Annotated in this window: 39 protein-coding genes and 1 pseudogene (1 of these 40 running past the window's edge); 11 read left to right on the top strand and 29 right to left on the bottom strand. The window is 70.6% G+C overall.

Features of this window, described 5'->3' with window-relative positions:
• Both ACTWQR_RS23775 and ACTWQR_RS23770 read right to left on the bottom strand, forming a co-directional pair.
• Nucleotides 1-798, bottom strand: partial view of an acyl-CoA dehydrogenase family protein gene (locus ACTWQR_RS23775; RefSeq protein ID WP_443229157.1) — the 5' end (the start) only. The gene continues 1,149 nt to the left of window position 1, outside the view; only the first 798 of its 1,947 coding nucleotides appear in the window; the start codon lies at nt 796-798; its stop codon lies off the left edge, out of view.
• Between the two features lie 136 nt (nt 799-934).
• Nucleotides 935-1,741: a GH12 family glycosyl hydrolase domain-containing protein gene (locus ACTWQR_RS23770; RefSeq protein WP_443229156.1), complete on the bottom strand. Its 807-nt coding sequence runs from the start codon at nt 1,739-1,741 to the stop codon at nt 935-937.
• Between the two features lie 323 nt (nt 1,742-2,064).
• Here ACTWQR_RS23770 and ACTWQR_RS23765 point away from each other — a divergent pair, with 323 nt between their 5' ends.
• Together ACTWQR_RS23765 and ACTWQR_RS23760 are read left to right on the top strand one after the other, a co-directional pair.
• A complete protein-coding gene (locus ACTWQR_RS23765) occupies nt 2,065-3,078 on the top strand; it encodes a LacI family DNA-binding transcriptional regulator (RefSeq protein ID WP_443229155.1) in 1,014 nt (337 codons plus the stop codon).
• Between the two features lie 122 nt (nt 3,079-3,200).
• A complete protein-coding gene (locus tag ACTWQR_RS23760; protein ID WP_443229154.1) occupies nt 3,201-5,279 on the top strand; it encodes a glycoside hydrolase family 31 protein in 2,079 nt (692 codons plus the stop codon).
• A gap of 165 nt (nt 5,280-5,444) precedes the next feature.
• Here ACTWQR_RS23760 and ACTWQR_RS23755 read toward each other — a convergent pair whose 3' ends face one another.
• The 9 genes from ACTWQR_RS23755 to ACTWQR_RS23715 all read right to left on the bottom strand — a co-directional run bounded on the left by ACTWQR_RS23755 (nt 5,445) and on the right by ACTWQR_RS23715 (nt 18,770).
• Nucleotides 5,445-5,822: a rhamnogalacturonan lyase family protein gene (locus ACTWQR_RS23755; protein ID WP_443229206.1), complete on the bottom strand. Its 378-nt coding sequence runs from the start codon at nt 5,820-5,822 to the stop codon at nt 5,445-5,447.
• The gene (locus tag ACTWQR_RS23750) at nt 5,738-7,435 is read right to left on the bottom strand and encodes a rhamnogalacturonan lyase (protein ID WP_443229153.1); all 1,698 of its coding nucleotides are present in this window, start codon (nt 7,433-7,435) and stop codon (nt 5,738-5,740) included. Before ACTWQR_RS23750 ends, ACTWQR_RS23755 begins: the two co-directional genes overlap by 85 nt.
• Nucleotides 7,436-7,587: 152 nt before the next feature.
• The gene (locus ACTWQR_RS23745) at nt 7,588-8,301 is read right to left on the bottom strand and encodes a glycoside hydrolase family 12 protein (protein WP_443229152.1); all 714 of its coding nucleotides are present in this window, start codon (nt 8,299-8,301) and stop codon (nt 7,588-7,590) included.
• Nucleotides 8,302-8,354: 53 nt separating this feature from the next.
• On the bottom strand, nt 8,355-10,592 hold the full coding sequence (locus ACTWQR_RS23740; RefSeq protein WP_443229151.1) for a glycosyl hydrolase family 95 catalytic domain-containing protein: 2,238 nt from the start codon (nt 10,590-10,592) through the stop codon (nt 8,355-8,357).
• Nucleotides 10,589-12,631 carry a beta-galactosidase gene (locus ACTWQR_RS23735; RefSeq protein WP_443229150.1) on the bottom strand — a complete coding sequence of 681 codons (2,043 nt, stop codon included), beginning with the start codon at nt 12,629-12,631 and terminating at the stop codon, nt 10,589-10,591. Before ACTWQR_RS23735 ends, ACTWQR_RS23740 begins: the two co-directional genes overlap by 4 nt.
• Complete coding sequence (locus ACTWQR_RS23730) at nt 12,631-14,865, bottom strand: 1,4-beta-glucanase (protein WP_443229149.1); 2,235 nt, start codon at nt 14,863-14,865, stop codon at nt 12,631-12,633. The genes ACTWQR_RS23735 and ACTWQR_RS23730 overlap by 1 nt, the downstream gene beginning before the upstream one ends.
• Before the next feature lie 161 nt (nt 14,866-15,026).
• Nucleotides 15,027-15,977, bottom strand: coding sequence for a carbohydrate ABC transporter permease (locus tag ACTWQR_RS23725; RefSeq protein ID WP_443229148.1), 951 nt, complete (start codon nt 15,975-15,977; stop codon nt 15,027-15,029).
• Nucleotides 15,974-17,074, bottom strand: coding sequence for an ABC transporter permease (locus ACTWQR_RS23720; protein WP_443229147.1), 1,101 nt, complete (start codon nt 17,072-17,074; stop codon nt 15,974-15,976). The genes ACTWQR_RS23725 and ACTWQR_RS23720 overlap by 4 nt, the downstream gene beginning before the upstream one ends.
• A 4-nt stretch (nt 17,075-17,078) precedes the next feature.
• Nucleotides 17,079-18,770, bottom strand: a complete 1,692-nt coding sequence (locus tag ACTWQR_RS23715) for a Tat pathway signal sequence domain protein (RefSeq protein WP_443229146.1) — start codon at nt 18,768-18,770, stop codon at nt 17,079-17,081.
• A gap of 384 nt (nt 18,771-19,154) precedes the next feature.
• Here ACTWQR_RS23715 and ACTWQR_RS23710 point away from each other — a divergent pair, with 384 nt between their 5' ends.
• Nucleotides 19,155-21,989 (top strand): glycoside hydrolase family 3 C-terminal domain-containing protein, encoded by a 2,835-nt coding sequence (locus ACTWQR_RS23710; protein WP_443229145.1) that lies wholly within the window; start codon nt 19,155-19,157, stop codon nt 21,987-21,989.
• An 87-nt stretch (nt 21,990-22,076) separates the two neighbouring features.
• Here the strand turns inward: ACTWQR_RS23710 and rpmF are convergent, their stop codons facing one another.
• The 4 genes from rpmF to ACTWQR_RS23690 all read right to left on the bottom strand — a co-directional run bounded on the left by rpmF (nt 22,077) and on the right by ACTWQR_RS23690 (nt 28,152).
• Nucleotides 22,077-22,247 carry a 50S ribosomal protein L32 gene (gene rpmF / locus ACTWQR_RS23705; RefSeq protein WP_143640723.1) on the bottom strand — a complete coding sequence of 57 codons (171 nt, stop codon included), beginning with the start codon at nt 22,245-22,247 and terminating at the stop codon, nt 22,077-22,079.
• A gap of 170 nt (nt 22,248-22,417) precedes the next feature.
• Nucleotides 22,418-23,863: an aldehyde dehydrogenase family protein gene (locus ACTWQR_RS23700; protein WP_443229144.1), complete on the bottom strand. Its 1,446-nt coding sequence runs from the start codon at nt 23,861-23,863 to the stop codon at nt 22,418-22,420.
• A gap of 268 nt (nt 23,864-24,131) precedes the next feature.
• The gene (locus ACTWQR_RS23695) at nt 24,132-25,865 is read right to left on the bottom strand and encodes a PucR family transcriptional regulator (protein ID WP_443229143.1); all 1,734 of its coding nucleotides are present in this window, start codon (nt 25,863-25,865) and stop codon (nt 24,132-24,134) included.
• A 172-nt stretch (nt 25,866-26,037) separates the two neighbouring features.
• On the bottom strand, nt 26,038-28,152 hold the full coding sequence (locus ACTWQR_RS23690; protein WP_443229142.1) for an ATP-binding protein: 2,115 nt from the start codon (nt 28,150-28,152) through the stop codon (nt 26,038-26,040).
• 350 nt (nt 28,153-28,502) lie between these two features.
• Here ACTWQR_RS23690 and gabT point away from each other — a divergent pair, with 350 nt between their 5' ends.
• Together gabT and ACTWQR_RS23680 are read left to right on the top strand one after the other, a co-directional pair.
• On the top strand, nt 28,503-29,837 hold the full coding sequence (gabT, locus tag ACTWQR_RS23685; protein ID WP_443229141.1) for a 4-aminobutyrate--2-oxoglutarate transaminase: 1,335 nt from the start codon (nt 28,503-28,505) through the stop codon (nt 29,835-29,837).
• A 287-nt stretch (nt 29,838-30,124) separates the two neighbouring features.
• The gene (locus ACTWQR_RS23680; RefSeq protein WP_443229140.1) at nt 30,125-30,808 is read left to right on the top strand and encodes a phosphatase PAP2 family protein; all 684 of its coding nucleotides are present in this window, start codon (nt 30,125-30,127) and stop codon (nt 30,806-30,808) included.
• A 165-nt stretch (nt 30,809-30,973) separates the two neighbouring features.
• Here ACTWQR_RS23680 and ACTWQR_RS23675 read toward each other — a convergent pair whose 3' ends face one another.
• The 7 genes from ACTWQR_RS23675 to ACTWQR_RS23645 all read right to left on the bottom strand — a co-directional run bounded on the left by ACTWQR_RS23675 (nt 30,974) and on the right by ACTWQR_RS23645 (nt 38,790).
• The gene (locus ACTWQR_RS23675; RefSeq protein WP_443229139.1) at nt 30,974-31,426 is read right to left on the bottom strand and encodes a hypothetical protein; all 453 of its coding nucleotides are present in this window, start codon (nt 31,424-31,426) and stop codon (nt 30,974-30,976) included.
• Between the two features lie 217 nt (nt 31,427-31,643).
• Complete coding sequence (locus tag ACTWQR_RS23670) at nt 31,644-33,047, bottom strand: NAD(P)/FAD-dependent oxidoreductase (RefSeq protein ID WP_443229138.1); 1,404 nt, start codon at nt 33,045-33,047, stop codon at nt 31,644-31,646.
• Nucleotides 33,044-33,844, bottom strand: coding sequence for an ABC transporter permease (locus tag ACTWQR_RS23665; RefSeq protein WP_443229137.1), 801 nt, complete (start codon nt 33,842-33,844; stop codon nt 33,044-33,046). Before ACTWQR_RS23665 ends, ACTWQR_RS23670 begins: the two co-directional genes overlap by 4 nt.
• Nucleotides 33,845-34,774, bottom strand: a complete 930-nt coding sequence (locus tag ACTWQR_RS23660) for an ABC transporter permease (RefSeq protein WP_443229136.1) — start codon at nt 34,772-34,774, stop codon at nt 33,845-33,847.
• Nucleotides 34,774-35,934 (bottom strand): ABC transporter ATP-binding protein, encoded by a 1,161-nt coding sequence (locus ACTWQR_RS23655; protein WP_443229135.1) that lies wholly within the window; start codon nt 35,932-35,934, stop codon nt 34,774-34,776. The genes ACTWQR_RS23660 and ACTWQR_RS23655 overlap by 1 nt, the downstream gene beginning before the upstream one ends.
• Nucleotides 35,931-37,175, bottom strand: a complete 1,245-nt coding sequence (locus ACTWQR_RS23650) for a polyamine ABC transporter substrate-binding protein (protein ID WP_443229134.1) — start codon at nt 37,173-37,175, stop codon at nt 35,931-35,933. The genes ACTWQR_RS23655 and ACTWQR_RS23650 overlap by 4 nt, the downstream gene beginning before the upstream one ends.
• A gap of 64 nt (nt 37,176-37,239) precedes the next feature.
• On the bottom strand, nt 37,240-38,790 hold the full coding sequence (locus tag ACTWQR_RS23645; RefSeq protein ID WP_443229133.1) for a gamma-aminobutyraldehyde dehydrogenase: 1,551 nt from the start codon (nt 38,788-38,790) through the stop codon (nt 37,240-37,242).
• A 221-nt stretch (nt 38,791-39,011) separates the two neighbouring features.
• Here ACTWQR_RS23645 and ACTWQR_RS23640 point away from each other — a divergent pair, with 221 nt between their 5' ends.
• Nucleotides 39,012-39,611: an NADAR family protein gene (locus ACTWQR_RS23640; protein ID WP_443229132.1), complete on the top strand. Its 600-nt coding sequence runs from the start codon at nt 39,012-39,014 to the stop codon at nt 39,609-39,611.
• A 150-nt stretch (nt 39,612-39,761) separates the two neighbouring features.
• Here ACTWQR_RS23640 and ACTWQR_RS23635 read toward each other — a convergent pair whose 3' ends face one another.
• Nucleotides 39,762-40,787: a hypothetical protein gene (locus tag ACTWQR_RS23635; RefSeq protein WP_443229212.1), complete on the bottom strand. Its 1,026-nt coding sequence runs from the start codon at nt 40,785-40,787 to the stop codon at nt 39,762-39,764.
• A 66-nt stretch (nt 40,788-40,853) separates the two neighbouring features.
• Between ACTWQR_RS23635 and ACTWQR_RS23630 the strand changes: the two are divergent.
• Both ACTWQR_RS23630 and ACTWQR_RS23625 read left to right on the top strand, forming a co-directional pair.
• Nucleotides 40,854-41,974, top strand: a pseudogene (locus ACTWQR_RS23630) (adenosine deaminase).
• Nucleotides 41,975-42,006: 32 nt separating this feature from the next.
• Nucleotides 42,007-42,696, top strand: a complete 690-nt coding sequence (locus tag ACTWQR_RS23625; RefSeq protein WP_443229131.1) for a glycerophosphodiester phosphodiesterase — start codon at nt 42,007-42,009, stop codon at nt 42,694-42,696.
• A gap of 158 nt (nt 42,697-42,854) precedes the next feature.
• Here ACTWQR_RS23625 and ACTWQR_RS23620 read toward each other — a convergent pair whose 3' ends face one another.
• Nucleotides 42,855-44,510 carry an RNA polymerase sigma factor gene (locus tag ACTWQR_RS23620; RefSeq protein WP_443229205.1) on the bottom strand — a complete coding sequence of 552 codons (1,656 nt, stop codon included), beginning with the start codon at nt 44,508-44,510 and terminating at the stop codon, nt 42,855-42,857.
• 23 nt (nt 44,511-44,533) lie between these two features.
• Entirely contained in the window at nt 44,534-45,814 is a 1,281-nt protein-coding gene (locus tag ACTWQR_RS23615; RefSeq protein ID WP_443229130.1) for an alginate lyase family protein, read from the bottom strand.
• Nucleotides 45,815-46,150: 336 nt separating this feature from the next.
• On the opposite strand from ACTWQR_RS23615, the gene ACTWQR_RS23610 reads away from it, so the two are divergent.
• Nucleotides 46,151-47,308 (top strand): serine hydrolase domain-containing protein, encoded by a 1,158-nt coding sequence (locus ACTWQR_RS23610; RefSeq protein WP_443229129.1) that lies wholly within the window; start codon nt 46,151-46,153, stop codon nt 47,306-47,308.
• A gap of 131 nt (nt 47,309-47,439) precedes the next feature.
• Here ACTWQR_RS23610 and ACTWQR_RS23605 read toward each other — a convergent pair whose 3' ends face one another.
• The gene (locus ACTWQR_RS23605) at nt 47,440-53,361 is read right to left on the bottom strand and encodes a TIR domain-containing protein (protein ID WP_443229128.1); all 5,922 of its coding nucleotides are present in this window, start codon (nt 53,359-53,361) and stop codon (nt 47,440-47,442) included.
• Nucleotides 53,362-53,498: 137 nt separating this feature from the next.
• On the opposite strand from ACTWQR_RS23605, the gene ACTWQR_RS23600 reads away from it, so the two are divergent.
• Nucleotides 53,499-54,455, top strand: coding sequence for an SLC13 family permease (locus ACTWQR_RS23600; RefSeq protein WP_443229127.1), 957 nt, complete (start codon nt 53,499-53,501; stop codon nt 54,453-54,455).
• Nucleotides 54,386-54,853, top strand: a complete 468-nt coding sequence (locus ACTWQR_RS23595; RefSeq protein ID WP_443229126.1) for an ArsB/NhaD family transporter — start codon at nt 54,386-54,388, stop codon at nt 54,851-54,853. The genes ACTWQR_RS23600 and ACTWQR_RS23595 overlap by 70 nt, the downstream gene beginning before the upstream one ends.
• 26 nt (nt 54,854-54,879) lie before the next feature.
• Here the strand turns inward: ACTWQR_RS23595 and ACTWQR_RS23590 are convergent, their stop codons facing one another.
• Genes ACTWQR_RS23590 through ACTWQR_RS23580 form a run of 3 tightly spaced genes read right to left on the bottom strand, consistent with a single transcriptional unit; the run spans nt 54,880 to nt 57,526 of the window.
• On the bottom strand, nt 54,880-55,797 hold the full coding sequence (locus ACTWQR_RS23590) for an inositol monophosphatase family protein (protein WP_443229125.1): 918 nt from the start codon (nt 55,795-55,797) through the stop codon (nt 54,880-54,882).
• Nucleotides 55,769-56,512, bottom strand: a complete 744-nt coding sequence (locus ACTWQR_RS23585) for a hypothetical protein (RefSeq protein WP_443229124.1) — start codon at nt 56,510-56,512, stop codon at nt 55,769-55,771. The genes ACTWQR_RS23590 and ACTWQR_RS23585 overlap by 29 nt, the downstream gene beginning before the upstream one ends.
• A 48-nt stretch (nt 56,513-56,560) precedes the next feature.
• On the bottom strand, nt 56,561-57,526 hold the full coding sequence (locus ACTWQR_RS23580; RefSeq protein ID WP_443229123.1) for a hypothetical protein: 966 nt from the start codon (nt 57,524-57,526) through the stop codon (nt 56,561-56,563).
• Nucleotides 57,527-57,671 lie beyond the last annotated feature (145 nt).

Here is a 57,671-nt window from a genome sequence, read left to right as displayed (position 1 = left end):
GCGCGTGACACCGTTCTCCAGGCCGCGCAGGCCCATGAAGGCGTTGCGGTTCTCGACCGTGACGCCCTCCGACCCGGCCTCCACGACGAAGGCGGTGATGCCGCCCCTGTGGCCCTCGGACTTCGGCACCCGCGCCATCACGACCAGGAGGTCCGCGACGACACCGTTGGTCGTCCAGAGCTTCACCCCGTCGAGGACGTAGTCGTCGCCGTCCGGTACCGCGCTGGTGGCGAGCCGGGCCGGGTCGGAGCCCACGTCCGGCTCGGTGAGCAGGAACGCGGAGATGTCGGTGCGGGCGCAGCGCGGCAGGAAGACGTCCTTCTGTTCCTGCGTGCCGAAGAGTTTCAGCGGCTGCGGTACGCCGATCGACTGGTGCGCGGACAGCAGTGCGCCGACCGCGGGGTTCGCCGAGCCGACCAGGGCGAGCGCTTTGTTGTAGTACACCTGCGTCAGACCGAGGCCGCCGTACTTGGTGTCGATCTTCATGCCGAGGGCGCCGAGCTCCTTGAGCCCGTTGAGCGTCTCGTCGGGGATCCGCGCGTCCCTCTCGATGCGAGCCGAGTCGATCTTCGTCTCGCAGAAGTCCCGCAGCTTGGCGAGGAACTCCTCGCCGCGCTGCGCGTCCTCGTCGGGGGGCATGGGGTGCGGATGGATCAGATCGAGCCGGAAGCGGCCGAGGAACAGCTCCTTGGCGAAGCTGGGCTTGCGCCAGTCCTGCTCTCGCGCGGCCTCGGCGACCTGCCGGGCCTCACGTTCGGTGACAGCGGGCTGGTTGGGTGTTGCGGACAAGAGGCTCACCTCGCCGCGAATAGGGATCTTGGGACGGTACGTTACTCACCGGTGCTACTCGATCGTATGTACCCGATTCCGGGCGCCCCCACCAGTCCTCGCGCGCCGTTCGGCTGACGCCTTCCCTCCCCCGCCTCTACTCCTCTCAGCCGATGTCCACCGAGTACGACTTCGTGTCGAGCCGCCCGGAGCCGCGGAACACCTCGGTGCCCGACTCGATGCCCGAGATGTACTTGTCGTTGCTGAGCAGTTTCCGCCGTACGAGTGCCTGGGTGAAGTCGTCGAGATTCAGGGTGGCCTTCGTGGTGTTGGCCCGCCGGACGAAGGAGTGCACCTTCCAGCCGATGTCGCCCTCGTAGATGTCCCACATGGCGCCACCGAGACTGACGCTGCCGACCTTCGATCCGAGGGGGCCGGCGCCGCCCTGACGGTTGAGCCACACCATGATCTCGTCGGTGGGCTGGTCCTGCCAGTCGGCGGTGTTCTTGCTGTGCAGCCACAGGTCGTACGCGACGTTCATGGTGCCCGGGTCCGAGCTGACGGAGAACTCCCAGCTGGTCCTGACCGGCTTGCGGTCACCGACCCGGACGGGGAGCTCGGTGGACGCCTTGTCGACCTTCCAGCCCCAGTGCCAGCCGAGCACCGTGCTCGAGTAGGACTTGACGGCGTTCTCCTTGCCGGGCTTGCTCGTCCAGTCGTAGTCCGTGCCCCACGCGATGGTGTCGCCGCTGCGCGAGGTGTCCCAGACACACTGGGTGCCTGTGCCGTCGTCCTGACCCCAGAGGTTGTTGTTGACGTAATACTTGCCCATCGTGACCGTCGCGAAGGCCCCGCACTTCTTGGCCTCCTCACCGGCCATCGCGACCGTGACGGACGCGCCGGCCGCGAGGGCGACGACGCCGGCGGTCGCGATCTTCGCCTTGCGGGTGAGGTGGGGGCGTCTGTGCTGCATCGGTGTTTCCTTCCGGGGGCGGTACGTACGCGTCCTGGTCGCCACCGAGAGCCAGAAGGTTGCCGCTGTTCCCTATGGTGTGTCGGGGCGAAGCCCCACCCACCAGGGGCGCGCGGCACTGCACGACAAGCCCCCATGAGCCCGCACCCGCCCAACAACACGCTCCCACCCCCATGGGCACCCGGCCAAACCGCCGGAGTCGAAGCGCTTCGACAACCTATGGACACCCACCCGCCGCCAAGCTACTGTCGAGCCACCCCACACTCCCCCCTTATCCGCAATGCGCACTGTCGAAGCGCTTCACACAATGCTTGGAGAGCTGGATGGTCACCCTCGCCGAGGTCGCCCAGCACGCCGGAGTCTCGGCCAGCACGGTGAGCTATGTCCTCAGCGGCAAGCGGTCCATTTCCACGGGCACCCGGCAGCGGGTCGAGCAGAGCATCCAGGAGCTCGGGTACCACCCCAACGCGGGCGCCCGGGCGCTGGCAAGCAACAAGTCCAACATCATCGCGCTGATGATCCCGCTCCGCACGGACATGTACGTACCCGTGATGATGGAGATCGCCATAGCGGTGGCGACCTCGGCGCGCACCCACGGGTACGACGTGCTGCTGCTCACCGGCGAGGAGGGCCCCGACGCCGTACGCCGGGTCACCGGCAGCGGGCTCGCCGACGCGATGATCCTGATGGACGTCGAACTCGACGACGAGCGGCTGCCACTGCTGCGCGGCACGGACCAGCCGTCCGTGCTGATAGGACTGCCCGCCGACACCTCCGGGCTGACCTGCGTCGACCTCGACTTCGGCGCGACGGGCGCGCTGTGCGCCGAGCATCTCGCGATGCTCGGTCACCGTGACATCGCTGTCATAGGGGAGGCGCCCGCGGTCTACGAGCGCCATACGGGCTTCGCCGAGCGCACCCTCGACGGACTCCGGTCCCGGTCGAGGGAGTTGGGCCTGCGGGTGCTGCACCGCCCGTGCGAGGGCGGCTACGACGCGATGTCGCTCACGCTGGCCCGGGTCTTCGACGAGCGCCCGGGCACCACGGGCTTCGTCGTGCAGAACGAGTCCGCAGTCGAGCCGCTGCTCGCGCTGCTGCGCCAGCAGGGCCGGGCCGTGCCCGAGGACGTGTCGGTGATCGCGATCTGCCCGGACCAGGTCGCCACGCAGGCCTCGGTGCGGCTGACCTCGGTCGCCATCCCCGCACAGGAGATGGGCCGGCACGCCGTGGAGCATCTGATCGCCAAGCTCGAAGGGCACGGCAAGGACGAAGTGGTGCTCATCGCACCCGAGTTGACGGTACGGGCGAGCACGGGGCCGGCCCCGGCCGCTCCCTGAACCGGCCGTTCCACACCAACTTCCGCACACCGCACGGGCGTTGGATCACCCCTACCTGTCCCGGCCCGCCAGAGCCGCGTCGCCGGGTCCTGTCGCCACTCCTTCCTTCAGGAGCTCCCCTCGTGAATCAGCCCGCCGAAAACCAGACCGGACAGCACGGCCGGCCAGGAAAGCACGGTCAGGGGGCCGTCACCCTCGCCCAGTCCTCCCCCACCATCGGCACGTTCCGCGAGCGCGACGGCGCCCTGGAGTGGAGCGGCCGCCAGGAGACCGTACGCATCGAGCCGTGGGGGCCGGACGCGGTCCGGGTCCGGGCGCGGCTCGGCGGGCCGGTCGTCGAGGGCCTGCCGGGCGCGCTGCTCGACGAGGCGCCCGCCACCGAGGCTGCCATCAAGATCGAGGACGGGCACGGGCAGTTGACCGTCGGCGCCCTGACCGTCGAGGTCAACGCCGAGGGTCTCGTCCGCTTCGTCCGCACCGACGACGGCTCCGAACTCCTCGCCGAGGAGCGCGCCCACTTCTGGTGGCCCGGCCCGCGCCTCTACACCCCGGTCGGCAACGGCTACCACCGCCTGGAGCAGCGCTTCGCCGCGTACGAGGGCGAGAAACTGTTCGGGCTCGGGCAGCACCAGCACGGGCTGCTCGACCAGAAGGGCGCCGTCCTCGATCTCGTACAGCGCAATGCCGAGGTGACCATCCCGGTGCTCACCTCCAGCCGCGGCTACACCCTCCTGTGGAACAGCCCGGCCATCGGCCGCGTCGAGCTCGCGGGCAACGGCACGCGCTGGGTCTCGGACTCGGCCCGGCAGATCGACTACTGGATCACCGCGGGCCACCCGGCCGACGCCCAGCGCCGCTACAGCGCGGCGACGGGACGTACGCCGATGCTGCCCGCGTGGGCCGCGGGCTTCTGGCAGTGCAAGCTGCGCTACCGAACCCAGGACGAACTCCTCGCCGTGGCACGGGAGTACAAGCGTCGCGGCCTGCCGATCGACGCCATCGTCTGCGACTTCTTCCACTGGACGCACCTGGGCGAGTGGAAGTTCGACCCGGCGGAGTGGCCCGACCCGGCGGCGATGCAGCAGGAGCTCACGGAACTGGGCATCAAGCTGGTGGTGAGCGTGTGGCCGTCGGTGTCCCCGCTCTCCGAGAACCACCAGCTCATGGAGCAGCGCGGCTACTTCATCGGCACGCAGTACGGCCCGATGGCGCACGCCGACTGGCCCGACAAGGAGGTCGCCTCCACGGTCCAGGTGGCCTTCTACGACGCCACGAACCCCGAGGCGCGCGACTTCATGTGGTCACGCGTCAAGGACAACTACCTCGAGCCGTACGGGATCAAGGCCTTCTGGCTGGACGCCTGCGAGCCGGAGCTGAAGCCGGGCTTTCAGGAGAACCTGCGCTACTGGGCGGGCCCGGGCCTCGAAGTCGGCAACATGTACCCGCGCGAGAACTCCCGCGCTTTCTACGAGGGCATGCTGGCGACCGGTGAGACCGAGGTCGTCACGCTCAACCGCTCGGCCTGGGCGGGCAGTCAGCGCTACGGCGCCGCCCTGTGGTCGGGCGACATCGGCACGGACTTCGCGACCCTGCGCCGCCAGATCGCGGCCGGGCTCAACACCTCGCTCTCCGGCATCCCCTGGTGGAACACCGACATCGGCGGCTTCCACGGCGGCGACCCGGACGACCCGGCGTACCGCGAGGTCATGATCCGCTGGTTCCAGTTCGGCGCACTGTCCCCGCTGATGCGCCTGCACGGCTTCCGCGACCCGGGCATGCCGCTCGGCCCGGAGATGACCGGCGGCCCGAACGAGGTCTGGTCGTACGGCGAGGAGGCCGGCGCGATCATGGAGCAGTACCTGCGGCTGCGCGAGCGCCTGAAGCCGTATGTGCTGGACGTCATGCGGGCGGCCCACGAAGAGGGACTGCCGGTCATGCGCCCGTTGTTCCTGGAGTTCCCCGAGGACCAGGCGACCTGGTCGGTGGACGACTCGTACCTGTTCGGCCCCGACCTCCTGGTCGCCCCGGTGCTCACCGCGGGGGCGACGGCCCGTACGGCCTACCTCCCGGCGGGCGCGCGCTGGACGGACGCGTGGACCGGCGAGACGTACGAGGGAGGCGCCGCCGTGACGGTCGACGCTCCCCTGGACCGCATCCCGCTGTTCCTGCGGGACGGGGCGCGACTTCCGGTAACGGAGTAGCGCGCCCCGCCCCGCAAGGGCGCTCCGTAAGGGGCGCGGGGCTGTGACATTTGCTGCTCCGCCGCGATGGGGGCCCCGCTCGAGCGAAGCCGAGAGTGGGGGAGCGACCAGCCGCAACCGGCGCGCAGTTGCCACACCGCGCCCCCTGCGGAGCCCAACGCCGAGCTAACGCGTGCCGAGGTAGTAACTCACCTGCGGCGGCTGGTTGTAGCCGGTGTTCTGCCAGGCCACACCGAGCCGGTACACCGGGTCACTCATCAGCGTGGGAAGCCGGAACTCGGTCGGGGACGGAGTCGAGTAGAGCCGCAGTGCCGTCGAGTCGGCGTTGCGCCACAGCATCTCCTCGCGCCAGTCGCCGAGCAGGTCGGCCGAGAGTGCCGGGCTGCCCTTGGTCCAGTTGTTGGACTTGGCGTCCTGGTCGAGCCAGACGCGGGTGAGGTCGGTGGAGCCGGTGTACTTCAGGACCTGGGCGTAGCCGACGCCCGCCGAGCCGGACCAGCGGTGGTCGAGGAGTTCGCGGTTCGCGTCGCCGTCCCACCAGATCGCCGAGTTGTACGAGGCTCCGCCGCCGAACGCGGGCACGTTGTCGCTGTCTTCGTGCCGTTGGCGGCGTAGAGGCCGCCGCCGCTGGACCAGCACTCGGCGCCGGCGTGGTCGCGCGTCAGGTCAGCGCACAGGCCGCGACCGACGTCCGTGCCGGTGCGCGAGCCCCAGAGGATCTGGCCGGTGCGCGCGTCGTGCATCTCGTAGCCGTAGGCGGCGTCGGTGTGCTCGTGGACGTTGAAGGACTCCAGACCGGGGCGGGCGGGGTCGAGGTCGCCGACGTGCAGGGCGTCGCCGTGGCCGAGCCTGGTGGTCCACAGGCCGCTGCCGTTGTCGTCGACGGCCATGGCCCCGTAGAGGATCTCGTCCCGGCCGTCGGCGTCGACGTCGGCGACCGCGAGGTTGTGGTTGCCCTGCTGGTCGTAGCCCTTGCCGTAGTTCGTCGAGGAGTTGGTGTCGAACTTCCAGCCGCGGACGAGGTCCGTGCCGTTCCAGGTGTACGAGGCGATCGCGATGCGCTCGTAGATGCCGCGGCTGAACACCATGCTGGGCGTCGAGCCGTTGAGGTACGCGGTGGCGGACAGCAGCCGGCCCTCGCGGTTGCCCCAGGTGTCGCCCCAGTCGGCGACCGAGCCGCGAGCGGGCTCGAAGGGGACGGAGTCCATGACGCGGCCGGTCTGGCCGCTGAACACGGACAGGTACTCCGCGCCACTGATCACCGCACAGTTGTCGGCGAGGTGGGAGGCGCTCGCGCTGCCGATGACGGTGCCCGCCGAGTCCCGGGAACCGTCGGAGGTGCGGACGGCCATCTCCGCCTTGCCGTCACCGTCGTAGTCGTAGACCTGGAACGAGTCGTAGTGCGAGCCGCTGCGCACGTTCGTGCCGAGGTCGACCCGCCACAGCCGGGTGCCGCTGAGCTCGTACGCGTCGAAGACGGTCGGGCCCGTGCACGTACCGGAGTTGGCGACGTCGGTGGCGTTGGACGGCGCCCACTTGAGGACCAGCTCGTACTGCCCGTCGCCGTCGAGGTCGCCCACGCTCGCGTCGTTGGCGGAGTAGGTGTAGGCCACGCCGTCACGCGTCGTGCCGCCCGGCGGCTTCTGCAGGGGGATGTCGCGGCGCCCGTCGGCCCACACCGACGCCGTGCCGCCCTTGGTCTCCGTCCCGTTGACGACGGCCCGGATCTCGTAGGCCGAGCTCGAACCGCCGCCGGTGTCCAGGTAGTTGGTCTTCGCCGTCTCCTGGATGAGCGTGCCGCCGCGGTAGAGCCGGAACGTCACGCTCTCCGGGTCGTCGCCGAGCATGCGCCAGGTGACGAGGTTGCCCCCACTGGCGGGGACCGCGACCAGGCCGCGGTCCAGTTTCTCGGCGACGCGGGCGGCGGCCAGCGCCGTGGTGGTCAGCGCCGCGGTGGCCTTGTTGGCCGGCTCCGGGATCTCCTGCGCCGCGGCCTGCCGTGCGGTCCGGGGTGCGGTCTGCGATGCGGCGCCTGCCGTGTGCTGCAGCGTCAGCATCCCGCCGGTGCCTGCGAGAAGCGCGGCGAGGCTTCCGGCGAGGAGCCTGCCGGGGCGTTGGCGACGGTGAGGGGGAGAAGTGCGTCTCAGTCTGATCATCGGGACCTCGTCCGTGGGGGGAACGGTTGCGTTTCCGGGTTGCCGCGGGGCAGGGGAAGGTTGCCGGTCGGCCCACAGGCACGGCCTCTCCCTCGCGCGACGACGCCCGGGCCGGTGCCGCGTGGGGGTGCGGTACCGGCCCGGGCTGTCGGTCAACTGCTGCTGACCGTCAGGTTGTTGGTGGCGAAGTCCAGACCGCCGGACGACGAGGTGATCTCGAAGCCGAACTGAACGTCGCCGATGGTCTCGTTGCCCATCCAGCCCTTGGTGTCCTTGATCCACTTGAGGATCGGGAGGACGTTGACGGTGCCGGAGTTCGAGTCGGAGGTGCGCAGGAACGAGAAGACCTCGTTGGCGCCGTTGCTGCCCTTGTAGACGGTCCAGGTGTGGCCGCCGAGGGTGACGTTGCCCTGCGAGCTGCCGAGCGGGCCGACGGCTCCGTTGTAGTTGACCCAGAGCATGATCTCGTAGTCGTAGTCCGTGTCCCAGATGTCGTACGAGGTGTTGTACGCGCCCGAGGACGGGACCGTGACGTTGTAGCTGCTGCTGAGCGAACCGAGCGAGGTGATCGTCTTGTTGATCACCTTCTTGGAGTTGGGGTAGGACTTGATGCCGCCGGTGTTGGGGTGGTTGGCCCAGGCGCCCCAGCTGGTGCCGGAGTTGGCCCAGATGCACTGGCTGCCGGCGCCCGAGCCCCAGATGTTGTTGTAGAGGGTGTAGCCGTTGAGGCTGGTGTTGCCCCACTGGTCGCAGGAGTTCCAGACGGCGGCCGAGGCCGGCGCGGAGGCGAGGCCGACGGTGGCGCCGAGCGCGAGCGCGGGCGCCAGCAGAGCCTTGGTGACCCTGCTGAGAGTGCGTGTTGCCATGGTGTCCCTTCCATGGGTGGGGGGGGATGGGTTGGGGGGAAAGTGCGGTGGACCTACTGCGGCCCCAGAGTGAGGACGCAGTCTTCTCCGGCGCGCAGGGAAAGCGGTCGTGCTCCGGAGAGAGTTCTGAGGTCGATGCGGTGGGTACGGGTGGGCCGTACCACCGCTCGGGCTTCGTTCGGGCTCCAGCTGAGATCGACCTCGGCGCCGAACCTCGCCCGCACGCCCCGGAGTTCGCCCTTCGGGTACGCGGCGGGCAGCGCGGGCAGGAGGATCAGCCGGTCGGGGGTCGACTGGATCAGCGCCTCGATGAGCACGGCGGGGAGGGCGTGGGCGGCGTCGGCGTTGTAGACGTCGCGGCGGGGGTAGTGCGCGCTCATCAGGGAGGCGTGGAAGAAGTCGCCGGTGAGGACGTTGCCGAGGGCCGCCCCGACCCGCTCGCCGTCCCGCAGGCGGGCCGCGACGAGTGCGTGGTGCAGATGGCCGTGCGCGGAGTCGTTCTCGGCCCCCCGGAGTTCGAGCGCGCGGTGGGCGGCGGCCGCCAGGTCCGGGGTGTCACCCGGGTCCAGGGTGTCACCGGGGTCCGGGGTGTCGTAGGGGGTGATCTCGTCGAGTGGCCACACGCCGTACAGATGGCTGAGATGCCGGTGGTCGTACGTGTCGTCGAGCCCCGGCCAGGCCCATTCGGCGAGCGCTCCGTCGTCGTTGACGCGGTGCGGGGGCAGCCGCTCGGCGAGTGCGCGCCAGCGAGCGGCGTCCTGCCCCGCCCCCGGCCCCGGCTGGTACGCCGCCGCCGTGAGCAGGGCGTGCCGCGCCGCCGAGAGGTCCATGGCCGCGTTGAGGGCACCCCAGCTCGCGTTCGCGGGACGGTTCTCGGGTGAGTAGGAGGGGACGACGACGAGGTGGCCGTGCTCGTCGGTCCGGGTGAGGAAGTCCTCGTAGAACCTGGCGACTTCGGCGAGGGCGTCGGCCAGCCGGGGGTCCTGCTCTCCCCGTGTCTGGTCGTGGTCGACGAGCGGTTTGAGCAGCCAGTCGGCTCCCGCGGTCCACAGGTGCAGGGGGTATTCGCGGCTGAAGTGATACGTGTGCCCGGACTCGCCGTCGGTGTGCGAGGGCGCGACGACGCCCCGCGCACCGAAGATCGCACGGGCATTGTCCCGCCAGTGCGGCAACTGCCCGTATACGAAGGCCGCGTGGGCCTCGACGACCTCGGGCAGCGCCCCCGCGACGGCCGACGCGGTCTGCAGGTTGAGGTTGGCGTTGGTGGTGAACGCCCCGGACCAGGCCGTGTTCCAGTCCCCCGTCCACAGGCCTGTGAGCCTCGGCGGCAGCATCCCGCTGGACGACAGCAGGTGGTAGCGACCGGCCGCGAAGAGCCGTTCCAGGAGGGCTGGGCTCTTGGGGCGCTTGAGCAACTCCGAGCCGGGGAGGGCGCGTTCGGCGTCGTCGGCGTCGAGGGTGAGGGAGGCGCGGAGGTATGCGGTGCGGTGGAGGGGGAGGTGGCGGTCGAGGAGCTGGTCGTACGAGCCGAGGTCGCGCAGAGCCCGTGACTCCTCCACCACGTCCAGCTCGCCCGTGTGTCGCCGGACCCGTGTCAGCAGCAGGATCGACTCGGCACGCTCGACACGTGCTCCGGGCGGATCCAGCGTCGTACGGCCGCCCGTGACCACGATGAGGGTCGTCCCGGTGTACGCGCGGTCGCTGTCGGGGTAGCGGGCGCGGAGGGAGAGCAGGGCGCCCTCGGCGGTGAGGGCCGTTCCATGACCGACCGCCAAATCCCTTGGTGCGCCCACGAGTTGGTGGTCCAGGGAAAGGTCGAGGGTGAGGCCGGGGCCGGTGACGTGCTGGACGATCACGTCGTCCGCCCGCGACACGAACACCCGGCTGTGCCAGCCCGCGCACTTCGCCTCGACGACTCCCGTGGTGAAGTCCACCGTGCGGCGATAATGGCGCCCGTCACCGGACGCCCGACGCAGCCGGACCTGGAAGGCGGGGTGGAAGGGCCGCACCCACTGGAGCTCGCGCCCGTCGGTGAAGCTCTCGGCGGCGGTGAGTTCTCCGGCGAGCAACCGGTGCTGCAGCTCGGGCAGTTCGGCCGCCAACTGCGGAGGCCTGGCATGCTCGCTGCCGTTGGGGCGGATCAAGGCATGGTGCGTGACGATGACACAGTCGTCGTTCGGATCGCCGAACACCATGGCACCATGGCGGCCGTTGCCGCTCAGGAACGCGTCCTCCCAGCGGCCGGCCGGGAGCGGCTCCCAGGTGCCGTGCGACTGGCTGCCGACGGTCATGGCGAGAGCACCGCCACTCCGTACCGCTCCAACTCCACCGAATCCGCGACCTGTTCACCGCTGATCAGGTCCCGATAGGCGCCCGGCACCTCCACCGTGACCTTCTCGCGGCCATGGTTGAGGACGAAGAGCACATCACCCCGGCGCACGGCCTCGACCTGAGCGGGCAGTCCGTCGAGCACCCGCCCGACGCCCGCGCCGGACGCCACGCCTGCCAGCAGGTCGCTGAGCGCGGCGGGTTCGGGCAGCGTGGAGACGTACCAGGCACGCCCCTTGCGCAGTACGGCCGGGAGTCCGTCGAGCTCGCCGCCCTTGTAGACGGCCTCCGCGACGACCCCGGCGACTGAGTCCTCGACCTCGATCTCCTCGGACCACAGCGTGCCCCGAAAGCCGTCGCATTCTGCGGTCTCGTCCGCGTCGAGCGGCCACCACTCGTGCAGCGTGCGGATGCCGAAGAGCTCCCGCAGCCGCTCGTCCATGCCGCCCGCCCGCACCCGGTCGTCCTCGTCGGCGACACCGGTCAGGAAGCCGCAGACGAGGGTGCCGCCCGCTCGTACGTAGGCGAGGATGTTGTCGATCGCCGCGTCCGTGAGCAGGTAGAGCTGCGGCACGACGACCAGTTTGTACGCGGCCAGGTCGTGCTCGGGGTGTGCGAAGTCCGCGGTGAGGTGGGCCTCCCACAGGGCGCGGTGCCAGGCGCGTACAACCTGCGGGTAGTCGACCTCGTGGGAGAGACGGCCGTCCTGCGCGCCCGCCCACCAGGCGTTCCACTCATGGAGAATCGCGATGTCCGACGTCGAGTGACTGTCCGTCACCTCTGCGCCGATACAGGCGAGTTCGGCGCCGAGCTGCTTGATCTCCCGGTAGGTGCGGCCGTGCTCCCCCGCGTGGCTGACCATGCCGGAGTGGAACTTCTCCGCGCCCTGCCGGGACTGCCGCCACTGGAAGTAGCAGACGGCGTCGGCGCCGCGGGCGACGGCCTGGAGGGACCAGAGGCGGTTGAGGCCATGCGGTTTGGGGTGGTTGACGCCACGCCAGTTGACCGGGCCCGCTGCTTGTTCCATCAGCATCCAGGGCCCGCGGGCCTGCGAACGCGTCATGTCCTGGATGAGCGCGCCGTTTTGAGCGCCGAACGGGTCGCGCGGATCGGGATAGACGTCGACGGAGACAACGTCTTCTTCCCGGACCCATTTCCAGGCGTCCTGGCCCACCCACATCGGCATGAAGTTGCTGGTCACCGGGAGATGCGGGGAGTGCCGGCGGACGATGTCGCGCTCGGCGACGTAGCACTCCAGGAGCATGTCCGAGGTGTAGCGCTTGAAGTCGAGTACCTGCGTGGGGTTCTTCATGTAGTGGGCGTGGCGCGGCGGGAGGATCTCTTCCCAGTCGCCGTAGCCCTGGCTCCAGAACGCCGTTCCCCACGCGGTGTTGAGGGCGTCGAGGGTGCCGTACTTGTCCTGGAGCCAGCGGCGGAAGGTGACGGCGGCCTCGTCGCCCCAGTCGTAGGTGCAGTACTCGTTGTTGATGTGCCACATCCTGAGGGCGGGGTGGCTCCCGTAGCGGGCGGCCAGGTCCTCGGTGATGGCGGCGGCGTAGCGGCGGTAGGTGGCGCTGGAGTGCGAGAAGTGCTGGCGGCCGCCCCACCACTCGGTGCGGCCGTCCTCGTCGCGGGGCAGGGTGTCCGGGTGGAGCCTGCCCATCCACGGCGGCGGCGAGGAGGTGGGCGTGGCGAGGACGACCCCGATGCCGTTCGCGTGCATGAGGTCCATCAGCCGGTCCAGCCAGCCGAACTCCCTTGCCCCTGGCTTGGGTTCGAGCTTCGCCCAGGAGAAGACGCCGAGCGTGACGGAATTGACGCCGGCCTCCTTCATGAGGCGTACGTCTTCCTGCCAGGTCTCCTCGGGCCACTGCTCGGGGTTGTAGTCGCCGCCGAAGAGGATGCGGCCGCGGGTGGCGTCGGCGAGGGTCGGACGGTCTGGGGTCTGGCTGATTTGGCTGGTCTGATCGGTCTGGCCGGTCTGATCGGTCTGGCCGGTCATCAGACGGGCTCCCCGTACTGGATGCCGCGCCCGTTCGTACCGAGGTACACCCGGCCGTACACCCGCGGGTCGCCGACGATGACCTCGCCGATCCATCCCCACTGGTGGGCGTCGTCGTTGATCCGCACCCAGGTCTTCGCCTCGTCGTCGGAGCGGTAGACGGCGGTGATCGTCTCCGTCGCGCCGACCTGGTAGATCGCCGGGTAGTCCGCGCCCTCGGCCGCCTTGCCGAAGCCGAGTGTGTGCGAGGCCCACCAGCCGGCCACCTTCGAGAAGGTCGCCCCGCCGTCGGTGGACCGGTGGAGGCCGTTCGTCTTCGTGCTCAGCCACAGGTCACCGGAGCGCCCGGGAGCGGCGACCAGCTTGAACTGGCTGTCCCCGGACGGCAGTCCGCCCGCACGCTCGGTGAAGGAGAGGCCACTGTCAGTGCTGGCGAGTAGCGTTCCTGTGTCGGTGTCGTACGCGTAGAAGAGCGTCGGGTCGGCCGGGTCGGCGACCGGCGTGGCGCCCTTCGGAAAGGAGGAGATCTCGGACCAGGTCGCGCCGTTGTCGGTGGAGCGGTGGGCTGCGTACTTCGTGCCGTCCCAGTGCACGAAGGACCACAGCAGCGCGCTTCCGTCGGCGTTGGTGGCGATCGGCCCCGGTGCGCTCTTGGCGATGTCGGGCTGGGCCTTGAAGGGCGCCCAGCTCTGCCCGCCGTCGTTCGAGTAGGCGCCGTTGCCGTTGTCGCCCCAGCCCGCCCGGACGACGTACGACGGCTTGGCCGCGGCCTGCGCGAGTCCCGTCGCCGACCCGAACACGGGGTTCGACGCCATGCCGCGCGACGGAGACGCCGTGAGCCGCTCGTGGTACATCACGCCGATGTCCCCGAGCCCGCTGAGCAGGTGCGCCTCCCCGACCGGGGGCGAGACCAGCTGGCGCACGGCCGTCTCCTCCAGACCGCGGATCTGCGGCGCCCAGCGCTTGAGGTCGCGGGTGCCGTAGAGGGTCGCGCCGGTCCCGTACACGATGTGCTTCGAGTCGTACGGGTCCACGGCGAGCGCCTGTATCCACCAGCCGAACTTCGGCTTGTCACCGCCCCACTTGAGGAAGGGAGTCTCCGATACGTCGAAGACAGCGGCGTCCTTGAGAGACGTCCAGGTACGGCCGCCGTCGGTGGAGCGGAACAGCGTGTCGATGTCCGCCCAGCGGTTGTTGGTGGACACGACCACGGTGCCCGGGCGACAGGCGTCGACGGCGACGCCGCCGTAGGAGAAGGCGTCGGCCGAACCGTCGGCCGTGGTGCCGCCGGGCTTCACCGGGGTCACGGCGGTCCACTTGCCGGTCGCGGTGCGCAGCTTGTGCACGCTTCCGTCGGACTGGCCGTTGGGCCCGGGCGCGTTGCCGTACGTCACGTACAGATCGCGGGTGACCTTGTCGTACGCGGCCCGGATCGGAACCTTCGCCGAGGTGCCGGACGGCTGCCCGGGAACGGCCTCCCAGGTCTTCCCGTCGGCCGTGCGGTACAGGTTCGCCGTGCCCGAGGTGCCGTCGCCGTCGCCCCACCCGGCGTAGACGGTGCGCCCGGCCGCGACAAGGAACACGACACCCTGACCGGAGGAGTTCGCCTTCGCCGGGAAGGCGGTTACGGCTGCCCAAGTCGCCCCCCGATCGGTCGACTTGAGCAGCCCGTCATGGCGGGTCCCCAACCACAGTGTGTCGCTGTCGCGCGGGTCGACCAGCAGGCGCTCGCCCGCGCCGCGGCCGTCCTCGTTGGCGCCGAGCTTCACGTCCAGGTCGGTGCGGGTCCAGGTGGCACCGCGGTCCTCGGAACGCAACACCGCCCCGTTGCCGGACCACGGCTGCGAGTAGGTGCCCAACGACAGGTACACGCGGTCGGGGTGCGCCGGGTCGACGGCGATCGCCTCCACACCGAGCAGGTTCCAGTCGTCCCAGCCGAGGTGGTCGGTGAGCGGGATCCAGGCGGCGGTGGCGTTGTCCCACCGGTAGGCCCCGCCGATGTCGGTACGGGCGTATGCGAGGCCGCGTACGGAGGGGTGGAAGAGCACGCCGGTGACGAATCCGGTGCCACCGATGACGGCGGTGCGCCAGCGGTAGGCGGACCCGTCGGCGCCCGCGCCCGCGTCAGTCGCCGCCGGCGCCGGGCCGGCGGCAGCGGCGGAAACTGCTGTGAGAGCGACCGTGGCAGCGGTCCCGGCAAGGACGGCGCGTCTGCTCAGGCGGGACGTGCGCATGACATACCTCGTTCTGAGAGAGGGGGGTGAGGAGGGCGCCCCTTCAGGGGCGCGGGACTGTGACATGTGCGGCTCCGCCGCGTGGGCGCGACAAGCCACGAACAACCCGCAGTTGAGGAACGACCCGCAGTTCCCCGGCTAAATCCAGTGGGGGTGACACGTCACCCCTTCACCGCACCGGTGAGCATGCCCTTCTTGAAGTGCTTCTGGACGAAGGGAGACAGGAAGGCGACCGGCAGCAGCGCCAGCACCATGACCGCCATCTGCACGGCGAGCGCGGAGAGCTGGCCCGTCTTGATGGCCTGGCCCATGCCGACCGGGGGCTCCTGCTTCTGGACGAGCTGGATCATGACGTTCTGCAGCGGCATCATGTCCTGATCGCTCAGGTAGATCGACGCGTTGAACCAGGCGCTCCAGTAGCCGACGGCGTAGAAGAGCGTGATCACCGCGATGACGGCGCGGGAGAGGGGCATCACGATCTGCCAGAGGATCCGCCAGTCCCCCGCGCCGTCGATCCGCGCACTGTCGGTCAGCTCCGGCGAGATGCTCATGAAGAACGCCCGCAGGACAAGAATGTTGAAGACACTGATCGCGCTCGGCAGGATCAGTGCGAGATACGTGTCCGTCAGCCCCAGCGACTGCACCAGCAGATACGTGGGGATGAGTCCGGCTCCGAAGAACATCGTCGCGAGCAGGATCATCAGGAACCAGCGGTGCCCGACCGACCCGATGCGGGAGAGCCCGTACGCGGAGAGGATGGACACCGTCATCGAGAAGAGCGTGCCGACGAGCGTGACGCCCAGGCTGACGATGGTGGCGCGAGTGACCTGGCCGCCGCTCAGCAGCTCCTGGTAGGCGATGAAGGTGACGTCCTTGGGGATCACCACCAGGCCGCCGGCCTCGCTGATGGCCTGCTTCGAGGACAGACTGGTGACGACGACGATCCACAGCGGGAACAGGACGGCGAAGCAGGCGAAGGCCAGGACGATGCCCTTGCTAGCGAGCCCGGCCGGGTTGGGCTTCTCCTCCCAGACGGGCCTCGGCGGCGCGGCCCAGCGTCCGGGAGTCTTCGGGGCAGGGGCCTTCGGCCGTTCCTCGGTGACAGCGCTCACTTCTTGTACACCCCCTGCTCGCCCATGAGATGGGCGACCTTGTTCGCGGCGAGGACAAGTCCGAGACTGACCACGCCCTTGATCAGGCCCGCCGCGGCCGCGTAACTGAACTCCTGGTTGCGGACGCCGTTCCACCACACGAAGGTGTCGAGCACTTCCGCCGCGCCCGGACCCACCGCGTCTCTCTGGAGCAGGATCTGTTCGAAGCCGACCGTGAGCGCGTCACCGACACGCAGCACAAGCAGCAGGGCGATCACCGGACGCAGCGCGGGCAGCGTCACGTGCCACATCCGGCGCCACCGGCCGGCCCCGTCCATCGCAGAGGCCTCGTACAGATCGGGGCTGACGGAGGCCAGCGCCGCGAGGAAGACGATGATGCCCCAGCCGGCGTCCTTCCAGACGCCCTCCGCCGTCACCAGGAACTTGAAGATTCCCGGGTCGGTCATGAGGTCGAAGCCCTCGTAGCCGTGCTGGCGCAGGGTCTGCGCGATGATGCCTGCGCCGCCGAAGATCTGCTGGAAGACGGTGATGACCAGCACCCAGGAGAAGAAGTGCGGCAGGTAGAGGATCGCCTGCGACACCGCCCGCACCCGGGGCCTGATCACGCTGTTGATGAGCAGCGCGAGCACGATCGGGATCGGGAAGAAGAGCACCAGCTGGAGCGAGAACAGGACGAAGGTGTTCTTGACGGCGTCCCAGAACGCCGAGTCCTCGAAGATCCGCGAGAACTGCTCGAAGCCGACCCAGGGGCTGTGGAAGATGGCGACGAAGCCGTTGTCGCTGACGTACGGGTCGTACTCCTGGAAGGCGACGACGTTGCCCAGGATCGGTATGTAGTTGAAGACCAGGACCAGCAGGATGGCCGGCAGGGTCATCAGGATCAAGGTGCGGTCCCGCTTGAGGCGGGTTCTCAGGGTGCCGCCGTTCGCGGCCTTCTTCAGGGCCTTCTTCTCGGCCTTGGAGACCCCGGGGGGCTTGGTGGGCTTGGCGGCCTTGGCGGACTTGTGCCCTCCGGCGGAGGGTTCGGCGGTGTCGTCCGTCCTCGACGACGGCGCGGTGCGTGCGGAGGCGGCGCCCGGAGTGGTGCTGTGTGCCACTTCGTCACCCCTGCGCGGATCCGCTGTCGTCCAGCAGCTTCTTGTACCAGTCGCGCAGCTTGTCGCCGCCCTGACTCTTCCACTCCGCCACCGCCTGCTGCATGTCGCTGACCTTCTTGCGGCCGCGGACGACGGAGTCCTCCAGATCCTCGAAGTCGTTGGAGAGGCTGGTGTAGCGGGCCGGTTCGGTGACCTGGAGTCCGAAGAAGGAGGACTTCTTGGTGAAGGCGCCCATCCGCTGCTGCCACTCCACCTGTTCCTTCGCGATGTCCGGGAAGTCGGGGTGCGCGATGGTCGGAGCGGGGCTGGAGACCATGACGTAGGCGTTGAGGACCTCGATGTTGCCCTTGTCGTTCTTGGTCGGAACGCCGTCCTTGACCGTGTAGTGCGTGCCCTCCACCCCGAAGTTGGTGAGCATGTACTCCTTCGTGCCGTACGGAGCCGCCGCGACGTTCGCGGCGGCCAGCACGTCGTGGATCACGGCCTTGGACGCCTTCTTGTTGATGAAGGCGAAGATGCCCGCCGGCGATGCGGCCCACAGCTGGGGGTCGCCGCCGTCATGGCCGAAGATGTCCATCCCGGCGATGCGGAATTCCTTGTTCTGGGTGGCCTGTTCGGCCATCTTGCCCCACCAGTCCGCGATGTTCTGGTTGTACATCATGACCTGGCCGTCGGTGAATCGCTGACCCGCGGTGCCCTGGTTCGCCGCCCTCGCGTCGGGGTGGACGACACCCGCCGCGTAGAGCTTGCGCGTCCACTCCAGCGCTTCGAGGTACTCGTCGGTCTCGACCCGGTAGATCAGCTTGCCGTCGACGAGGTTCCAGCCGAGCGGCTTCTCGCCCCCGGACAGCACGCCGAAGATGTTGAAGGCGCTCCACTTCATGTCGTCGCAGGCCCACACCTTTGCCTTGGCGTTGGTGATCTCCTTGGCGAGGGCCAGGAACTCGTCGGCGGAGGTGGGGACTTCGTACCCCTCCTTGTCGAAGAAGTCCTTGCGGTAGAAGGGCACGATGCCGGGGACGGTGGGAGAGGGCTGTGGAAGGCCGCGCAGCTTGCCGCCGAAGATGGAGTACTGCCAGGCGTCGGTCGGGATGGCCGCGAGGTTCGGGTACTCCTTGATCTTGTCGCCCGAGAGGTACGGGCCGAGGTCGGCCATCTTGCTGATGATGGCGCTGGGTATCTTGCCGCCCATGTTCCAGCTGGGGATCACCACGACGTCCGGCATGTCACTGGAGGCGAGAACCGCGCCCAGCTTCTCGTCGTAGGTGTTGCCGTCCTGGTTCTGCCAGGAGATGTTGGCGCCGATCGTCTCGTTCATCGCCGAGTAGTACGGGTTGCTGCTCTTCGGCGGCGAGCCCCAGAACGGCGACATGATCTTGATGTTGCTGCCTTTGCCGAGCTTCTGCGGCACCGAGGTCTTCAGGTCGGCGAGCGAGAGCTTGCCGGTGAAGCCGGCGGCGGAACCGTCCTTCGACGCGATGTCCGGCGTCACCACGTTCTGCGCCACGAAGGCGGGAAGGATCTTCTTCGCGTCCTTGCCCGAGGTCGTGCCCTCCTTGGAGCCGCTCTCGGAGCCGCCGCAGGCGGCCAGCAGCGGCATCCCGCCCGCCACCGCGACTGTGGCGACCGCCGTCGAGGCGAGGAAGCTTCTCCGACTGGGAGCGGAGCCGCTGGAGGCGGAGGTGATCGGCGTCATTGCGTCAACCCTTCATGGCGCACAGCAGGACACCCGGCGGTGTGGCCGTCGGCTGCGGTGTCTTGAGTGGAACTGGCTGAGCTGAAGCGAACCTCGGGAGGTATGCACACCCGGGAGCGGCATCTTCCACCGGTCGATACCAGTCGAAGCGCTTCGATGTTGCTGCGAGGTTAAGTGAACACCCGAGGGCGCACAAGAGCCGATTCCAACATTCCTCGGAGGTATAAAGGTCTGAACCGGTCCCTTTCCGCCCTTGGAATGTCAGTGAGGATACGGAGTTGTTGCCACGGGGTGTCTTGACACCCACCCCTCCGTCGAATGAGCATCGAAGCGCTTCGAAAGTCCTCCACCGTTCTTCCGCATCTTCCGCAAAGGGATCCCCGCGTGCCCGCACAAACGCCGCCATTTCGCGACTCGCAGCTCCCGTTCGCGAAGCGCATCGACGATCTTCTCTCGCGGCTCACCCTGGACGAACGGGTCGCGCTGCTGCACCAGTTCGCGCCCGCGGTCGAGCGGCTCGGCGTCGCCGCGTTCCGCACCGGCCAGGAGGCGCTGCACGGGGTGGCCTGGATGGGCCCGGCGACGGTGTTCCCACAGGCGGTGGGCCTCGGCGCGACCTGGCACGACGACCTCGTGCGCCGGGTCGGCGAGGCGGTCTCCACCGAGGTCCGCGCGATGCGCTCGCGTGACGACCGGATCGGGCTCAACGTCTGGGCGCCCACGGTCAATCTCCTGCGCCATCCCCTGTGGGGCCGCAACGAGGAGGGCTACTCGGAGGACCCGAAGCTGACCTCGGCCATCGCCACCGCCTACACCCGGGGCCTGCGCGGCGACCACCCCGCGTACTGGCGCACGGCCCCGGTCCTCAAGCACTGGCTCGCGCACAACAACGAGACGGGTCGTGACATCACGTCCTCCTCGGTCCGCCCGCGCGTCCTGCACGAGTACGACCTGCGCGCCTTCCGCGAGACGGTCGAGGCGGGCACGGTGGCCGGCGTGATGCCCGCGTACAACCTGGTCAACGGCCGCCCCAACCACGTCTCGCCGTACCTGCGCGAGCACCTCCGCAGCTGGACGGACCAGGAACTCCTCGTCTGCTCCGACGCGGGCGCGCCCTCCAACCTGGTCGACTCCGAGCACTACTTCGACACGCACGAGGAGGCGACGGCCGCCGCGCTGATCGCCGGCGTCGACAGCTTCACGGACCACGGCACGGACAGCTCGAAGATCGTCGAACGCATCCGAGGCGCCCTGGACCAGGGCCTGTTGAACGAGGCGGACATCGACACCGCGGTCCGCCGCCAGCTCGCGATCCGCTTCCGGCTCGGCGAGTTCGACCCACGCCTGGACCCGTACGCCGACACCAAGGACTTCGACACCCCGGCCCACCGCGCCCTCGCCCAGGAAGCGGCGGAGCAGGCGATCGTCCTCCTCAAGAACGACGGCCTGCTCCCCCTCCCCGAAGACACCCGCGTCGCGGTGGTCGGCCTCCTCGCCGACGAGTGCAAGCTCGACTGGTACAGCGGCACCCTCATCCACCGCTCCACCCCCCTGGAGGGCCTGTACGAGCGCTTCGGCGCCGAGCGCGTGGACTTCGCCGAGGGTGTCGACCGCGTACGCCTGAAGACCTCGACCGGTACGTATCTGAGCGTCCCGCAGGCGGACGGCGCGACGGACGAGGTGCGTGGCGCTGAAGGCGCGCTGGACCCGGCCCTCCTCGCGGGCCGTACGGACCTGCCCCCGCTCACCGCCGACACCACCGGCACCGAACTCGCGCTGATCGACTGGGGCGAGGGCGTCCTCACCCTCCGCGCCCCGGACGGCCGCTACCTCTCGGTCGCCGACGACGGCTTCGTACGCGCCTCCGCCGACCAGCCCGGCGGCTGGGTGGTCCAGGAGACGTTCCGCCTGGAGGCCCACGAATCCCACGAGAACGGCCACCTCCTGAAGCACGTCGGTACGGGTCGCTACGTCTGCGTCACCGCCGACGGCGTAAAGGTTGCCGCGGAGCACCCGGAAGTCTTCGGGCTGGAGGTCACCGAGCGCGGCGAGGACGCGGTGGCCCGCGCGGCGGCAGCCGCAGACGTCGTCCTCGTCGTCGCGGGCAACGACCCGCACATCAACGGCCGCGAAACAGAGGACCGCACCACCCTCCACCTCCCCGCCCACCAGCAGCGCCTCCTGGACGCGGCCAGGTCGGCGAACCCCCGCACGGCACTGGTCATCGCGTCCTCGTACCCGTACGCGTTCGACCCCACCGGCCTCCCGGCCGCCCTCTGGACGGCCCACGGCGGCCAGGCGGCCGGCACGGCCCTGGCCCGCGCCCTCGCGGGCGACGTCTCCCCAGCGGGCCGCCTCCCCCAGACCTGGTACGCCTCGGACGCGGACCTCCCCGACCTCCTCGACTACGACGTGATCGGCGCGCGCCAGACGTACCTTTACTTCGAGGGCGCCCCGCTCTTCCCGTTCGGCCACGGCCTGTCGTACGCGTCCTTCGAGTACGCCGACTTGGCGGCACACGCCGACGAGACCTCCGTGCGCGTCACCTTCGCGGTCACCAACACCGGCGACATCCCGGCCGACGAGGTCGCCCAGCTCTACACACGCGCGCTCAACCCATCAGTCCCCCGCCCCCGCCGCGAACTGGCGGCCTACCGCCGCGTGCACCTGACCCCGGGCGCATCGACCGAGCTGACCTTCGAACTCCCGCTCTCCGCCTTCGAGTTCTGGGACGTGGCGCACAACACCCGGCTCCTGGAACCAGGCACGTACGAGCTCCTCGCGGGCGCGTCCAGTGAGGACGTACGCCTCCGCGAGACGATCGAACTGGACGGCCCGCCCACAACCCCCCGTCCCCTCATCGAACGCGGCCTGAGCGCCGCCGACTTCGACGAGCAACAGGGCGCCGAGATCGTCGACCGCACAAAGGCGACGGGCGACGCCGTGACGCCCGCGCAGGGCGGTGAGGCCGAACTGGTCTTCCGTTCCTGCGACTTCGGAGCAGGCACACGGTCCGTCACCGTCGAAGCGGCAGGCGAGGGGTCGGTCGAACTGACCCTGAACGGCGGCCCGGTGATCGCCCGCCTCGACGTCCCCCCGACCACGGGACCGTACGACTACACCACCGTCACCGCCGCGGCCGTCGCCGCCGAGGTCCACGACCTGCACATCAGGCTGCGTGGCCCCCTGCGGCTCACGCACGTCGGCTTCTCCGGCTGAGGGTCCGGACCCGCCCGACGAAAAGGAAGGGGCCCGGCACCGGAAGGCATCGGTGCCGGGCCCCTTCATCCGTGGGGCGGGGGAGGGTCACCCCTCGGGCTTGATGAGCCCGCGCTCGTAGGCACGGATCAGCCGACGGGGGACCGCGTACTCACGCCCGTCAGCGAAGAACGGGACGAGATCAGGCGTCGCCGCCTTCCACTGGGACCTGCGATGACGGGTGTTGGAGCGTGACATCTTGCGCTTCGGGACTGCCATGCCCGCACTCTACATGAAAACGATTGTCACTAGCTATAGAGGCTCCCGTCATCACATGCCGACGGCCGGAGTCCCCGCACAGCGGACTCCGGCCGTAAACGCGTCAAACAGAGCTCGTCATTGAGGGCTCTTCAATCAGAGCTCGTCAATCAGAGCTCGTCATTCAAGGCTCAGAGAGCGAGCCCCGTCAGCACCATCACCCGCTCATACGTGTAGTCGTCCATGGCGAACTTCACGCCTTCCCTCCCGACCCCGGACTGCTTCACGCCGCCGTAAGGCATCTGGTCGGCACGGTACGAGGGAACGTCCCCGACAACCACACCCCCCACCTCCAGCGCCCGATGGGCCCGGAAGGCGGCCTGCAGGTCATGGGTGAACACCCCTGCCTGAAGTCCGTACTTGGACTCGTTGACGGCGGCGAAGGCGGCAGCCTCCCCCTCCACCTTCCGCACGGTGAGGACGGGCCCGAAGACCTCCTCACAGGAGACCTGCACGTCACCCGGCACATCGACGAGCACGGTGGGCGCGTACGAGGCCCCGTCCCGCTTACCACCGGCCAGCAACCTGGCTCCGGCCCCGACGGCCTCCTCGACCCAGGACTCCACCCGCTTGGCGGCGTCCTCGCTCACCAGCGGCCCGACATCGGTCGTGTCCTCGGCCGGATCCCCGGTCACCTGCGCCTCGACCGCGGCGACGATACGGGGCAGCAGCCGCTCGTACACCGACGCGTCAGCGATCACCCGCTGCACGGAGATGCAGGACTGCCCGCCCTGATAGTTGCTGAAGGTGGCGATACGGGTGGCGGCCCATTCCAGATCCTCGTCACTCGCGAAGTCGGCGAGCACGACGGCCGCCCCGTTCCCGCCCAGCTCCAGGGTGCAGTGCTTGCGCGGCACCGAGTCCATGATCGAGTAACCGACCTTCTCGGACCCGGTGAAGGAGATGACGGGAAGCCGCTCGTCCTGGACAAGGGCAGGCATCCGCTCGTTGGACACCGGCAGGATGCTCCATGCCCCGGCCGGCAGCTCGGTCCCGGCGAGCAGCTCACCGATGAGGAGCCCCGACAGCGGAGTGGCGGGCGCGGGCTTGAGGATGATCGGCGCACCGGCCGCGATCGCCGGGGCGATCTTGTGGGCGCACAGATTCAGCGGGAAGTTGAAGGGCGCGATCCCCAGTACGACCCCCTTCGGGAACCGCCGGGTGAGCGCGAGCCGCCCCTGGCCCCCCGGATCGGTGTCGAGCCGCTGAGCCTCTCCGCCGTTGAACCGCCGTGCCTCCTCGGCCGCGAACCGGAACACGGACACGGCCCGCCCGACCTCACCACGGGCCCACTTGATCGGCTTGCCGTTCTCGCCGGAGATCAGCCGGGCGATCTCCTCTGTCCGCTCGACCAGCCGCCGGCTCACCTGATCAAGAGCGGCGGCCCGCACATGGGCGGGCGTCGCGGCGAACTCGTCCCGCACCGCGTACGCGGCGGCCACGGCCTCCTCGACCTGCTCATCGGTCGGCACGCTGACCTTGCCGACAACTCGCCCGTCCCACGGCGAGGTGACATCGAACGTGGCCTCACCGGTGGCCTGGCGACCGGCAAGCCAGAAGGCATGGGTGGAAGTCATCGAGTTCCCGGCCCTTCCGTTGTCTGGGGGTTTCCACCCCACGTTAGGGCCGCCCAGCCCATCGGTCGTTTGTCCGACTCGGAGTACTACCTGCCGGGGACACTCCGATTCGGCCACCAGGGGTGCGGGGCTGTGACACTGCGCGGCTCCGCCCCCACTCTCGGCTTCTCCCCCCTGAGCGGGGGACCCCACCGTGGGCGCGACCAGCCCCGACCGAACCCGCAGCCGAACAACCGCCCACCTGCCCACCCGTCGGAGGCAACCCCCGTCAGACCCCCGCCGTCGTCTTCAACGCCAGCCACAACTCCATCCGCACATCCGGATCGTCCAACGACCGCCCGAGAATCTCCTCGACCCGCCGCATCCGGTACCGCAACGTATGCCGATGCACCCCAAGATCGGCCGCGGCCGCATCCCACTGCCCGTGCCGCGACAACCAGGCCCGCAACGAGGCGACCAGATCCCCCCGCCCCGTCGCGTCATGCTCGTACAAGGGCCGCAACAACCCATCCGCGAACGCCCGCACCGCGTCATCAGCGAGCAACGGCACCACCGACCCCGCAGCCAGTTCCTCGTGCTCGACAAGCACCCGCCCCCGCCGCCGAGCGACGGACAAAGCCTGCTCGGCCTGCTTGTAGGCGCCCGCGGCGGCAATGGGCCCGGCAGGAGCCGAAAGCCCCACAACCAGCTCGTCCTCGTCCGCCCCCTGCTCCCCGGCGGAGGCCCCGCGCGTGGCCCCGACCGCCTCCGCGTACTGAGCGCAGGCGGAAACCACCGCACCCCGGTCAGTGGCGAGCACCACCAGCCGCTCCCCATCAGGCACAACCAGCACAGCCTCACCGGACCGAGCGGCCGCCGACTCCACGACCTCGGCGAGCCCGCCCAACAGGTCGCCCCCGGCATCGACGACCGCGTCGGCGACAGCGAGCACGGCAGCGGACGCCTGCCCTCCGGACGTGGCTCCGGCCCCGGACGCCTGCCCTCCGGACGTGGCTCCGGCCTCACTCCCGGCCCGCGCCCGCCCGGCGGAGGCGGACGCGGCCTCGGCAAGGATCATCCGATAAGGCGCGTCCAGCAGCCCCCCGTACAGATCCCCGGCGACTCCCCGCGCGTGATCGGGCTGGCCGGCCAGCAGCATCCGCAGCACAGCCGCCCCGATCCGCTGCTCAGCGGCCTGGAACGCCCGCGACCGCTCCGTGGTGAGCGTCAGCAGAGCGACGGCCGAGTGCACGGCGTACCGCTCGGCGGTACCCGGCGCGGCGGCGGTCCCCACGGCCAACGCGCCCCGCGGCCGCCGCCCGCTGCCCAGCGAGTGCAGCTCGACCCGGTCCTCCCCGCCCTCCTCGCCGTCCCCGTTCTCCGACACCCCGCCGACAACGGCACTCGCGGGTGCGGCCCGCTCCCGCAGCCGCTCCACGTCGCCGGTGAGCCGAGCGGCCCGCCGCCCCGCCCACTCGGGCGCGGTGGCGACCACGGCCCCGGAGGCGTCGTACAACGCCGCCCACCCGTCGACCTGCGAGGCGAGCGCGGAGAGAAGCCCTTCGGGCCCGTCGTTCAGCGCCTGCTTGGTCAGCTCCCGCTGGGCGGCGAACCCGGCGGTCACGGCCCGGTACTGATCGGCGGCGATGGCGGCCGAGACGGCCTTGCTGATGGCGAGAAACGGCGTACGCCGAGGCACCTCCAACAGCGGCAGCCCTTCCCCCTCCGCCGCGTCGACCAGCGCCTTCGGAATCTCCTCGTAGTGGACCCCGACGGCGAAGCCGAGCCCCACGACCCCCGCCTCCGCCAGCCGCTTCACATACCGCCGCATGGTGTCCGGATCCTCCGCGTCCAGCTTGAGCGCGGTGATGAGCAGCAGTTCCCCGCCCTCCATGTACGGCACGGGGTCGGTGAGTTCGCTGGCGTGGACCCAGCGGACAGCGGTGTCCAGATGTTGCTCGCCCGCGCGCACGGTGAGTTTGAGCGCCGAGTGATGGACGAGCGAGGCGAGCGTGGGGGGCATGGGACCTTCACGTCTTCACAGGTTCTTCGACAGTCACGGGAAATGTGATCATTTGGCCGCAGCGTATGAACGACCTTTGCCGATTCTGCCTCACCGTACGGTCAGCTCGTGACCGTATGTCCAGACGTCCTGCTCATTCAGGACACCTGGATTCTCACAGGTCCCTCGCATCTCAGCTCCGAAGATCCACCAGCAACGGCGGCGCGTGCTCCCCCCGCACGCTGGTGAGCGAGAGCACCGCATGCCCCGGCGGCACCCCGTGCGCCAGCTCGGAAGCCGACCACCGCTCACGCTCGACCTGCCGTACGGTGACGGCCCGGGCGGTCGGCGCGTTTCCGGTGATCACCCGCCGCAGCATGTGCACGGCCTTCCCGGCCGGGCTCTCGGCGATGATCTGCCGGTCGGTGACGTCCCGCGCCTCGGTCCACTCCTTGCCCCAGACCTCGGCGAAGTCCTGCCCGTCCCAGGGCGTGAGCCCGGACAGCGCCATCCGGCACCCGATCGCACCGAGCAGCGGCGACCGCAACGCCCGCGGCACGTCGTCGAGCGTACGAAGCGTCAGGACGACCCCGGCGTTGGCGGACCGCAGCCGCTGAATTCCCCGTACGGCCTCGGGAGTGACGACCCCCGTGGCGTCGTCGAGCACCAGACAGGCGAACAACGACCGGTCCTCGCGCACCGCGACACTCGCCGCGAACTGGGCGAGCACGAGCCGCGCGAGAATCCGGGAGGCATCGGCGTGCCCGCGCTCGGGCAGGTCGATCCGCACGCGCACGGGATGGTCGAGGGTACGCAATGAGAAGGGCCGGGACTGCCCTGACGTATCGAAGAATCCCGCGAAGGCCGGCCGGTCCAGCAGCGCCACCCGGTCGGCGAGCACACCCCCCACGTCCCCGGGGTGCCCCAACTGCCGCTCCCGCGCGTCGAGTTCCCTCAACAGCGACTCCTGGCCGGCCTCCGTGAGCCCCTTGCGCAGCGCGCCGAGCGGGCCGGGCGCCCCGTCGAGCAGCTGCCGCAACTCAGGCACGGACGGAAAGCGCCCATGCACCGCCCGGTACGGCCCGAGCAGCTGGGCGAGCACGGTGGTGGACCGCCGGCTGTCCCCGCCGGGATGCGGATCGGCGAGGTCCCCGACCAGCGCCTCGGCGAGCACGGCCGCCGCCTCGTCCGGATCGGTGGTGCCGCCGTACAGGTCGAGGTCGTACACGGACTCCGGATTGCCCACCCGCACCACGACGTCGTACGCGTCCACCGGCCCGAGCCCCGCGCCCGCGCCGCCGACCACGACGACGGCGGCCCGCCCGGCGAGCGCGTGCAGGCACAGCGACTCGGCGAGCGGCCAGACGACGCCGCCGGTCTTGCCGGATCCGGCGGGACCGACGGCGAGCAGCGAGGTGCCGAGCAGCTCGGGACCAAGCGCGAGGCCGGTGCCGCGATAGGAGTACGGATTGCGGGGGTCGTCGGCGGTCGTACCGAGCCGGACCTGCCCGGTGACGAGGTCGTGCCTCGCGAGCCGTCCGGGCAGGTCCCGCTCCCCGGAGGGATGCAGACAGGCGGCGGCACCATCGCGCAGCACGGCCCCGGTGAAGGTGGCGAGACTGTGCCGCCCGCTGCGCACGCCCTGCCAGGCGCGGGCGATCCGGGCATGGTCGACGTCCCGCATGAGTCCGGACCGTGCCTCGGTGGCAAGCCGCTCGGCGGCGTCCGCGGCACCGGCGGCGCGGAGCTGGTTCCACTGGGCCGGGTCCTCCTCGGGCTCGGGCGGCCGCTCACTCACGGGCGCGGCCCGGCGCCAGGCCGGCACGCCGTACCGGCGCCACACCTCGCTCCACCGTCCGAGCCGCCCGACGCCGATCATGATGCCCAGCGCGATGGCGACGTAGTAGGCGTAGACGACCACGACGGAACCGAAGCTGTGCGGCTCGGCCCAGGAGTCCGGAATCATCGCGTACAGCGGCAGCAGCCACCATCCGCCGAGATAGCCGTTCCACAGCAGCGACCAGATCAGCCAGCCCACGAGGAAGGCGATGAACGCTCCGCTGATCAACTGCCGGGCCGGGATCTGCTCGGGCTCCACCTCCGGCCGCGGCCGGTGCCCGAACCGCCACACGCCGGGCGCGGCCTCGGGCCGCGGAGTCCGCAGCCAGGTCAGAAAGGCGGACCCGTCCGGCAGCGGCGGCGCCCCGGGCGCCTGCGCGGGCCGTGGCGGCACCTGGGGCGGCCCCGCCGGCCGCGGCACACGATCGGCGTGCGTGCCCCGTGCGTCCTGCGTGCCGTCGCTGTCCATCGCCTTTGCCCCCTGACCAGCCGGTCCGTACATCGGTTCGCAAGTCAATCTAACGCCCTCACAAGGGGAGTTCAGCGCTTACCGGCCCGGGCCCGCGGCAACACGTGCGCCCCGGCCCCTCGTCGCTCCATGCCCACGCCATGTCCACCACTATGTCCACGACGGACAAGCGAATCTTCCGACAACGCCCAGATGGAGCATGCCCACTCCTCATTCCCAGCCCTAGCCTGCGAAGAAGGAAGCCGAACGTCCGAAAACCCCGTTCGCGAGCCGTCCACCCCAAGCCGCCCGTAAGCCGCCCACCCGCAAGCCGCCCGTAAGCCGTTCGCAAGACCCCAAGGGAGCCCCTCATGAGCGCACTTCCGCAGGAGCGCCGCCTCGTCACCGCCATCCCGGGCCCGAAGTCGCAGGAGCTGCAGGCCCGCCGTACCGCCGCGGTCGCGGCCGGTGTGGGGTCCGTGCTGCCCGTGTTCGCCGCGCGCGCGAGCGGCGGGATCGTCGAGGACGTCGACGGGAACCGGCTGATCGACTTCGGGTCCGGTATCGCCGTGACCTCGGTGGGTTCCTCCGCAGAGGCCGTCGTACGCCGGGCGAGCGCCCAGCTCCAGGACTTCACCCACACCTGTTTCATGGTCACGCCGTACGAGGGGTACGTCGCCGTCGCCGAGGCACTCGCCGAGCTGACCCCGGGCGACCACCCCAAGAAGTCGGCCCTCTTCAACTCCGGCGCCGAGGCGGTCGAGAACGCCGTCAAGATCGCCCGCGCCCACACCAAGCGCCAGGCCGTCGTCGTCTTCGACCACGGCTACCACGGGCGCACCAACCTCACGATGGCGCTGACCGCGAAGAACATGCCGTACAAGCACGGCTTCGGGCCGTTCGCGCCGGAGATCTACCGCGTGCCGGTGGCGTACGGCTACCGCTGGCCGACCGGCACGGAGAACGCGGGACCGGAGGCCGCCGCGCAGGCCATCGACCAGATCAGCAAGCAGGTCGGCCCGGAGAACGTCGCCGCGATCGTCATCGAGCCGGTCCTCGGCGAGGGCGGCTTCATCGAGCCGGCGAAGGGCTTCCTGCCCGCCCTCAGCAAGTTCGCCTCGGACAACGGCATCGTCTTCGTCGCGGACGAGATCCAGTCCGGGTTCTGCCGTACGGGGCAGTGGTTCGCCTGCGAGGACGAGGATGTCGTCCCGGACCTGATCACCACCGCCAAGGGCATCGCGGGCGGTCTGCCGCTCGCCGCCGTCACCGGCCGCGCCGAGATCATGGACGCCGCGCACGCGGGCGGCCTGGGCGGCACCTACGGCGGCAACCCGGTGGCCTGCGCGGCCGCCCTCGGCTCGATCGAGACCATGAAGGAGCTCGACCTCAACGCGAAGGCGAGGAACATCGAGGCCGTCATGAAGCCCCGGCTGGGCGCGATGGCGGAGAAGTTCGACGTCATCGGCGACATCCGCGGCCGCGGCGCCATGATCGCCATCGAGCTGGTGAAGGACCGCGACACCAAGGAGCCGCACCCCGAGGCCACGGCCGCGCTCGCCAAGGCCTGCCACCAGGAGGGCCTGCTGGTCCTTACCTGTGGCACCTACGGCAACGTGCTGCGCTTCCTGCCGCCGCTGGTCATCGGCGAGGACCTGCTGAACGAGGGCCTCGACATCATTGAGCAGGTTTTTGCCCGCATCTGAGCGGAGTCCGCCTCATCGGTTCCGCTCAGGAGTCGACGAGGGGCGGGGCGTGTGAAGAAGGTGTGCGAGGTGCATGGCAGGACCTCATTCCGCCTGTCGGACAGCCCGACCCTGTCGTAGGTTCTACCCAGATGAGAGATACACCCCGCCCACAGGGGACTGTGGGTGACATCAGGACGGGGCCTCCCCAGCTTCGCCCTGGTCGTGCCATCGCGCACACAACCGGAGCTTCCGGCTCCGGGTCTCCTCACCGGTCGGACAGTCGCCCGCCCCAAACCCCCCGGGGCGTGCGACGACCCGACTTGATCGGCCATCCGGGAACTACCCCCCCTGTTCCCGGGTGGCCGGCCTGGTTTCTGGGCCCGCTGGCCCTCCTCTTCGCGTTCCTCACCTGGCAGGCCGCCGTCGACACACCGGTGCGCCGTGCCGACGAGCGCCTCGGCCGGTCGATCGCGGACAGCCGCCTCTCGGACGGCGCCGCCGAACTCCTCGCGGACCTCGGCAATTTCACCGTCGCCGTCCCGGTCCTGCTCACGGTCCTCGTGTACGTCTCCTGGCGTGCCCGGCACGCCGGCCTGCCCCGCTGGTGGCTCGCGCCGCTCGCGGCCCTGGTCACCATGGCCGCCGTCCCGGCCCTGGTCGTACCGCTGAAGGAAGCCGTCGGCCGCACCGGCCCGCCGGGCATGGCGGGCGACGGCTACTACCCGTCGGGTCACACGGCCACGGCTGCCGTCGCCTACGGAACGGCCGTCCTCCTCCTGCTCCCATGGCTCCGCGGCCGCTACCTCCGCCGCGAACTCGTCATCGGCTACCTGGTCCTGGTGGGTGCCGTCGGTTTCGGTCTGATCCGGCGCGGCTACCACTGGCCGCTGGATGTGGCAGGGAGCTGCGTGCTGAGCGCGATGCTGCTGCTCACGCTCATGGCGTTCCTCGACCGGCGGTGCACTGCGCATCCGAATCAGCCGACGTAAAACGAAGCAGCCCCAGACATCTGGGCAAGGCAAGTCCGGGAAGGTCCGGGAGAGGTCCGGGAGAGGTCCGCGTCGGCCGCACGGGCGGCCGACGAGAGCACGGTCAGGCTGCTGCGGTGACTCCGTGGTCAAGACCTCTGATCGGGCGATCGGGCCCGGAGCCCCTCACATCCCTTCGTCCGTCGCCAGCCCCGCGGCCGCCTCGTGCATCGCCAGTTCCAGCAGCGCCGGGTCCGTGAGCGTGCCCGAACCGTCCGGCGGGACCAGCCAACGGACGCCGCCGGTGGACCGGCAGGGATACGGCACGACGATCCAGGTGCCGAGGCCTGCCGTGCGCACCCCCGTACCGAGCCACCGGGCGGCCGTGCCGGGCGGCACGAAGAAGCCCATACGGGCGTCGCCGAAGTCGACGAGCACCGGACCCGGCTGGTCGATGACCCGGGTCAGTACGTCGAGCGTGGGATAGCCGAGCTCGCCCGGCAGGATGAGTACGTCCCAGAGCCTGCCCGCCGGAAGCATCGCGATCCCGTGAGGGTTGCGCTCCCACTCCCAGCGACAGGCCTCCGGATCCGGAGCCGCAGAAGCGAGCCAGTCGACCGCCGTCTTCGCCCCAGTCATGAGGGGTCCTCCCTTTCGTGTGGACGCTGGTCGCGTCACAGGAGAGAGAGGGGTCCGGACCGAGCATTACGCGGGTTCTGAATGATTGTTGATGGCGATCGGGTCGCGGTGGACGAGTAACGAGCAGGGCGTACGCCCCTGGATCAGGCTACGAATCGCACTACCGATCGCACTACCGGTCACGCGCCCTCGGCTGTCGAAACTCAGCTGTCGAGTGTCAGCTGTCGAAGCCGAGTCCCAGCCGGTCCATGGTCTTCAGCCACAGATTGCGCCGGCCGCCGTGGGCGTCGGCCCGGGCCAGGGACCACTTGGTGAGCGCGATCCCCGTCCAGGCGAAGGGCTCGGGCGGGAAGGGCAGCGGCTTCTTGCGGACCATTTCCAGGGACGTACGTTCCGTGCGCTCCCCCGACAGCAGGTCGAGCATCACGTCCGCGCCGAAACGGGTCGCCCCGACGCCGAGTCCCGTATAGCCCGCCGCGTACGCGACCCGGCCCTGGTGCGCCGTGCCGAAGAAGGCCGAGAAGCGCGAGCAGGTGTCGATGGCGCCGCCCCACGCATGCGTGAAGCGGACGCCCTCCAGCTGCGGGAAGCAGGTGAAGAAGTGCCCGGCGAGCTTCGCGTACGTCTCCGGCCGGTCGTCGTACTCGGCGCGCACCCGGCCGCCGTACGGGTAGACCGCGTCGTAACCGCCCCACAGGATCCGGTTGTCGGCGGAGAGCCGGAAGTAGTGGAACTGGTTCGCCGAGTCCCCCAGGCCCTGGCGGTTCTTCCAGCCGATGGACGCCAGCTGGTCGGCGGTCAGGGGCTCGGTCATCAGCGCGTAGTCGTAGACCGGGACGGTGTACGCGCGCACGCGCTTGACCAGGTTCGGGAAGATGTTCGTGGCGAGGGCGACCCGGCGGGCGCGGACGCTGCCGTACGGGGTGCGTACGGCCATTCCGGCGCCGTACGCCTTCAGGTCGAGCGCGGGCGTGTGCTCGTACACGCGGACGCCCAGGTCGAGGCAGGCGCGTTTGAGGCCCCAGGCGAGCTTGGCGGGGTGGAGGAGCGCGACGCCGTGGCGGTCGTGGAGGCCGCCGACGAATGTCGGTGAGTCGACTTGTTCCCGTACGGCTTCGGCGTCCAGGTACTCGACGTCGTCGGCGAGGCCTTGGCCCTCCAACTCCCCGTACCACTCGCGGAGTTCGGTGGCCTGGTACGGCTCGGTGGCGACATCGATCTCGCCGGTGCGCTCGAAGTCGCAGTCGAGGGAGTAGCGGGCGACGGCCGCCTCGATCTCGTCGAGGTTGCGGGCGCCCAGCTCCTCCAGCTTCTTGATCTCGTCGGGCCAGCGGGTCAGGCCGTTGGCCAGGCCGTGCGTGAGCGAGGCGGCGCAGAAGCCGCCGTTGCGGCCCGAGGCGGCCCAGCCCGCCTCGCGGCCCTCGACCAGGACCACCTCACGCAGCGGGTCGCGTTCCTTGGCGAGGAGCGCGGTCCACAGTCCGCTGTAGCCGCCGCCGACGACCAGCAGGTCGCAGGTCTCGGTGGTGGTGAGGGCGGGTTCGGGGTGGGGCTTGCCTGGATCGTCGAGCCAGTACGAGACCGGCTGGGCTTCAGAGAGTGACTTTGTCCAACGGGTCATGCCTTTTGCCTGTTCCGGCGATTGCTGATGACCATTCCGGCCAGCACGAACAGTACGGCGACGATGAACATGGCCGTTCCGATGACGTTGATCTGAACGGGTGTTCCGCGCTGGGCCGAGCCCCACACGAACATGGGGAAAGTGACGGTCGAGCCGGCGTTGAAATTGGTGATGATGAAATCGTCGAAGGAGAGCGCGAAAGCGAGCAGCGCTCCCGCGGCGATTCCGGGGGCGGCGATGGGCAGGGTGACGCGGACGAACGTCTGGAGCGGGCCCGCGTACAGATCCCGCGCGGCTTCCTCCAGCCTCGGGTCCATCGACATCACGCGCGCCTTGACGGCCGTCACGACGAAGCTGAGGCAGAACATGATGTGGGCGATCAGGATCGTCCAGAAGCCCAGCTGCGCGCCCATGTTGAGGAAGAGGGTGAGCAGCGAGGCGGCCATCACGACCTCGGGCATCGCCATCGGCAGGAAGATCAGCGAGTTCACGGCGCCGCGCGCCCGGAAGCGGTAGCGGACGAGTGCGAAGGCGATCAGCGTGCCGAGGACGGTCGCGCCCAGCGTCGCCCAGGCCGCGATCTGCAGGCTGAGCGAGAGCGAGCCGCACAGGTCGGCGACGCCGCACGGGTCGGTCCAGGCGTCCGTGGAGAACTGCTGCCATTCGTAATTGAAGCGCCCCTTCGGATTGTTGAAGGAGAACACTGTGACGACGACGTTCGGCAGCAGGAGATAGCCGAGGGTCCCCAGACCCCCGATGACGACGAGATGGCGCTTGAGCCAGCGTATGAGGGCCATTTAGACCAGATCCTCCGTCCCGGACTTGCGGATGTAGAGCGTGACGATGGCGAGGATTCCGGCCATGAGGATGAAGGAGAGGGCCGCCGCCGTCGGATAGTCGAGAATCCGCAGGAACTGCGTCTGGATGACGTTTCCGACCATGCGGGTGTCGGTGGAGCCGAGCAGATCGGCGTTCACGTAGTCACCGCTCGCCGGGATGAACGTCAGGAGCGTCCCGGAGACGACACCCGGCATCGACAGCGGGAACGTCACCTTGCGGAAGACCGTGAACGGCCTGGCGTAGAGGTCGTTCGCCGCCTCGTGCAGCCGGCCGTCGATGCGCTCCAGCGAGGTGTAGAGCGGCAGGATCATGAACGGCAGGAAGTTGTACGTGAGGCCGCAGACCACCGCGAGTGGCGTGGCCAGTACGCGGTCCCCGGCCGTGATGCCGAGCCAGCTGGTCACGTCCAGCAGATGCAGCGAGTTGAGGGCGCCGACGACCGGGCCGCCGTCCGCGAGGATCGTCTTCCAGGCGAGCGTACGGATCAGGAAGCTGGTGAAGAACGGCGCGATGACCAGGATCAGGATCAGGTTGCGCCAGCGGCCCGCGCGGAACGCGATCAGATACGCGAGCGGATAGCCGAGCAGCAGGCAGAGGATCGTGGCGGTGCCGGCGTACGCGATGGAGCGCAGGAACTGCGGCCAGTAGTCCGACAGCGCGTCCCAGTAGGTCGCGAAGTGCCAGGTGACCTCGTAGCCCTCCTCCAGGGAGCCCGTCTGCACGGACGTGGAGGCCTGGTAGACCATCGGCAGGGCGAAGAAGACGAGCAGCCAGAGGATGCCGGGAAGCAGGAGCCAGTACGGGGTGAGGCGGCCTCTTTTACGAGGTGGACGCTCTTTCGGAGTGGGCGTCGGCGCCAGGGGTGGCGCGTCGGTGACGGTCGTCATCAGGCCGCCTCTTCCTCGACGGTCTCGATGCCCGCGTCGATGTCCTGAGCTGCGTCCAGGCCGAAGGTGTGCGCCGGGCTCCAGTGGAGTACGACCTCGGCGCCGGGCACGAGCCGGGAGTCGCGGTCGATGTTCTGGGCGTAGACCTCGAACTCCGGGCAGACCGGGCTGTCGATGACGTACTGCGTGGAGACGCCGATGAAGCTGGAGTCGGCGATCTTGCCGGTGATCCGGTTGCGGCCCGCCGGGATCTCGCCCGCGTCGTCGACGTGCGTGAGCGAGATCTTCTCGGGGCGGACGCCCACCAGGACCTTGCCGCCGGTCGTCGTGGGCGCCGAACAGCGCGCCTCGGGCAGGACGAGCTTGCCGCCGCCCGCCTTGAGGACGATCTCGTCGCCGGTCTTGGTGTCGACCTCGGCCTCTATGAGGTTGGAGGTGCCGAGGAAGTTGGCGACGAAGGTGGTGTTCGGGTTCTCGTAGAGATCGGCGGGCGAGCCGAGTTGCTCGACGCGGCCAGCGTTCATCACGGCGACCGTGTCGGCCATGGTCATGGCCTCCTCCTGGTCGTGCGTGACGTGGATGAAGGTGATCCCGACCTCGGTCTGGATGCGCTTGAGCTCCAGCTGCATCTGGCGGCGCAGCTTGAGGTCGAGGGCGCCGAGGGGCTCGTCGAGGAGCAGCACCTTGGGGTGGTTGATCAGTGCGCGGGCCACGGCGACGCGCTGCTGCTGGCCGCCGGAGAGCTGGTGCGGCTTCTTGCGGGCCTGCTCGCCGAGCTGGACGAGGTCGAGCATCTCCTCGACCTGCTTCTTCACCGACCTGATGCCGCGCCGGCGCAGACCGAAGGCGACGTTCTCGAAGATGTCGAGGTGCGGGAAGAGCGCGTACGACTGGAAGACGGTGTTCACCGGCCGCTTGTACGGGGGCAGGTTCGTCACGTCCTGCTCGCCGAGCGAGACGGTGCCCGAGGTGGGCTCCTCCAGGCCGGCGATCATCCGCAGGGTGGTGGTCTTGCCGCAACCCGATGCCCCCAGGAGGGCGAAGAACGATCCCTGGGGGACGGTCAGGTCGAGCGGGTGGACGGCCGTGAAGGAGCCGTACGTCTTGCCGATCCCGGAGAGGCGGACGTCGCCGCTGTTCTCGTTCGTCATCGTGGTCACGCCCCTGTCAGCTTTGCGAACTTCTCTTCATAGGCCGTCTCTTCCTTCGCGCTCAGTGAGCGGAAGGAGCGGGACTTGGCGGCCATGGCGGCGTCGGGAATGATCAGCGGGTTGTTCGCCGCATCCTCGTCGATCTTCGCCAGCTCGGGCTTCACACCGTCGACCGGACACACGTAGTTGATGTACGCGGCGAGCTCGGCGGCGGGCCCCGGCTCGTAGTAGTAGTCGATGAGCCGTTCCGCGTTGGTCTTGTGACGGGCCTTGTTGGGGACCAGCAGGTTGTCGGTCGACGTCATGTAGCCGCTGTCCGGGATGACGAAGTCGACGTCCGGGCTGTCCGCCTTCAACTGGACGACGTCACCGGCCCAGGCGATACAGGCGGCGAGGTCGCCCTTGGTGAGGTCGGCCGTGTAGTCGTTGCCGGTGAAGCGGCGGATCTGGCCCTTGTCGACGGCCTTCTGAAGGCGGGCGATCGCCGCGTCGTAGTCGTCGTCGGTGAACTTCGCCGGGTCCTTGCCCATGTCGAGCAGCGTCATGCCGATGCTGTCGCGCATCTCGGAGAGGAAGCCGACGCGGCCCTTGAGCTTGGGGTTGTCGAGCATGTCGGAGACCGAGGTGACCTCCTCGCCGTCCAGGGCCTTCTTGTTGAAGGCGATGACGGTGGAGATGCCGGTCCAGGGGTACGAGTACGCGCGTCCCGGGTCCCAGTCCGGAGTGCGGAACTGCTGGGAGAGGTTGGCGTACGCGGTCGGCAGGTTGGACGGGTCCAGTTTCTGGACCCAGCCGAAGCGGATGAGCCGGGCGGCCAGCCAGTCGGTGACGCAGATGAGGTCGCGTCCGGTGCCCTGGCCCGCGGCGAGCTGCGGCTTGATCTTCCCGAAGAACTCGACGTTGTCGTTGATGTCCTCGGTGTACTTGACCGTGATGCCGGTGCGCTCCCTGAACGCGTCGAGCGTGGGGTGGCGCTTCTCGCTGTCGTCGACGTCCATGTACTCGGTCCAGTTGGAGAAGGTGATCCGCTTCTCCTTGGCCGAGTGGTCCTCGGACGAGACGCTCGCCGTGTTCTTCGCCGCGGGGATTCCGCAGGCGCTCAGCGTCCCGAGTCCGCCGAGGGCGAGCGCGCCGCCGGTGCTCGCACGCAGCAGCGAACGGCGGGTGAGGGAGGACCTGCCGACCGCGAAGCTGCGCCGCATGGCGGCCAGTCGGGCCGGGGACAGGCGGTCGGGCTCGTACTGCTCCATGCTCGTGGTGCCCTTTCGGGAGGGTTCGGCCTGGTCCGGGCCGGTGGTGACTAGCCGGTGATGACTAACGGTCCCCGAAGATCGTGCGGTGCCAGTCCTTCCTTGCCACCGCGGTGTTGTCGAACATGACGTGCTTGATCTGGCTGTACTCCTCGAACGAGTACGCCGACATGTCCTTGCCGAAGCCGGACGCCTGGTAGCCGCCGTGCGGCATCTCGCTGATGATCGGAATGTGGTCGTTGACCCACACGCAGCCCGCCTTGATCTCGCGTGTGGCGCGGTTCGCGCGGTACACGTCCCTGCTCCAGGCGGAGGCGGCGAGGCCGTACGGGGTGTCGTTGGCGAGCCGGATGCCTTCGTCGTCGCTGTCGAAGGGCAGGACGACCAGGACGGGCCCGAAGATCTCGGCCTGCACGATCTCGCTGTCCTGGGCGGCGTCGGCGATGAGCGTGGGCCGGTAGTACGCGCCGTCCTTGAGACCGTCCTTGAGGTCCTGCGGGATCTCGCCGCCGGTGACCACGCGCGCGTAGGAGCGTGCCCGGTCGACGAATCCGGCGACGCGGTCGCGCTGGGCGTGAGAGATGAGCGGGCCGAGGTCGGTGTCCGGTGCGAAGGGGTCGCCGAGCCGGACGGTCGCCATGAGGTCGGCCGTCTTCGAGACGAACTCTTCGTAGAGGGGCCTTTGCACGTACGCGCGCGTGGCGGCCGTGCAGTCCTGGCCCGTGTTGATGAGCGCGCCCGCCACCGCGCCGTGCACGGCGGCCGCCAGGTCGGCGTCGTCGAAGACGACGAAGGGGGCCTTGCCGCCGAGCTCCAGGTGCAGCCGCTTGACGGTGGAGGTGGCGATCTCGGCGACGCGCTTGCCGACGGCGGTGGAGCCGGTGAAGGAGGTCATGGCGACGTCGGGGTGACCGACCAGGTGCTCGCCCGCCTCCTTGCCCGCGCCCGTGATGATGTTGACGACACCGTCGGGGATGCCCGCCCGGGTGGCCGCCTCGGCGAACAGGAGCGAGGTGAGCGGGGTGAGTTCGGCGGGCTTCAGGACGATGGTGTTGCCCGCGGCGATCGCCGGGAGGACCTTCCAGGCGGCCATCTGGAGGGGGTAGTTCCAGGGAGCGATGGAGCCGACGACACCGATGGGTTCGCGGCGTACGTACGAGGTGTGGTCGCCGGAGTACTCGCCCGCGGACTGGCCCTGGAGGTGCCGGGCCGCTCCCGCGAAGAAGGCGGTGTTGTCGATGGTGCCCGGGACGTCGAACTCCCGGGTCAGCTTGACCGGCTTGCCGCACTGGAGGGACTCCGCGAGCGCGAACTCCTCGGCGCGGTCGGCGAGCACGGCGGCGAAGCGGTGCATGGCGTCGGAGCGCTCGCCCGGGGTGGCGCCGGACCAGCCCGGAAACGCCTCGCGGGCGGCGGCGACGGCGGCGTCCACGTCGGCGGTGCCGGCGAGTTCGTACGTGTGGACGTCCTCGCCGGTGGACGGGTCGACGACCGCGTGGGTGTGGCCGGAGGTGCCCTTGGTGAGGCGGCCCGCGATGTACTGCGCGCCGGCCCCGAAATGCTCCTGTGCGTGCTGCCGCGCCTGGGCGCGTGTGCTGTTGCCCGGGTTGTGCATGTCGCTCTCCTCCGCCGCCGGCCGCGTTCCCCCGCGGGGGCTGGCGTAGCTCCAGCTCGATTTGAGTGCCGATCCTGACAGAGCTGACCCCGTCCAACAAGTGATTCCGTTGTTGCCTTTTGGTTACGCGACGGAATCTGTCGAGTGGGCGTTGACCAGGTGTCGAGTCCGCCGGGAAGAGGGCGGACGGACTGTCAGTGGTGGGTGCCAGACTCTCGTGCATGGGGAAGAGCACGGGGAATTCGTGGCATTCGGGGCATGCGGAGAAGATCGAGTCCTGGGAAGCCCTGATCAGGGCGGTGCGAGCGGAGGCCGGGGTCAAGTACTTGCACTTCTGGGGGCACCAACCACTGCCGGACGGCCAGGTCGGGGCGAGCTGTCTGAGCCAGTGGTGGCCGTCGCCGTTCACGGTGGACGGAGTGGAGTACCGGACGGCGGAGCACTGGATGATGGCGGCCAAGGCCCGGCTGTTCGAGGACACGGCGGCCGAGCGGCGGGTCCTCGCCGCGGGGCATCCCGCCGAGGCCAAGAAGGCCGGGCGGCTGGTGCGGGGGTTCGACGAGGGCGCCTGGGAGCGGGAGCGGTTCGGGATCGTGGTCGAGGGGAGCGTGCACAAGTTCGCCGCGCATGCCGAGCTGGGGGCGTTTCTGGTGGGCACCGGGGAGCGGGTGCTTGTCGAGGCCAGCCCTGTGGATCGTGTGTGGGGGATCGGGCTGGCCGCGGACGATGAGCGGGCGCATGATCCGGAGCGGTGGCTCGGGCCTAATTTGCTGGGGTTCGCCTTGATGGTGGTGCGGGAGCGGCTGCGGTCTGCCGGGTGAGGCCGGTTCGGTTCGCTGGTGGGTGGTGAGGTGCGGTTGTGGTGGGCTGGTCGCTCGCCCACTCTCGGCTGCTCCCCCATGAGCGGGGGACCCCCATCGCGGCGGAGCCGCAAGATGTCACCGCCCCGCGCCCCTGACCCGCTCCCGATGTCAGGCGGGCACCACGAGGAACACCACGACGAAGGCGACGGCCAGGGTGATGCCCACGGCTCCGCAGATGATTCCGGCCAGGGACTGGCCCGGGTTCGTTGCCTCGCCGCGGCGGGCCTTGCCGCGGCCGATCGCTCCGAAGACCACCGCGAGGATTCCGCAGGCGAGGGCGACCGGCCAGAGGCAGAAGCCGACCGCCGCGATGATCCCGAGCACGAGTGCCGCCGTACCCAGGCCGTTGCTCGGCGCCATGGGCATCCCGGGCCAGCCGTGGCCCTGACCGGCGCCCGGTGCGGCTCCGTAGGGATATGCCGGGTAGCCGTAGCCGTACGGCACCTGGCCGGGGCCGTCGGGCGAGATGGGGGGTGGCGGAACGGAGGGGCCGGGGGTGGGGTGACGGCCACCGCCCGGGGGTGCGAAGGGATTGCCGGCGGCGTTCGGGGCCGGACCGCCGGGAGGCGCGAAGGGGTTGTGCGGGGCCGGACCGCCGGGAGGCGCGAAGGGGTTCTGCGGGGCCGAGGCAGCCGGAGGGGCGAAAGGGTCACCCGTGCTCGGCGCCGTCGGAGGTGCGAAGGGATTGGCCCAGGGCTGGGCGCCCGCGGAGTTCGACGAGTCCGCCGGGGCGCCCGCTCCGAAGGGCGTGGCGTCTTCGGGTGGCCCAGCTCCTCCGGCAGCCGGGCCGGACGGTGCCGAGCCCTCGGGCCCAGGGGCGGCCGGCGTCCGGCCCTCGGCCCAGGCCGCACCCGGCGTCGCTGCCGCCGAACCGGCCGCCTCCGGACCCGGCGGCACCGCGTCCGTCGGCGGAGCCCAGGGATTCTCCTCCGCGGCGGGCTTTTCCAGCGGGACCTTCGCGCCGGGGACCGCGTCCTGCGGGCCGGGCGGGTCGGTGTGAACCGGAGGGTTCTGGCCCGGAGCGGCGCGGTGGCCCGGCGGAGCCCACGGGTCCGGCTCGTCGTGCTCCGGCGCACCCGGTCGCTGCGCGTCGTCGGACATGCCCGGAGTCCCCTCTGTCGTACGTTCCGTCATGCTACGGCCCGCGCCTCTCCCGTACCGGCCGCGGCCTACGATGATCCCCGAACCACCGATCAGCCGATCACCCGCGCCCCGCCGGACACCGCCCGGGCGCCGTTCCTGGGGAGGAACCCTTGACCGACTACCGCGACCACCGCGACGCGAGCGCCCCACGCGATCTGCACGCCTTCATCGCCGGGCTGCCCAAGGCCGAACTCCATGTGCACCACGTCGGCTCAGCCTCCCCCCGCATCGTCTCCGAACTGGCCGCCCGCCACCCCGACTCCAAGGTGCCGACGGACCCCGAGGCCCTGGTCGACTACTTCACGTTCACGGACTTCGCCCACTTCATCGAGGTGTACCTGTCCGTGGTGGACCTCATCCGCACCCCGGAGGACGTACGCCTCCTGACGTACGAGGTCGCCCGTGACATGGCCCGGCAGCAGATCCGCTACGCCGAACTGACGATCACCCCGTTCTCCTCGACCCGCCGCGGCATCGACGAGTCCGCGTTCATGGACGCGATCGAGGACGCCCGCAAGGCGGCGGAGGCCGACTTCGGGACCGCCCTGCGCTGGTGCTTCGACATCCCCGGCGAGGCGGGACTCGAGTCCGCCGAGGAGACGGTACGGCTGGCCACCACCGACAAGATCCGCCCGGAGGGCCTGGTCTCCTTCGGCCTCGGCGGGCCCGAGATCGGCGTACCGCGGACGCAGTTCAAGCCGTACTTCGACCGGGCGATCGCGGCCGGCCTGCGCTCCGTACCGCACGCGGGCGAGGCCACGGGACCCGAGACGGTCTGGGCCGCGCTGAACGACCTGCGGGCCGAGCGCATCGGACACGGCACCAGCTCCACCCAGGACCCCGAGCTGCTGGCCCACCTCGCCGAGCACCGGATCGCCCTGGAGGTCTGCCCGACCTCCAACATCGCCACCCGTGTGGTCCGCACACTCGACGAGCACCCGATCAAGGACATGGTGAGCGCGGGCGTGCTCGTGACCATCAACTCCGACGACCCGCCGATGTTCGGCACCGACCTCAACAACGAGTACGCGGTCGCCGCCCGCCTCCTCGAACTCGACGAACAGGGCCTCGCCGCGCTCGCCAAGAACGCCGTCGAGGTGTCGTTCCTCGACCCGGCCGGCAAGACGAAGCTGGCCGCCGAGATCGACACCTACACCTCTACGTGGCTCGCGCCCTGAACGGGTATGGCGTGAGCCAGCACAATGGGCCCATGCGCACCGTGACAGCCGTGGCCCATCGAGGCGACCCCTACCGCGTCCGTGAGAACACGATCGACTCGCTGCGTTCCGCGCTCCAATGGGGCGCGGACGCCGTCGAGTTCGATGTCCGGCTGACCCGCGACGACGTGCCGGTGCTGCTGCACGACGCGACGCTGAAGCGGCTGTGGGAGCAGGACCGGCCGCTGCTCTCGCTCTCTTCGGACGAGGTGCGCGGGCTCACCGCCGGTGGGATTCCCACGCTGGAGGAGGTCCTGAAGTCGACTGACCACGGCCGCTTCATGGTCGATCTGCCAGGTGCTGCGAACGCTCGTGCCGTACGCCGGATCGTCGAGGTCATCCGCGACCTCGGGGCCGACGGGCGCGTGTACTACTGCGCCGGCGCCGAGACCATGCTCGCCGTGCGCGCGGCCGACCCCGCCGCGGAGATCGCCCTCACCTGGACGACACTCGCACCCCCGCGGCCCGCCCTCCTCGACGCCATACGCCCCCGCTGGCTCAACTACCGCTTCAGCCTGGTCGACCGGAACATCGCCGCCCGCGTCCACCGTGACGGCTGTCTGTTGTCGGTGTGGACGCCCGACACCGGCCGGTCCATGCGACGGCTGGTGGATGCGGGGGTCGACTCGATCACGACGAACCGCATCGACACGTTGTGCTCCCTGCGTCGGCGCTCCGCTTGAAGCCCAGTGCGTCATCTGCGGGTCCGTTGCGGCTGGGAGTGCCCCCACTCTCGGCTTCGCTCGAACGGGGGGACCCCCATCGCCGCGGAGCCGCACATGTCACAGCCCCGCGCCCCTGACGGGGCGCTGCCGAACCGCACCGGACTTCGCCCGACCCCTCAGGTCGTCACCCGGGACCGCTGTGGCACGGTCGCCGGATCGACGGGCCTTGAGCGGGTGACGTACTGGGGCACCGGTGCCGTGTCCTTGCCGTTGTCGCGGGTGAGGCCGTAGCGGATGGCTCCCTGTTCGGGGCCGGTGGTGATGTCCTTGTTCACCGCTTCCCAGTCCGTCGGGAAGACGCCCAGGCCGTAGGAGGCGCCGCGTTCGTTGACGTTGAGGGTGACGGTGCCGTCGACGTAGAAGTACTCGTTCTGCCACATCTGCTGGGTGCCTTCCGGCAGGACTGTGTAGCCGACGTCCGGGCCGCCCATGCCGGTGCCGTAGCCGGACCGGGTGCCGCCTGCGTCGTCCATCCGACGGCCGCCGCCGGACGCGACGTGGAAGAGCTTGCCCCGCAGGCCGGTCCAGGTCGGCATGACCAGACCGCCGGGCCGGTCGTGCGGTGAGATCTGCCAGCGCACCAGTACGTAGCCCTGGCCGCTGAGCGTCACGCTGTCGCCGCGGTGCTGCATCACGGCCTGCCGGCCGCCGGTGCTGGTGATGCCGGACTCGGGCCGGCGCGGCAGCTCGGCGGGACGCGCGTTCGGGTCGGGGGCCCGGTCGACGGCGTCGACGACCGTGCCGTACAGGCCTGCCCTCCGCGTCGGTGAGGGGGACGGAGTCGTCGTGGGCGACGGCGCCGGGCGGGCCGTACTCAACGCCGTGGGAGCCGCGGCCCGGGGGCGCGGCTCGTCCGGCGGCTGCGTGACGACGTACGCGCCGCCCGCGACCATCGTCGCCCCGGCCGTCATGGCCACCGCGGGCTTGGTGAGCGCGGCGACGACCTTGGCGGACCAGCCGGCGGTCGTGGCGGCCGTGGCCGCCGTCGTCGCGGCGACCGCCGTCTTGCCGCCGAAGACGAGCGAGAGCGTGAAGCCGACCGGGATCGGGACGAGCGCGATCCCGACGAGCAGCCGTTCGGCCGGTACGACCGCCTCGCTCGGTTCCGCGCAGTGGCGGCAGCCCCGGATGTGCCGGGCCAACCGCTTGCGCCACACCGAGTCGGGCTGCCCGTCCCAGCGGGCGGTCACCTCGCGCAGCTCGGGGCAGGACTGGTCGAGGGCCCGTACGATGCCGCGCGCGGCCTCCAGGCGGGCCTTCATCCGCTGGACGCGTACGGCGGCGTGCTGGCGGCTGATGCCGGCGGCTGATGCCAGTTCGCGTCGGCTGAGCTCGCCCGCCACCTCCAGCCACCACAGGGACAGCAGTTGCCGGTCCTCGTCGTCGAGCCAGCGCACCGCCTCCGCGACCTCACGCCGCTGCCCCTCCAACTGGAGCCGCAGCACGGTGAGTTCGGCGAAGTCGGTGGCCTCCTGGGCTGCGTCGTCGGCCAGCGACTCGGACGTGCGCCGCCTGGCCCGGTCGCGTATCTGCCGCATGGCGATGGCCACCAGCCAGGAGCGGAAACTGTCCGGATCGCGCAGCGTGCCGAGGTTGTCGACGGCGCGCAGCATGGTCTCCTGCACGACGTCGTCCACGTCCGCGTGGCCGTTCAGGGCGCGACCGACGATGTTGTAGACCAGCGGCAGCCAGCCCGCGACCAGCTCGTCCAGCGCCCGCCGGTCACCGGCCTGCGCTGCCGCGATGGTCGTACGCCACTGCCGCCCGTCCACGTACGTGCCTTCCCGCGCAGGTGTCACTTGCTGTAGAGAAGCGTCCCGAAGCCCAGCTGGTCGAAGCCGCCGCTGTTGGGTCCGTAGTCTCCACCGCCGCCTTCGGCACGTACTTTCTCAGCCATGGCGGTGACGTGGGGGACCGTGAGCCGGCGGCGCCGCGCGTAGTGGTTGTGCAAAAGCTCCCAGACCGGCCGAATCTGCCCACGACCTATGTCGGAGATCACGGCCTGCTCGCGCCAGGCGCCCTTGGTCCCGGTGCGCCAGGTGTACTTGGTGAAGGGGACATCTCCGCCCAAGTTGTACTTGGCGACGTACTCGGCGCCCTTCATCAGACGGTTGTCGTCGTAGCCGTAGAGGTCGACGCCCTGGTTCCACGCCATCTCGCAGATCGAACCCAGCAGGCCCATGCCCATCACGGTGTGACCCTGGTCGCGGCCGGATTCCTGCCACTGGGCCAGGCCCTGGTCCTCGTACACGAAGGGGGCGGCGTTCTTGATCGAGCCGTTGCCCGCGCCCTTCTTGAAGTACGTCACGGCGCGGTCGAACTTGGCCTTGTCGTCGCACAGGATGCCGATCGCCATGATCGAGGCGATGTTGCAGAGGTCCCAGTTCGCCCAGTAGTTGGTGATGACGGCGCCGTTGTGGTGCTTCAGGAAGTCGTCGCTGAGCGGGTGGAAGATGTTGAGCAGCATCTTCTTGAAGCGGGCCAGATCGAAGCCCGGGTAGTCGCGCACGAGTTCGGCGGCGTTCGCGAACTGGTAGCCGTAGATGCCCGACGCCAGGAACCGGTCGGAGTTGCCGGTGAGCGTGGTGAGCTTGGCCGACCAGGCGTTGAGGATCGCGACGGCCGTCTCGGCGTGCTCCTTCGTGCCCGCGATCTTCCAGCGCAGGGCGTTCTGGTACGCGGCGTGGATGTCGTTGAAGAGGATGGCGTAGTTCTGGCCCTCGCCGCCGCGGATGATCGTGGCCTGCGGGTTGGGCTTCCAGGTGCTCGCGGAGTGCCGGTTGGCTGTCAGTCGCCGCCAGCCCGCCAGCCAGGGCTCCTTCTTCGCGGCGACGCGCACCTTGGAGCGGTTCAGGTCGCCGGCGTTGTGCAGCATCCCGGGGTGCGCGAAGAGCGGCTTGGGGCTGGCGGTGCTGGAGGTGCTGGGCGGCGCGGACGCACCGGTCTGCGCGGCGTCGGCCGAGTCACCACCGTTCAACGAGACCGCGAGGGCGCCGACCGCTCCGGAGGCGGCGACGCCCCCGGCGATCTGGATGACGCCGCGGCGGCTGAAGCGGTGTTTGTTGTGCTCTGCCACGAGTGACTCCTGTGCGAACGGGGGACAGGGGCGTGAGGACACGTGGCGTGCGCAAGCCCCGTGAAGCGGCGTGTGCGCTCTGTGTGCCTCATGTGCACAGGAGACGGAAGAAGACCCTCCGCGATAACAGTTTTTGCGCGGCCTGAAACTTTCGAGTCTCGCGCTCCGTGGCGTCCGGCACCGAGTTGCCCTAGGGAGAACCCCCGACAACACCCTTGCTGGGCACGTCAGTTGGTCGGGGTCGCGATCAGGGTCGGCGCCCTCCTCGGCGACGATCCGCGGCGGCGGCGTACGACCACAGGATGAAGGTCATCGCCCACCCCTAGGAGTCAGCTGATGCACGCCCGAATCCGTACCGCCTGCGCCGCCCTCGTGGTCCTCGGCCTGGCGGCCGGGCCCTTGGCCGGAACCGCCCTCGCCTCCCCCTCCCCCTCCGCCACGGCAGTCGTGCGGGAAGCCGACGGTCCGAACCGCAAGGCCCTGCGCGCCGCGCTCGCCGGCCTCCCGGACAAGGACGCGACGGCCGCGCTCGTACGAGTCGGCGGCACGAAGGGCAACTGGCGGGGCAGTGCCGGTGTGCACGATCTGGTCAGCGGCCGCAAGGCCCTGGAGCACGGGCGGTTCCGGGCCGGTTCCACGACCAAGGTGGTCACCGCGGCCGCCGTGCTCAGCCTCGCCGCCGAGGGCAGGATCGACCTGGACGGGCACGTGCAGACATATCTGCCCGGGCTCCTGTCGGCCAAGTTCAAGAAGCCCATCACCGTACGGCAGTTGCTGACCTTCACCAGCGGGCTGCAGCCGGGCGCCTCGCTGGGGAACGTGGACGGGGAGGGGTACGAGCGACGGTTCGAGACGCTGACCCCGGAGGAGGTCGTTGCCGCGTCCGTCGCCAAGGGACCCGCGTTCCGCCCGGGCGAGCGACAGCAGTACAGCAACATCGACTACACCGTCCTCGGCCTGCTCATCGAGAAGGTCACGGGCGACTCGTACGAGCACCAGGCGGAGTTACGCGTCCTGCGGCCGGCCGGGATGCGTCACACGTCCTTCCCCGGTGGCCCCGACCCGCGCATCCACGGCCCTCACAACCGCGGCTACCAGAAGCTCGCGGACGGCAGGCTGGTGGACGCCACCGAGTGGAACATGTCGGACCGGTGGGCCGCGGGCGACATGATCTCCACGACGGCGGACCTGGAGCGCCTCCTCTTCGCGCTGTTCCGGGGGAAGTTGGTGCCGCGGCCCCTGCTGGAGAAGGAGATGTTCACACTGCCGAAGGTGAAGGGCGCGACCATGAGCGCCGGACTCCAGCGGTACGACGCGGGCGGCGGCACGGTGCTCTGGGTCAAGTCCGGCGCCCGGCCCGGCTACGGCACGTTGATCGCGGCCACCCGTGATCTGTCACGCACCCTCGTGTACTCGGTCAACGCGACCGACGCGAAGGCCGAGGGGATGAATCCGGTGGGCGAGCGGATCGTACGGGCGGCGTTCGGAATCTGAGGGCAGCCGGTTGCGCAGCGCCCCGAAGGGGCGCGGGGCCGTGACATATGCGGCTCCGCCGCGTGGGCGCGACCAGCCACGATGACGCCGCAGACGATCGACAACGCATCGCGGCACTTCCAGCGGAGCGCTCAGTTCCCCAGCGCGTCGTCCAGGGGTACGTGCCGCACGCCCGGCAGGTTGCCGTCGAGCTCGCCGGGTTCGAAGCGGCACATGCCGACCGCGTGCCAGAACTCGCCCGTGACATCGCCTTCGTACTTGTAGCCGCCGGACGGCGACAGCGCGGCCCAGCCGTCCGGCATCCCGACGAGGGTGGCGCGCAGCGTGGCCGGGGCGTCGGCGGGGACGCTCCACAGCCGAACCGTGCCGTCCTCGCCGCCGCTGGCCAGCAGCGAACCGTCGGGGCTGAAGGCGACCGCCAGCACGCGGCCGGTGTGGCCGGTCAGGGCGGCGGTCTCGCGGCCGGTGTGCGGGTCCCACAGGCGTACCGTCCGGTCGTCGCCCGCGGTCGCGAGCAGGGGGCGCAGCGGATGCGCCGCGGCCGTCCACAGCTTGCCGACGTGGCCGGTCAGCCGGTGCACGACCGCACCGTCCCGCCAGACCACCGCCTGGCCGTCCCACGACGCGCTGGCCAGCCAGGAGCCGTCGGGCGCGAACACCACGGTGTACACCCGGTCGGTGTGCCCGTCGAGTACGGCCGTGATCCGCCGGTCGGCCATGTCCCACAGCCGCACCTTCCGGTCGTCGCAGCCGGTGGCCAGGACCGCGCCGTCGGACCGGAAGGCGATCGAGCGGACCCGGCCGAAGTGGTCGGTGATGGTGGCGACGTGCGCGCCGGTGGCCCGGTACCACAGCCGTACCGTGTCGTCGTCGTTGGCGGTGGCCAGCAGTTCGCCGTCGGGGCTGAACGCCTCGGCCCAGACGTGGTCCGTCTCGACGTCCATCTCGCGCTGGTACTCGCCGGTGGCGGCGTTCCACAGGTACATGTCGCCGTCGCTGCTCGCGGTGGCCAGCAGGGTGCCGCCGGGGCTGAACACCGACGAGACGAGGCGGTCGCTCTGGCCGGTCAGCTCCCGCAGCCGCCGCCCGGAGGCGGAATGCCACAGGCGGACGACACCGTCGTTGCCGCCGGCGGCCAGCATCGAGCCGTCGGCGCTGAAGGACAGGGTGGCGATGCGCCGTCCGTGGCCGCGCAGGATGCGTCGGCCCTGTCCGGTGGCCGGATCCCAGATCCGTACCACTCCGTCGTTGCCTCCGGTCACCAGCAGTGAGCCGGTCTCCGGTGCGGGCGCGTCGCCGTGCGGCCGGAACTTGCACGCCCAGACCGAGCCGCGGTGCTCCGAGGGCTGCCGACTCAGCGGCACCGCGGCGGGCGGGCTGCCGGGGACCTGGTCGGCGTCCGGGTCGATCCGCCACAGCCGGACCACACCGGCGCTGTCCCCGGCGGCGAGCAGCCTCCCGTCGTGGTCGAACAGCACCTGGTACACGGCGCCGCGGCAGCCGCCGAGCAGTCCGGCCCGGCCGCCGGCGGCCAGGTCCCACAGCCGGACCTCTCCCTCGGTGTCGCCGCTCGCCAGAAACCTGCCACCGGGGTGGAAGTCCAGGGTGTAGACGCGGCCCGAGTGACCGGCGAACTCGTGCTGCACCCTCCGGTCGGCGAGGTCCCACAGCCGGACCGTGCCGGCCCGCCCGTCGCCCATGTCACCGGTGGCCAGCAGGGACCCGTCCGGACTGAACCGGGTCCGGAACACCGCGCCTTGGTGGCCAGGCAGTTCACCGAGCGGCCGCCCGGTGTCGATGTCCCACAGCCGTACGGCGGCGGAGGCGTCCCCGGTGACCAGGGTGGCGCCGTCCGGCCCGAAGGCCACCGAGTAGACGGGGGCTGCATGGCCGGGCAACCGGTGCAGGGGGGTGCCCGAGGCCGTGTCCCACAGGGTGACCACGCCGTCGGCGTCGCCGGTGGCCAACAGGGAGCCGGCGGCGTCGAGGACGACCGGCCAGACTCCGTGCGGGTGAATCCACAGCCGGTGTCGGCAGCGGCCGGAGACCGGGTCCCACAGCCGTACGGTGCCGTCGGCGCTGCCGGTGGCCAGCACTCGGGCGCGGAACTTGACCGCGTAGACCCGGCCCGTGTGGCCGTCCAGGGTGCGCAGCGGGGTGCCGGTGACGGCGTCGCAGACCAGCACACCGCCGTCCTCGCTGCCCACGGCGAGGAGTTCGCCGTCCGGGCTGTACGAGATGGGCTCGGGCAGCCGGCTGGTGCGCATGTCGAAGCCGTACGGCACACCGACCGCGGAGGGCCGGAAGCCGGAGTCGACGGCCATCCCGGGAGCGATCGCGGCGGTGGCCAGCTCCGGGGTGCCCGGCAGCGCGGGCCCGGTGGTCGCCGAGACCAGCGCCGCCCGCCGCCACCGGCCGCCCGCCACCTGGGCGCCGGTCAGATCGGTACGGATCAGCCGGGCCCGCCGCAGGTCGGCGCCCCGCAGGTCGGCGCCGGTCAGGTCGGCGCCGTCGAGCCGGGCACCGGTCAGCCGGGCGTGGCGGAGCACGGCGCCGGAGAGGTTGGCACCGACCAGCCGGGCGTCGGTGAGGTCGGCGCGGGTGAGGTCGACGCCGGAGAAGTCGCGGTACGACAGGTCCTCCCCGGCGAGGGCGGCGCCGCGGAGGTCGGTGTGGGCGGGCACCCGGAGCCGGGCCAGGATCTTCACGGCGTTGGCGTGGGCGACCTCCTCGCCCCTCAGGGTCGGCTCCGGGGCGTCCCCGGTGGTACCGCTCAGCGCCCGCTCGGCCCACTCCTGGCAGACCCGGTGGTCGGCGAGGTCGCACAGGAACTCCACGGCGAGCCGGCTCAGTTGACGTCGCAGGAGCAGCGTGGTGTCACCGGCGGCCAGCCGCAGGGCGCACTCCCTGGCGATCAGCCACTCCACCACCGAGCCGTGGATGAACCGGAACACGCCGTCCTCGTTGCGCACCAGCAGGCTGCCGGAGCCGACGGCATGCGCGGCCTGCGGCACCGACAACCGGCTGTCCGCGAGCCCGGTCAGGGTCTCGGCGACGTCGGTGAGCTCGTCGAGCCGCAGCGAGTCCTGGCCGCTCTCCCACAGCCGCAGGGCGAGCGCGGTGACCGCGTGCCACAGCTGGTCCAGGCTGAGCCCGGGCACCCTGCCGGGGCTGCCGGTGCCGCGCCGTTCCTCGAAGCGCAGCCAGGCGGTGAGCACCTCCTGGTACAGCCCGGCGGGGCTGAGCGCGCGGCCGGCCCCGGCGACCGCGCGCAGTTGGTCGTCGTCGAGGTCGGCGACGAAGCCGAGCAGTCGGGGGTTGCGGCACAGGGCGAGCAACTCGGGGATGGCGTCGAGGAGACGCACCCGGCGGTCGGCGGCGCGCTCGTCGCCGTCGTAGCGGTTGACCAGGTAGGCACGGATCTGATCGGGGGTGAACTCCTGGACCGCCAGCACCCGGCGCTGCGGGAGCATGCCGACGCGTTCGCCGAGCGCGGTGAGCACCTGGCCCTGGGAGCGGAAGTGCTGGGTGCGGCTGCTGACCACGATCTTGGAGCTGTCCACGGCGGAGTCAAGGAGCACTTGGAGGCGTTCGGCGGCGCGGTCGTAGCTGACCTGGTTGACCAGTTCGTCGAAGCCGTCGAAGAGCAGCACGATCCGGCCCTGCTGCAGCATGTACCGGAAGGCGCGGAGGTCGATGTTGTCGACGCCGCGGGCGGCGAGGTGGGCCGCGACGAGGCCCTCGAAGGAGTAGGCCCGGTCCAGCGCGTGCAGTTCCACCAACAGCGGGACCAGGTGCGGCAGTTCGGCCGGGATACGGCGGGCCAGCTCACGCAGCGCGAAGGTCTTGCCGTGCCCGAAGTCGCCGAGCAGCAGCAGGAACCGGCCCTGGTCGGAGTCGAGCAGCCGGAGCATGTCGTCGACCAGGCCGTCGCGGTCCTCGGCGCCGAGGCGTTCCACCTCCCGGTAGCGCTGCGGCAGGTACATGTCCGGCGGGTAGCGGGGGTCGGTGCGCAGCCGCTCGCTCTGCGCACCGACGTATCCGCGCAGGTCGAGCAGGCCCTGGAACTCGGTGAAGCTGCGTACCCGAACGCCCCGGCGGCGGGCCAGGTCACGCAGGTCACGGGCAGGCGGCGGGCCGTCGTGGACGAGTTCGGCCTCGGTCTCGGACTCCGCGGCGTGCACGAGGGCCACGAAACCCTCGATGTCCTCGGCGGTCGGGGTGCCGGTGTGCACGGCCACCCGCTGCTGCCGGACGAAGCCCGACTGGGTCCAGGTGACCAGCAGTTGGGGCACCGGTCCTGCCACCGGGCGGATCTGGGCGCCCTCGTGGCGGGTCCGGCAGACCTCGGCTACCCGGTCGAGCAGTATCTCGGCCGGGGACTGCACCGCGCGCGGCTCCGGCTCCGCCGTGGCACCGCCGTCGGGGTCGGCCGGGGCCGCGGGGTCCGTCGTGGTGCTCCCCGGTCCGCCGCCCGCCGCCGGATCGTCCGGGTCGGGGCCGAAGACGCGATGGGCCCGCCGCCACTCGACCCGGCGCCGCTGCGGCTCGCCCTGGCCCCGCCAGCCGGTCAGGCCGTCGCGGCTGACGCGGAGCAGCTGGTGGCGACCGGGCTCGGCGGCGCCGAGCACCTGCACCTCACCGGACGCGGTGGCCAGGACGGGGTCCGCACCGGGGTCGGTGGGGCCGTGCAGCAGCAGGTGCAGCCGGGGCGCGGTCAGCCGGGCGAGCACATCGGTGTCGCGCAGCGGTCCGGCGGCATCCGGAGCGGCTCCGCCGAGCACGCCGGCGCGGCGGGCGCCGGGATTCCGGGCGGCGCCGACCGGGTGGCGCATCAGGCCGATTCGCAGCCACCCCTCCTCCTCGTACGGGCGCAGCGCCTGGGCGAACCAGGCGGCCTGCTCGGGGCCGACCATGCCGTACTGGTCGTCGAGGCGGTGGCTGTAGGCCATCGAGGAGTTCAGGCCCGCGACGACGGTGTGCAGTTCGGGCACGGGGAAGAGGGTCCACGCCTGGTCGCTGTCGAAGACCGCGTCGAGGCCCTGGTAGAGCTCCTGGAAGAGCCGGGCGAAGTGCCGCCACTTGGGCCAGTACGGCGGCCGGGGCGGCATCTCGTCGGCCTCGCAGGTGCTGAAGTAGGCCCGGCAGGCGGCCTGGTTGACGTCCTGGCCGCCGGGGACGAGGGCGACCCTGTGCGGTTCGAGGCCGAGCAGCGCCCGCAGACCGGTGAGGAAGGCCAGCGCCTGTTCGAACTCGCGGGGGCTGCCGGAGGCGGTCAGGTCGCCGGTGACCACCAGCAGGTCGGGGGCGGGGGCCCCGGCGTCGGTGAGTTCCACCAGGTCGCCCCAGATCGCGGCCTGTAACTCGGCGGGGTCCTGCCCGCGGCCGAAGGCGGGCCCGGCCAGCTGGAGCACGGTGACCGCCTCACGCACCCGGCCGTCCGAGGAGACCCGCGGGTACACCGGCGGCGCCGCGGGCCGCCGCCGTCCGGCCCAGCCGGGGCGACCCAGCGGCCTGCCGGGCGGCGGCGGATCGGACGGCACCGCCGGGCCCGGTCGGACCGGATGGCTGTTCCCGCCCGGATAGCCGGGACTCAGGCTGGGCCGGGCGCGGCCGTCGACGGCCTGGCGGACCCGGGTGAGGAGCAGTTCGCGGGCGGCCGACGGATCGGTGACCGGGACCAGGTCGACGTAGGTGATGGTGGCCAGCAGGCCCTCCACCGGGATGTCCTCGACGCGCACGGTGAGCAGCCTGCGCTCCGGGGCGTCGGGGTCGGCGCGCAACGCGGCCTGCCACTCCATCCGGCCGTACCGGGAGCGCTCGTAGTTGCGGGACAGTACGGCGATCACGGCGGCGGACTCACTGACTCCGCGGTCCATGAAGTCCACGAAGTTGGTGCCCGGCACGAAGTCCCATGCCTGGAGGACCGTGCGGTACCCGGCTTCCTCCAGGGTCCAGGCGATCCATGACGCCCAGCGTTCGTCGGCCGGTGAGTAACTGACGAAGAAGTCCAATGGCCCGGTGTCCCCCGATGTGATCTGACGAGCCGCCATATATTCATGATGCAATGAGAGAACGCCGATATGGGCCGTTTCCGCGGTCAAAGTCCTGGCTGGAAGCCCCCGTTGGGGAAAGCGTCCGAAAGCAGACGCCGGTCACAGCGGGGCACAGATGTGCGACCCTTCCATCCGTGCGTGTCTTATTGCGTCTGCATGTGCTGGACCGGGTGGCGATCGGCCTGCTGGCGACCGGGCTGCTGTGCGTGGCATCGGGGTTGCTGCCCACGGGGTCGGCTGCCGACGCGATGACCCGCATCGCCCCACTGCTGGCGTTCCTGGGCACGGTGATCGTGCTGGCCGAACTGACCAGCAGGGCCGAGGTGTTCGACGTGGTGGCGGCACGCGTCGCACGGGCCGGGCGGGGCAGCTACCCGGCCCTTTTCCTGCTCTGCGTGGCCTTCGCCTCCGTCACCACGATCTCCCTGAACCTGGACACCACCGCCGTGCTGCTGACGCCGGTGATGCTGGCGCTCGCCTCCCGGGTCGGCATCGCGGCGGTGCCGCTGGCGATGACGACGGTGTGGCTGGCCAACACGGCGAGTCTGCTGCTGCCGGTCTCCAATCTGACGAACCTGCTGGCCGCGGACCGGGTCGCGCTGTCCCCGCCGGGGCTGGCCGCCCGGATGTGGGCACCGCAGCTGGCGGCCATCGCGGTGACCATGGTCTGCCTGTGGCTGTTCTACTGGCGGCTCGGAAGGCGCGGGAGCGGCCGGCGGACCGCCGGGCAGGACATCGGACCGGCCGAGGCCGAGGACGCCGGCCCGAAGCCCGGCGCCCAGGGCGTGACCGGGCCGCGCCGCACGGACGCCCCGGCCGCCGGGCCCGGCGCGGCGCGCGCGGGGGACGTACGGGCGGAGGACGTGCCAGCGGGGGATACGCGAGCGGGGTCCGACCGCTATCTGCCGCCCGAGGTGCACCGGCCCGCCGACCTGGTGCTCTTCCGGGCCTGCGGGCTCGCCTGCGGCGGCTTCCTGCTCGCGATCCTGGTTGCCGACGTGGAGCTGTGGGTGGCGTCGCCGTGGCGGCTTTCGCGGTGCGCCGCCGGTCGGCGCTGCGGGTGTCGCTGGTCCCCTGGCGGCTGCTGGTGATGGTGCCCGGGATGTTCCTGGTGGTGGAGGCGGTCAACGCCAACGGGCTGCACGACGCGCTGGCCGCCGCGATCGGCCATGACGGCGGCACCTGGGGTCTGTTCCGGGCGGCGGCGGTCGGCGGCGGGCTGTCGAACGTACTGAACAACCTTCCCGTCTACCTGGCCGGGGAGGCGGCCGTCCCGGCGGGCAACCACGACCAGCTGCTCGCGCTGCTCATAGGCACCAATGTGGGGCCGGTCGTGACGCCTTGGGCCTCGTTGGCGACGCTGCTGTGGTACGAGCGGTGCCATGCGTACGGGGTGCGGGTGCCGGTCGCGCGGCTGATGGGGACGGGCGCGGTGCTGGCCGCCGCCGCGGTGGCGGCGTCGGTGGCGGCGCTCGCGCTGACCCGGTAGCCGTCCCCGGCCGCCGCGGTTCGCGGTTACGGGAGGGAGCGGCGCGGCGCGTAGGAGGGAGCCCGCTCCGGACGCCCCGGCCGAGCCTGTCCGGCGGGGGTCATCGCCACCAGGTCCAGCAGATACGGCAGCACCTCCGGCCGCCCCGCGACGAAGGAGCGCTCGGTGTCCGGCCCGGTGAAGCCGCCGCCGAACTCACGGCCGTCCAGGTGCCGGACGGCCACCCCCGCCTCGCGGGCCAGCAGCGCCCCGGCCGGCAGATCGATCGCCTCCGCGCGGTAGCCCACGAAACCGTCGATGTCCCCCCGGGCAAGCATGGCCCAGGTCAGCAGCGGCGCCCACAGTTGGAGCAGCCTCCTGGACCGGATTTCCAGGGTGTGCCTCAGCGCCCGGGCCGCGGGGTCGTCGCGGCGTACCGCGTGCCCCTGTGTCCAGGCCAGCAGCGGTCCGGCCGACGGAAGCGGACGGCCGTCGGCGACCCCGGCGAGCCTTCCGTACGGCCCGTGCGTGCCGCCGCCGTGCAACGCCGACCAGGTGCGTTCGGTCACCGGGTCGTGCACCACGCCGACCACCGGCGCCTCGTCGACGCACAGGGCGATGCCCACCACGTAGGCGGGCAGCCCGATCACCACGTTGTTGCTGCCGTCGAGCGGATCCACCAGCCAGGTGCGGCCGCTGCCGTCGCCGCCGAGTTCCCCGGACTCCTCGGCGAGGATCCGGTCGTGCGGGAAGCGCTCCCTGATCCGGTCCACCACGAGGCGTTCGGACATCAGGTCCAGGTCGGTGACGACATCGCCGAGTTCGCCCTTCGGCCGGGCGGCGAAGCCGTCCGGAAACCGGGACCGCAGCAAGGCCCCGGCCTCCTCGGCGGCGGCCACCGCCGTACGGCACTCGGAGGCGAAACCGGCCGACCGATCAGGCGGGTGGCTCGGGTTCGGGGTCATGAATCCTCCTGACTGCGGCCTGAGCGATCGAAGCGGTCTGAGTCGCGTCGCACATCCTGCGGACCATCCGGTGGCCCGGGGCCCGTAACGGGCCCAGTGAGAGGTCCGCCCGGCCGGGCAGCGTTCGCCCCAGCACCAGCGTGGCAGTCGGGCGGCCGTCAGGCACCACGGTGGTGTGGAATTCACCCGCGGGGAGAGCGTAGGTCTGGCCTCGTACGCTCGTCTGTTCGGCGCCGGACAGGCAGCTCACCAGCCGCTCCGTCGGCCGCAGTTCGTCCACCCCCGACGGATCGCTGTGCACCTCGAACACCCGGTGGGTGGGTTTCTCGGTCTCCTCGTAGACCCCCATGCGCCGATTGCCCACCCGCCCGTACAGCACCGTGCTGGTCAAGTCCCAGCTGTGCGAGTGCACTTGGGAGACCGTCGGCGCGGGCTCCGGCGTCCCGGGCCGCTCGGAGGGCCCGCGGACCTCTAGGACCCCTGAAACCCCTGAAACCCCTGAAGCCCCCGAAACCCCTGAAACCCCGAAGACATGGACGCAGACGCCCCGTGTGCCGTCGCGCAGGATCGGCAGGCAGATGAACCCCAGTGGATGGCGCACCGCGCGCAGGGCGCGGCGGCCCGAAATGACCTGTTCCAGTTCCGATGCGGCGTGTCGCATCAGCTCGGCGGCGGCCTCCCGCCGGGCGGCCCGTTCCAGGGCCGGGTAGTCCATCGTGGCCCCCCTTCCCCCGAGTCTCCCCATCTCCCCGAAATGCGTCGCTCACCTGCGGTACGGGTCCTCGGCCCGCAGCGCCCTGTCGATGATGTCGCCGACATCCCGGTCGGTGAAACTCGTCGGCAGCGGCAGCCCGAGCCGGTCGAGCAGACGTCTGACCTCGTCCACGGTCGGCTCGTCGCTCAGCTGTGTGGCCTCCCGCAGATCCAGCTTGACGGCCTGCTCCCGGCTCTGGTGCAACTCGGTGACGTAGTAGTCGTACAGCGGCCGGCCCCGCTCCACGTACAGGCTCACCCGGCGCGGGTCGTCCTGGGTGATGATCAGGCAGGAATCGGACAGGTCGAAGCGCAGCGTCGGTGCCACCGAGGACAGATGGACGTCGATCTCCAGGGTGTCGAGTCGCTGCCGGTGCCAGCCGGCGGCGAGCACGGTGGCGTACGACTCCTTGCGGGTGCGCTCGGTGGTCCACTCCGCGAACGTTCCGCCGTCCTGCCGGTGGCCGAAGGTGCGCCGGAACCGCGCGTAGGCGGCGCACACCCGGTCGTCGGCCGGGTTGACGATGTCGATCTTCATGCTGAGGGAGCGGCGCTGCCGCTGTGCCTCCAGCACACACTCCGGCAGGGTCACGGCGCGCAGGTATGTGCCGGTGCCTCCCTTGAACACCCAGCGGGCGGTGTTTCGGCGGGCCTGCTCGTGCGCCATGCCCACCTCCGCGCCGGACAGCGTGCGCACCATGGCCAGGTCATCGATCGCCCGGCTCGTCCCGTCGGTCGCGGCGCGGATGTCGACCAGCCGCCGTCGGCGCTCGGTCAGCGATCCGTAGACCAGCGCGGCCAGGACGAGCAGGGTGGCGCCGGAGACGATGTTGTTGTCGAAATTCTTGTCCAGCACGTCCAGCACGCCGATGACCAGGGCCACACCGATGGCGACGACACCGTCCGCGTTCCTGACGGCCCATGCGATCCGGTCCTCGAGCCGGCGCCCGGACGGCTGCGGTCTGCTGCGCGTCACGTCCCACCCTCCCCCGACGGCGACCTCCATGGTAGGAGGAACCGCACCCCGGCAGCTACGGTGCGTCGACCGGCCTCAACGCCGGGTGCCCGGTGAGGGAGGAGCCGAGAGCTTGGGGGACGGTAGGGGCGGTGGGGGCGGTGGG

It is taken from the genome of Streptomyces sp. 2A115 (assembly GCF_052245575.1).
GTDB lineage: Bacteria > Actinomycetota > Actinomycetes > Streptomycetales > Streptomycetaceae > Streptomyces.
This window is presented reverse-complemented; position numbering and strand designations above follow the sequence as displayed.

What these genes read in the sequence shown, in the direction of transcription:
- ACTWQR_RS23750 (WP_443229153.1), bottom strand. Translation starts at nt 7,435, where the DNA reads ATGATCAGACTGAGACGCACTTCTCCCCCTCACCGTCGCCAACGCCCC.
- ACTWQR_RS23590 (WP_443229125.1), bottom strand. Translation starts at nt 55,797, where the DNA reads ATGACCCCGAACCCGAGCCACCCGCCTGATCGGTCGGCCGGTTTCGCC.
- ACTWQR_RS23715 (WP_443229146.1), bottom strand. Translation starts at nt 18,770, where the DNA reads ATGACGCCGATCACCTCCGCCTCCAGCGGCTCCGCTCCCAGTCGGAGA.
- rpmF (WP_143640723.1), bottom strand. Translation starts at nt 22,247, where the DNA reads ATGGCAGTCCCGAAGCGCAAGATGTCACGCTCCAACACCCGTCATCGC.
- ACTWQR_RS23690 (WP_443229142.1), bottom strand. Translation starts at nt 28,152, where the DNA reads ATGGACAGCGACGGCACGCAGGACGCACGGGGCACGCACGCCGATCGT.
- ACTWQR_RS23700 (WP_443229144.1), bottom strand. Translation starts at nt 23,863, where the DNA reads ATGACTTCCACCCATGCCTTCTGGCTTGCCGGTCGCCAGGCCACCGGT.
- ACTWQR_RS23625 (WP_443229131.1), top strand. Translation starts at nt 42,007, where the DNA reads ATGCGCACCGTGACAGCCGTGGCCCATCGAGGCGACCCCTACCGCGTC.
- ACTWQR_RS23670 (WP_443229138.1), bottom strand. Translation starts at nt 33,047, where the DNA reads ATGACCCGTTGGACAAAGTCACTCTCTGAAGCCCAGCCGGTCTCGTAC.
- ACTWQR_RS23735 (WP_443229150.1), bottom strand. Translation starts at nt 12,631, where the DNA reads ATGACCGGCCAGACCGATCAGACCGGCCAGACCGATCAGACCAGCCAA.
- ACTWQR_RS23660 (WP_443229136.1), bottom strand. Translation starts at nt 34,774, where the DNA reads ATGACGACCGTCACCGACGCGCCACCCCTGGCGCCGACGCCCACTCCG.
- ACTWQR_RS23740 (WP_443229151.1), bottom strand. Translation starts at nt 10,592, where the DNA reads ATGACCGTCGGCAGCCAGTCGCACGGCACCTGGGAGCCGCTCCCGGCC.
- gabT (WP_443229141.1), top strand. Translation starts at nt 28,503, where the DNA reads ATGAGCGCACTTCCGCAGGAGCGCCGCCTCGTCACCGCCATCCCGGGC.
- ACTWQR_RS23765 (WP_443229155.1), top strand. Translation starts at nt 2,065, where the DNA reads ATGGTCACCCTCGCCGAGGTCGCCCAGCACGCCGGAGTCTCGGCCAGC.
- ACTWQR_RS23745 (WP_443229152.1), bottom strand. Translation starts at nt 8,301, where the DNA reads ATGGCAACACGCACTCTCAGCAGGGTCACCAAGGCTCTGCTGGCGCCC.
- ACTWQR_RS23695 (WP_443229143.1), bottom strand. Translation starts at nt 25,865, where the DNA reads ATGCCCCCCACGCTCGCCTCGCTCGTCCATCACTCGGCGCTCAAACTC.
- ACTWQR_RS23635 (WP_443229212.1), bottom strand. Translation starts at nt 40,787, where the DNA reads ATGACGGAACGTACGACAGAGGGGACTCCGGGCATGTCCGACGACGCG.
- ACTWQR_RS23640 (WP_443229132.1), top strand. Translation starts at nt 39,012, where the DNA reads ATGGGGAAGAGCACGGGGAATTCGTGGCATTCGGGGCATGCGGAGAAG.
- ACTWQR_RS23730 (WP_443229149.1), bottom strand. Translation starts at nt 14,865, where the DNA reads ATGCGCACGTCCCGCCTGAGCAGACGCGCCGTCCTTGCCGGGACCGCT.
- ACTWQR_RS23770 (WP_443229156.1), bottom strand. Translation starts at nt 1,741, where the DNA reads ATGCAGCACAGACGCCCCCACCTCACCCGCAAGGCGAAGATCGCGACC.
- ACTWQR_RS23605 (WP_443229128.1), bottom strand. Translation starts at nt 53,361, where the DNA reads ATGGCGGCTCGTCAGATCACATCGGGGGACACCGGGCCATTGGACTTC.
- ACTWQR_RS23610 (WP_443229129.1), top strand. Translation starts at nt 46,151, where the DNA reads ATGCACGCCCGAATCCGTACCGCCTGCGCCGCCCTCGTGGTCCTCGGC.
- ACTWQR_RS23645 (WP_443229133.1), bottom strand. Translation starts at nt 38,790, where the DNA reads ATGCACAACCCGGGCAACAGCACACGCGCCCAGGCGCGGCAGCACGCA.
- ACTWQR_RS23675 (WP_443229139.1), bottom strand. Translation starts at nt 31,426, where the DNA reads ATGACTGGGGCGAAGACGGCGGTCGACTGGCTCGCTTCTGCGGCTCCG.
- ACTWQR_RS23585 (WP_443229124.1), bottom strand. Translation starts at nt 56,512, where the DNA reads ATGGACTACCCGGCCCTGGAACGGGCCGCCCGGCGGGAGGCCGCCGCC.
- ACTWQR_RS23665 (WP_443229137.1), bottom strand. Translation starts at nt 33,844, where the DNA reads ATGGCCCTCATACGCTGGCTCAAGCGCCATCTCGTCGTCATCGGGGGT.
- ACTWQR_RS23650 (WP_443229134.1), bottom strand. Translation starts at nt 37,175, where the DNA reads ATGGAGCAGTACGAGCCCGACCGCCTGTCCCCGGCCCGACTGGCCGCC.